This is a genomic window from Streptomyces sp. NPDC102360 (assembly GCF_044766085.1).
Taxonomy (GTDB): Bacteria; Actinomycetota; Actinomycetes; order Streptomycetales; family Streptomycetaceae; genus Streptomyces.
Window position 1 is genome coordinate 161719 of the sequence record NZ_JBIWLG010000001.1, and the last position, 56897, is coordinate 218615.

The window sequence follows — 56897 nt, forward strand, 5'->3', positions numbered from 1 at the left end:
ACGGCTCCTCGACTGCTGGCACCTCTCGGAGCCTCCACGGCCGCCGAATCCTTCGCCACCCAGGAGAGAGTAGGCGTAGATCTACAAGTGCTGGTCAGAGCTGCGCCCGCACCACGAGAACCCGCCCTGGACGCCCGCCGCCGGAGGTAGCGTCGTGGCGCGTCCGGTCCATCGCGCTACCTGCGGCGTGCGGCGGCACCGTAATTCGAGCTAAACGTTCGAATTGTGACCTGGATTATACGGACGAAAAAGCCCTTCCTGGACCACGGAGACCAGCAGGCGGCCCTCCGTGTCGTAGATGCGGCCACGGGCCAGGCCGCGGCCACCCGTCGCGATCGGCGATTCCTGGTCGTACAGGAACCACTCATCGGCACGGAAAGGACGGTGGAACCACATGGCGTGGTCGAGCGAGGCCATGTCGAAGCCGCGCGGGCCCCACAGCGGTTCGATCGGCAGACGCACCGCGTCGAGCAGCGTCATATCGCTCGCGTAGGTGAGCGCGCAGGTGTGCACGAGCGGATCGTCGCCGAGGGGGCCCACGGCACGCATCCACACCGCGCTGCGCGGCTCGGCCGCCTCGATGTCCTCGGGTGACCAGCGCAGCCGGTCGACATAGCGGATGTCGAAGGGCTGGCGGCGGGCCATCCGCTCCAGGGCGTCGGGCAGCGCGCCCAGATGGCCCCGTACCTCGTCGGCGATCGTCGGCAGCGAATCCGGGTCCGGCACCTGCCGGGCCGGCGGCAACTGGTGCTCGAAGGCACCCTCTTCGGGCTTGTGGAAGGAGGCGGTGAGATTGAAGATCGTGCGGCCCTGCTGCACGGCGGTGACACGCCGCGTGGTGAACGAGCGCCCGTCGCGCATCCGCTCGACCTGGTACACGATCGGCACGCCGGGGCGCCCCGGGCGAATGAAGTACGCGTGCAGCGAGTGCACGGGGCGGTCGCCCTCGGTGGTGCGTCCCGCCGCCACCAGGGCCTGGCCCGCCACCTGCCCGCCGAAGACGCGTTGGAGGGACTCGTCCGGGCTGAGTCCGCGGAAGATGTTGACCTCGATCTGCTCCAGGTCGAGCAGGTCGACGAGCTTCTCCGCAGGATTCGTCATGGGGGGTTCTCTCTCGTGTGTGCGGCCGGAGGACTCCGGTGCAGGGGCGCGGCCGGAACCTACCGTCCAACCGTCCTTGGATCTACAACTGACCGACGTCCGTGACCCGGACGACGGCACGGCCCTCGGCGTCGGAGGCCGCGAGGTCGACCTCGGCGCTGATGCCCCAGTCGTGGTCGCCGTTCGGGTCCGCGAAGGTCTGGCGCACCTTCCACAGCCCGTGCTCCGGGTCCTCCTCGATCATGAGCAGTTTGGGGCCGCGCGCGTCCGGTCCTGTGCCGAGGTCCTCGTACTCGTCCCAGTACTTGTCCATCGCGTCGCCCCAGGCATCCGCGTTCCAGCCCGAGTCGCCGTCCATCTCACCGAGTTCCTCGACGTTGTCGAGCGCCGCGAGTTCGACGCGGCGGAACATGGCATTGCGGACGAGGACCCGGAAGGCGCGCGCGTTCGCCGTGACCGGCTTGACCTGGTCGGCCTTCTCCTGGGCCTCCTCGGCGGTCATCTCACCCGGGTTGGCGAGCTGCTCCCACTCGTCCAAGAGGCTCGAGTCGACCTGGCGCACCATTTCGCCGAGCCAGGCGATCAGGTCCTCCAGGTCCTCCGACTTCAGGTCGTCGGGCACCGTGTGGTCGAGCGTCTTGTACGCGCTCGCCAGGTAGCGCAGGACGATCCCCTCGACGCGGGCGAGCTCGTAGAAGGAGACGAACTCCGTGAAGGTCATGGCGCGTTCGTACATGTCGCGGATCACGGACTTCGGCGACAGCGGGTGGTCCCCGACCCACGGGTGGCTCTGCCGGTACGTGTCGTACGCGTGGAAGAGCAGCTCCTCCATGGGCTTGGGGTAGCTGATGTCCTGGAGGCGCTCCATGCGGTCCTCGTACTCGACCCCGTCCGCCTTCATCAGCGCCACGGCCTCGCCGCGCGCCTTGTTCTGCTGGGCGTGCAGGATCTGCCGCGGGTCGTCGAGCGTGGACTCCACGACGGACACCATGTCCAGGGCGTACGAGGGCGACTCCTGGTCGAGCAGGTCGAACGAGGCGAGGGCGAACGTCGACAGTGGCTGGTTGAGCGCGAAGTCCTGTTGCAGGTCGACGGTCAGGCGCACGATGCGGCCGGTCGGATCCGGCGTGTCCAGCTTCTCGACGATGCCGCCGTCCAGGAGCGAGCGGTAGATCGCGATGGCCCGGCGGATGTGCCGCAGCTGCGCCTTGCGCGGCTCGTGGTTGTCCTCGAGGAGGTGCCGCATCGCGTCGAAGGCGTTGCCCGGGCGGGCGATGATCGACAGGAGCATCGTGTGCGTGACACGGAAGCGCGAAGTGAGCGGCTCCGGGTCGGAGCCGATCAGCTTCTCGAAGGTGCTTTCCGACCAGGCGACGAAACCCTCGGGAGCCTTTTTGCGGACGACCTTGCGGCGCTTCTTGGCGTCGTCGCCCGCCTTCGCGAGAGCCTTCTCGTTCTCGATGACGTGCTCGGGCGCCTGCGCCACGACGAGGCCGGCCGTGTCGAACCCGGCGCGGCCCGCGCGGCCCGCGATCTGGTGGAACTCCCGCGCGCGCAGAGTCCGTACGCGCGTGCCGTCGTACTTGGTGAGGGCGGTGAACAACACCGTGCGGATGGGCACGTTGACGCCGACGCCGAGGGTGTCGGTGCCGCAGATGACCTTCAACAGGCCCGCCTGGGCGAGCTTTTCGACCAGGCGGCGGTACTTCGGCAGCATGCCGGCGTGGTGCACACCGATGCCATGGCGTACGTAACGGGACAGGTTGCGGCCGAACTTGGTGGTGAACCGGAAGTTGCCGATCAGCTCGGCGATCTGGTCCTTCTCCGCGCGCGTGCACATGTTGATGCTCATCAGCGACTGCGCGCGCTCGACGGCCTGCGCCTGCGTGAAGTGCACGATGTAGACGGGCGCCTGCTTGGTCTCCAGGAGCTCGGTGAGCGTCTCGGTGATCGGCGTGAGCCGGTACTCGTAGGAGAGCGGCACGGGGCGCGTGGCCGAGCGGACCACCGACGTGGTCCTGCCGGTGCGGCGCGTGAGGTCCTTCTCGAACATGGAGACGTCGCCGAGCGTCGCCGACATCAGGATGAACTGTGCCTGCGGCAGCTCGAGCAGCGGAATCTGCCAGGCCCAGCCTCGGTCCCCCTCCGCGTAGAAGTGGAACTCGTCCATCACGACCTGGCCGATATCGGCCTGCGCGCCGTCGCGCAGCGCGATGGACGCGAGGACCTCGGCGGTGCAGCAGATGACAGGCGCGTCCGCGTTCACGGAGGCGTCGCCGGTCAGCATGCCGACGTTCTCCGTGCCGAAGAGCTTGCACAGCTCGAAGAACTTCTCGGACACCAGCGCCTTGATCGGAGCGGTGTAGAAGGTGACCTCGTCGCGGGCGAGTGCGGCGAAGTGCGCACCGGCGGCGATCATGGACTTGCCGGACCCGGTGGGCGTCGAAACGATCACGTTCGCGCCCGACACCACCTCGATCAGCGCCTCCTCCTGGTGGGGATAGAGGGTGAGCCCACGCTCCTCGGACCACGACTCGAAGGCGTCGTAGAGGGCGTCCGGGTCGGCGGTCTTCGGCAGCTGATCGATAAGGGTCACGGCACCATCTTGCCTGCCTTGCGGCTCGATCCGGCAATCGGATGTCCGAGCGAAGATCACGAAGGCTACGCTGGGTCGCCGACGGGGCGTCAGCACGCGCGCGGCCCTCACGGGGCAACTCGGCGCAGCAATAAGCGACATGTCGGCACATCGCGCGCGGCCGGCACAACAGAAACAGGGGCGGAACACAGCCATGATGGGACCGGCACACTCGCTGTCAGGAGCGGCGGCCTGGCTGGGGGTGGGGGCGGCCACAACGGCGGCCGGGTACCCGATGCCATGGCCGGTCCTCCTCGTCGGAGCGCTGATCTGCGCGGGCGCCGCGCTCGCCCCGGACCTCGACCACAAGTCGGCGACCATCTCGGGCGCCTTCGGGCCCATCTCCCGCGGGCTCTGCGAGATCGTCGACAAACTGTCGTACGGGGTCTACAAGGCGACCCGCAAGCAGGGCGACCCGCGGCGCTCGGGCGGGCACCGCACGCTCACCCACACGTGGGTCTGGGCGGTCCTCATCGGGGCGGGCACCTCGGCCCTGGCGATCTTCGGCGGCCGCTGGGCCGTCCTCGGAATCCTCTTCGTGCACATGGTGCTCGCCATCGAGGGCCTGCTGTGGCGGGCGGCCCGCGGCCACAGCAGCGACCTCCTCGTATGGCTGCTCGCGGCGACCAGCGCGTGGATACTCGCGGGCATCCTGGACCAGCCCGGCAACGGCTCGGACTGGCTGTTCACGGACCCCGGCCAGGAGTACCTGTGGCTGGGCCTGCCGATCGTGCTCGGCGCGCTGGTGCACGACATCGGGGACGCGCTCACCGTCTCGGGCTGCCCGGTTCTGTGGCCCATCCCGATCGGTCGCAGGCGCTGGTACCCGATCGGTCCGCCGAAGCCGCTGCGGTTCCGGGCCGGCAGCTGGATCGAGCTGAAGGTGCTCATGCCGGTGTTCATGCTGGCCGGCGGCGTGGGGTGCGCGGCCGCGCTGAACTTCATCTGACCGACGGTCGACCCGCCGGCGGCTGGGCGTCAGCCCTTCAGGTCGGCGGACGACCAGACCCGTCCGGAGTCGTCGACGAGGTCGACCCGGTCGATCGAGCTCGCCGCTCCGTGGGCGATCCAGGTGGCCCGCCCGGACGACGGCAGCCACCAGTGGCCCGCGTCGCGGACGGAGCCGTCCTTCAGCAGGAGCCGGCACGTGTAGTAGCCGCCGGGGCTGCCCTGGGCGATCTGCATGACGACGACGCGCTGATCGCCGATGCGGCTGGGTTCGACCGTGCCCACCGTCGTCCCGGAGCCGTTGACGAGCGCCGCCCCGTGGTCGCTCGCGGTGACCGCGGGCTGCTCCGCCCGGCCGAGGTGGCCGAGGACCGTGGCGCCGACGCCTCCCGCACACACGCCGGCGAGCACGGCCGCCGCGACGAGCAGGGCGGGCCGCAGCGCGCGGCGCCGCACCGGCCGGTGCACGTCGAGGCGTTCCAGGACCCGCGCGTCGAACCCCGCAGGGGCGGCGAGCGCGGGCGCCGCCGGCAGCACACTGTCGACGGCCGCGGACAGGTCGTCGTATGCGGAGCGGCAGTTCGGGCACAGGGACAGGTGGCGCAGCAGCTCGTCCTGCCCACCGGGGAGTGTGCCGAGGGCGAGGGCGGTCAGCTCGTCCTCATCGGGGTGGCGTGCCATCGCGGCTCTCCTCCTTCGACGCCTCACGCAGCTTCCGCAGGCCGGTCCGGATCCGGGTCTTGGCAGTGCCGAGCGGGATGTCCTCGTGCCGGCCCACTTCCTGTGCCGTGCACCCGCCGAGCACCGCGAGCGCGACCGCGCGAGCCTGCTCGACCGGCAGGCCGCGCAGCCGTTGGACCGCGCGCTCGCTCTCGAGCGAGACCAGGGCGAGGCGCTCCGGGCTCTGGCTCTGCCCCTCGCTCCGCAGCGTCACATCGAGCAGCCGCTCCAGCGTCTCGGCCAGTACCGGCACGGGCCTGCGGGCGCGTACGGCATCGATCGCGGCGTTGCGCGTGATCGTCAGCAGCCAGGTGAGGGCCGAGGCGCGGCGGGCGTCGTAGCTGCCCGCGGCGCGCCAGGCCCGGACGAACACCTCCTGGCTCACGTCCTCGGCCAGAGCGGAGTCGCGGGTGACCGACAGCGCGAGGCCGTACACCGCGTCCTGGAAGCGGCGGACGAAGGCGACGGCCGCCTGCTCGTCGCCCAGGGCGAAACCGGCGACGAGCGAGGCGTCGTCGGCGCGATCGGCCCGCGAGAACAGTTCCACGCTCCCTTATACGTACGAGAGAGGTGAAGGGATTGCACGCAGTGTCCGCGTTCCGTCGAGTGGCGCAATCCCTCGGCGTCCCCCGCTCGTACAACCTCCACGAGAAGGGACGGAGTGATCATGAAGAACATCAGGATCGGCATGGCCGGATTCGCACTCGTGGCGGCCTTCGGACTGGCGGGCTGCGGGGGTGGTGGCGGCTCAGGCGGCGACGGTTCGGGCGGCGGCACGCCGGCGGTCAAGGACGCCTCCACCCTGAGCACGAGCGACTCACCGATGGGCAAGATCCTCGTCGATGGCAAGGGACGCACGCTCTACCTGTTCACCAGCGACGGCAAGAACAGCAACTCCATGAAGTGCGATGCGAAGTGCGTCAAGGAATGGCCGCACATGGAGGGCAAGCCGAAGGCGGGCGGCGGGGTCAGCGCGAACCTCATCGCCACCACGAAGGGGAGCGGCACAGCGCAGGCGACCTACGCCGGACACCCGCTCTACTACTACGCCGACGATCACAAGGCGGGGGACACGAAGGGGCAGGGCATCGACCAGATCTGGTACGTCCTCGACTCCCACGGCAACGCGATCAAGAAGGCCGCGCCCGCGGGCAGCGGGGAGGACAACGACAGTGGTGGCAACGGCTACTGAGGCGACGCCGGTCGGAAGCCGTCCCGAAGATCCGGTCGGGAGCCATCCCGAAGAGAGGGCTCCCGACCGTCACCGTCCACATGCCAGCCGCCCACACGTCAGCCGTGCCAGGACCGCCACAGCGCCGCGTACGCGCCGTCGGCCGCGACCAGGTCGTCGTGACTGCCGAGTTCGCGGATCCGGCCGTCCTCGACCACGGCGATGACGTCCGCGTCGTGCGCGGTGTGCAGCCGGTGCGCGATGGCCACGACCGTGCGGCCGTCGAGCACCCGGCCGAGCGAGCGCTCCAGATTGCGGGCCGCGCGCGGGTCGAGCAGCGAGGTCGCCTCGTCGAGGACCAGCGTGTGCGGGTCGGCAAGGACCAGCCGGGCCAGCGCGATCTGCTGGGCCTGCGCCGGGGTGAGGGCGACCCCGCCCGAGCCGACCTCCGTGTCGAGGCCGTCGGCGAGGCCACCGGCCCACGCCTCGGCGTCGACCGCGCCGAGGGCGGCCCACAGCTCCGCGTCCGCCGCGCCGGTGCGGGCCAGTCGCAGGTTGTCGCGCAGGGAGCCCACGAAGACGTGGTGCTCCTGGTTGACCAGGGCCACATGGGAGCGCACACGTTCGGCCTGCATCCGGGAGAGTTCCGCGCCGCCCAACGTGACCTGCCCGGTACGCGGCGCGTAGATCCCGGCGAGCAGCCGTCCGAGCGTCGACTTGCCCGCGCCCGAGGGGCCGACCAGGGCGAGTCGTGTGCCGGGCGCGACCTCCAGCGACACCTTGCGCAGCACGTCGACGCCCTCGCGGTAGCCGAAGTGCACCGCGTCGGCCTGGACAGCGCGGCCGTCGGGCCGCACGGAGGCGTCGCCCGCTTCCGGCTCGATGTCCCGCACGCCGACGAGCCGGGCCAGCGACACCTGGGCGACCTGAAGCTCGTCGTACCAGCGCAGGATCAGGCTGATCGGATCCACCAGCATCTGCGCGATGAGCGCACTCGTGGTCAGCTGCCCCACGCCGATCCAGCCCTGAAGGGCGAAGACCCCGCCGACCACGAGCACCGACAGCAGCACCAGGACGTGCACGGTGTTGATCACGGGAAAGAGCACGGAGCGCAGATACAGGGTGTAGCGCTCCCATGCGGTCCACTCCTTGACCCGCCGCTCGGACAGCTCGATGCGGCGGTCACCGAGCCGGTGCGCCTCGATGGTGCGCCCGGCGTCCACGGTCTCGGCGAGCGCGGCGGCGACGGCCGCGTACCCGGCGGCCTCCGAGCGGTACGCGGACGGCGCGCGCTTGAAGTACCAGCGGCAGCCGAGCACCAGGACCGGCACCGCGATGAGCAGCGCGGGCGCCAGCGGCGGCGCGGTCACCGCGAGACCGCCGATGAGCAGCGCCGCCCACACCACACCGATGGACAGCTGGGGCACGGCCTCCCGCATCGCGTTCCCGAGCCGGTCGATGTCCGTGGTGATCCGGGACAGCAGATCGCCCGTGCCCGCCCGTTCCAAGACGCCGGGAGGCAGGCCCACGGACCGCACCAGGAAGTCCTCCCGCAGATCCGCCAGCATCCGCTCGCCGAGCATCGCCCCGCGCAGCCGCACCTGACGGATGAACACGGCCTGGGCCACCAGGGCGAGCGCGAACAGGCCGATGGTGCGGGCCAGTTGGGGCCCTTCGAGGGAGTCGACGCCGTCCGGGTTCTCGGAGACGTCCTGGATCAGTCCGCCGAGCAGGTACGGGCCGGCCATCGACGCGATGACGGCGACCGTGTTCACGCCGATGAGCAGGAGGAACTCGCGCCGGTGGCGCTGGTACAGCTCGCGCACGTAGGCGCGGACCGTGGCCGGGGCGCCGACGGGCAGGGTGTTCGCCGTGGTGGGGGCCGCCGGGTCGTAGGCCGGGGGCGCTACGCCGATCATGCCGTCTCCTCGATGTCGATCTCGATGTCGGTACTGATGCCGGTTCCGGTGCTGATCCCGCCCCCGGTGCCGGCCTCGGTGTCGGTGTGCTTGGCGCCTTTGCCGGGCCGCGGCTCGGTGCCGGGGGAGGACTTCTCCTCGTCGGTCTCGCGGGTGACGACCGCGCGGTACCGGGGCTCGGTGCGCACCAGTTCGCGGTGTTCGCCGACCGCGGCGACCGCGCCCTCGTGGACGAACACCACGCGGTCGGCGCGGTCGAGGACCAGCGGCGACGAGGTCAGCACCACGGTCGTGCGACCGCTCCGCAGCGCGCGCACACCCTGGGCGATCCGGGCCTCGGTGTGCGAGTCGACGGCGGACGTCGGCTCGTCGAGCACCAGCGTCTCCGGGTCGGTGACCAGCGAGCGGGCCAGTGCGATGCGCTGGCGCTGGCCGCCGGAGAGGGACCGGCCGCGTTCGGTGATGCGGGCGGCCATCGGGTCCTCGTCCAGGGCCCCCTGGGTGAGGGCGTCGAGCACGTCGGAGCACTGGGCCGCGGCCAGCGCCTCGTCGGGTGCGACACCTCCGGAGGCCGGTACGTCGAGAAGTTCGGCGAGGGTGCCCGAAAGCAGCACCGGGTCCTTGTCCTGGACGAGCACGGCCGTCCGGGCGACATCCAGCGGCAGTTCGTCGAGCGGCACGCCGTCGAGCAGGACGGACGGTGCGGTCTCGCCCGCGTCGTCGTCGGTGGCGGACGCGGGGTGTCCGCCGAGCCGGTCGGCGAGGCGCCCCGCCAGGTCCGGATCCCCGCAGACCACCGCGGTGAGCCGCCCTGCGGGCGCCAGAACACCGGTCGCCGGGTCGTACAGGTCACCGGCGGGCGCCTTCGCCTCGCGCAGCCCGCCGTCCGGTTCCGTGACGCGCTCCAGCGACAGCACCCTGGAGGCGCGCTGCGCGGACGGCCGGGAGAACGAGTACGCCATGGCGATCTCTTCGAAGTGCCGCAGCGGGTAATTGAGGAGCATCACCCCGCTGTAGACGGTGACCAGTTCACCGACGGTGATCCGGCCCTCGCGCGCGAGGGCGACGCCGTGCCAGACCAGCACGATCGTCAGCAGGCCCGGAAGGAGGACCTGGATCGCGGAGATCAGCGCCCACATGCGCGCGCTGCGCACGGCGGCCCGCCGCACGTCCTGCGAGGCACGGCGGTAGCGGTCGAGGAACAGCTCCTCGCCGCCGATGCCGCGCAGCACGCGCAGGCCCGCGACGGTGTCCGAGGCGAGCTCGGTGGCATGGCCCGCCTTCTCCCGCTGGTGGTCCGCGCGCCGGGTGGCGCGGGGGAGCAGGGGCAGCACGGCGAGCGCCAGGACCGGCATGCCGAGCGCGACGACGACACCGAGCGCGGGCTGGTAGATCAGGAGCCCCACGGCGGCGATGACGATGGTGAGCGCGGCGGCGGTGAAGCGGGAGAGCGCCTCGACGAACCAGCCGATCTTCTCCACGTCGCCGGTGGACACAGCGACGACCTCGCCCGCGGCGACCCGCCGGGTGAGGGCGGCGCCGAGCGTCGCGGTCCTGCGGGCGAGGAGCTGCTGGACGCGGGCGGCGGCGGTGATCCAGTTCGTGACGGACGTGCGGTGCAGCATCGTGTCGCCGACGGCGACGCCGATGCCGAGCAGCACGATCAGCGCGCCGGCCTTGGCGAGACCGGTGCCGGAGCGGTCGACGACCGCCTGCACCGCGTAGCCGACGCCGTAGGCGAGGCCGGCGACGGAGACGAAGTGGATCAGGCCCCAGGCAAGGGACTTGGCCTGCCCACCGAGCTGATTCCGGCCGAGCCAGAGCAGGAACCGTGGGCCCGAGCGTGCGTCCGGCACACCCGGGTCTTGATACGGAAGGTCGGAGATCTGCATGACGTCCCAGGGCTCGAAGCGAGGTGGATCGAAGAAGCGGACTCAAAGGCAGCAAACCGTGAAAGGTTCGCGTCTTTCAGCGAGACGAGGCAAACGGTTTTCCGGTGCGGGGCAAAGAATCGGGACGGATCGAGCGTCGTGATCGGAGTCGGTCCCGCGGTTCGCGACCTGTGGTGCGACCATGGAACGCATGCGGAGTGCGGGTGCGATCAGGGCGGGCGTCGCGATGGCGGCGTGCGGTGTCCTGCTGACGACGGTGGCCGCCTGCGGCGCCGACGACGGCGGCAGCGGGAAGAAAGCCACGGGCGGCGCGGAGGCGTCGGGCGGAGCGTCCAGGGGTGCCGAGGCGCGTGCCGCGGACCTCAAGCGCATCCCGGGGGTGGGCGACCGCTACCAGAAGCAGATCCCGGCGAACGCCCGGCAGGTCGTCGCCGTGTACGGCGACGGCAAGGACGCGGCGGGCTCCACCATCGCCCTCTACACCAAGTCCGGCGACACCTGGAAGAAGCAGCGCGGCTGGTCCGGGCACAACGGCAAGAAGGGCTGGACGACGAGCCACCAGGAAGGCGACAAGCGCAGCCCCGTCGGTGTCTTCACGCTCAGCGACGCCGGCGGCGTCCTCGCCGACCCGGGCGCCAAGCTGCCGTACACGCAGTCGGCCTCGATCCAGGCCCCGCACTACTGGGCGAAGTCGCACTGGCACGACTTCGACTACGTCATCGCCATCGACTACAACCGCGCCAAGGGCACCCCGCCCAACGACCCGACCCGGCCGCAGGGCCAGTCCAAGGGCGGCAGCATCTGGCTGCACATGGACCACGGCAGCGGCACCTCGGCGTGCGTGAGCCAGTCGAAGGGCGACATGGAGTACCTGCTCAAGACGCTCGACCCGAAGCAGCACCCGGTGGTCGTGATGGGCGACAAGGCCGAGCTCAAGGCATGAGCCGCGCAGGTCGGTGGGGACGCGGCCCGCAGGGCCGGCGCCCCCACCGCGCGCTCAGGCCTCGCTCGGCTTCTCCGAGTCGACACCACCGCGTTCCTTGCGCCATCCGCCGCGCGTGAAGTCGGGGATCTGCTGCGGCGCGCCCTTCGCCTTGATGGAGAGGTGGCTCAGCGGGACCGGTGAGGTCCAGGTAGCGGCGTCGTACACGTCGAAGTCCGGGACGAGTCCGAGGCGCATCGTCTGCATCAGGCGGAACACCATGATGTAGTCCATGCCGCCGTGCCCGCCCGGCGGGTCCGAGTGCTCCTTCCACAGCCAGTGGTCCCAGTCGGCGTACTTCGCGAAGTCGCCCCAGGCGTCGTCCGTGTGGTCGGGCTCGATGTAGATCCGCGCCGGATAGTCCTCGAACACGCCCTTCGTCCCGCCGAGTTGGTTGATCCGCGAGTACGGGTGCGGGGTGCTGACGTCGTGCTCCAGGCGGATCACCCGGCCCTTCGCCGTCTGGACCAGGCTGATCGTACGGTCCGACTCGATGTACGTCTCCTTCCAGCTCGGGTCGCCCTTGGGCATGTGCTCCTCGCGGTACTCGGCGAGGCCGAGGGCAGGGGTGCCGAAGCTGGAGATGTGGGTGACGCGGTCGCCGCGGTTGATGTTCATGTAGTTCGCGACGGGACCGAAGCCGTGGTTCGGGTACAGGTCGCCGCGCAGCCGCGTGTGCCACAGCCGGCGCCACGGGCCCTCGTAGTAGTCCGGGTCGAACATCAGGCCGCGCAGGTCGTGGTTGTACGCGCCGGCGCCGTGCAGCAGCTCACCGAACTTGCCCGCGTGGGCCATCCGCAGGACGCGCATCTCGTTGCGCCCGTAACAGCAGTTCTCCAGCTGCATGCAGTGTCTTCGGGTGCGCTCGGACAGGTCCACCAGCTCCCACAGTTGGTCCAGCTGGAGCGAGATGGGGCACTCGACGCCGACGTGCTTGCCGTTCTGCATCGCCGTCTTCGCCATCTCGAAGTGCCAGTCCCACGGCGTCGCCACGTACACGAAGTCGATGTCCCCGCGCTTGCACAGGTTCTCGAAGTCGTGATCGCCCTTGACATAGGAGGCGGGCGCGGGCTGGCCCGCCGCCGTCACCTTCGCCGCCGCCTTGGCGGTCTTCTCCTTGACCGGGTCGCACAGGGCGACGACCTGGACGCCCGGGATCGCCAGGAAGAGGTCGATCATGCTGCCGCCGCGGTTGCCGAGGCCGACGATGCCGACCCGGACCGTGGACCGCCGCTGGAACGGTACGCCGATCATCGTCCGGCCCTGCTGTGCGGGAGCGTTCGCCTGCGAGGGTACGGAGGAGGGTTCGGTGGCGTGGGCCGCGCCGGAGCCGAACGCGGAGAGGCCGAGGCCGGCCCCCGCGACACCCGCGGTGCGCAGGACGTCGCGGCGCGAGTGACCGTCGGGAGGGGTGGCGTCCAGGGGCTGCTTGTCGTCGTCGTGCATCGGACCTCCAAGGCTGGTGGGTGCGGTGCCGGGCAAACGCAAGCCACCTTGGAGGGGGTGAGGGCGGGGCGCAAGGGACGGAAGGGGGTGGGGAGTTGGACTTTCCTTTACCCGCCTTGGGGTACCCGCCTTCGGAAACCGATCGGAGATCAGGGCCGGGTCGCGCGCTCCAGCTCCACCAGTACGGAGTAGTACGAGCGGCCCGTCGCATGGTCCATGCCGACCTCGCACATCCGGTTCGCCGACAGATGGGCGTCGTACCTGCGGGACATGACCTCCGCGGCCTCCTTCGCCGTGGCGGACTCGGTCAACTCCTTGTGGAGCATGCCGCGGTCGCCGGCGAAGCCGCAGCAGCCCGCGTCGTCCGGCAGCACCACCTCGTCGGCGCAGGCCTCGGCGACGGCTCTCAACTGGGCCACGTCGCCCAGGTGTTCCATGGAGCACGTCGGGTGCAGCACGGCGGAGCCGATCGTGCGCTCGATGGTGAGGTGCGGCAGCAGCTCCTCCGCCGCCCAGACCAGGGAGTCCACGATGGTCAGCTCCGCGTGCAACTCGCGGTTGTCGTCGGTGAGATACGGCACCACCTCGTCCGCGATGCCCAGCGTGCACGAGGAGGCGTCCACCACGAGGGGCAGCCGGCCGCCCGCGGTCCAGGCCCAGGCCGCCTTGACGATCCGGTTCGCCATCACGTTGTTGCCCTCGTCGTAGCCCTTGGAGTGCCAGATCGTGGCGCAGCACGTCCCGGCCACATCGTTCGGGATCCACACCTGCTTGCCCGCGCGCGCGGAGACCGCGACAACGGCCTGAGGCAGCGATACGTCTCCGGGGGTGCCGAAAATGCGGTTCACGCACGCCGGGTAGTAGACGGCCGTGGCCCCCACGCGCGCGGTACGCGGTAGTTTCCGGGCCGCCGCGGCAGGTACCTCCGGCAGCCATTCGGGCACCAGGTCGGGCCGGATCGCCTTGCGCGCGGCGTCCGTCACGGTCGTGAGGAGGCGGTCACCGATCTTGTCGGCCGCCGCCACCGCGAGCCGGGCCGAGGCCTCCACCGCCTTGAAGTTCTTCGCGACGAGCGCGGCCGTGCGCTCCTCGCGCGGCGAGTGGCGGGCGTGCCGGAAGCTCTTCATGAACGCCCCCGTGTCGATGCCGACGGGGCAGGCCAGCTTGCACGTGGAGTCACCGGCGCAGGTGTCCACGGCGTCGTACCCGTAGGCGTCGATCAGCTCGTCTTCCACCGGCGAACCGGACGGCTGGCGCATCATCTCGCGGCGCAGCACGATCCGCTGGCGCGGCGTGGTCGTCAAGTCCTCGCTGGGGCAGGTGGGTTCGCAGAAGCCGCACTCGATGCACGGGTCGGCGATCAGCTCCACTTTGGGGATCGTCTTGAGGCCCCGCAGATGAGCCTTCGGGTCGCGGTCCAGCACGATGCGCGGCGCGAGCACCCCGTCCGGGTCGATGGCCTGCTTCGTGCGCCACATCAACTCCGTGGCTCTGGCGCCCCATTCGAGCTCCAGGAACGGTGCGATATTGCGGCCCGTCGCGTGCTCCGCCTTCAGGGAGCCGTCGAACCGGTCAACCGTGAGGCGGCAGAACTCGTCCATGAACGCCGCGTACCGCTCCACGTCCTCGGGCCTCGCCGCGTCGAACGCCAGCAGGAAGTGCAGATTGCCGTGGGCCGCGTGCCCGGCCACCGCGGCGTCGAAGCCGTGCCGTGTCTGCAGTTCGAGCAGCTCCTCGCACGCCTCCGCGAGCCGCGAGGGCGGCACCGCGAAGTCCTCCGTGATGAGCGTCGTACCCGAAGGGCGCGAGCCGCCGACCGCCGTCACGAACGCCTTGCGCGCCTTCCAGTAGCCCGCGATGGTCTTCGCGTCCCGTGTGAACTCATTGGTCACCGAGGCGACGGGCGCGACGAGTTCGAGACCTTCGAGGGCCTTCGCCGCCGCCGTCTCGTAGGCGGCCTGCGTCGTCTCGCCCAGGGCACGGAACTCCACGAGTAGTGCCGTCGTCTCCTTGGGCAGCTCGGCCCAGTCCTGCGGCACGCCCTGCACGCTGACCGAGGCGCGCAGCGTATTGCCGTCCATCAACTCCACGGCCAGGGCGCCCGCCTCGTTGAACACCGGTACCGCCGCCGCGGCCGCGGTAAGGGAGGGGAAGAACAGCAGCGCCGTCGACACCTTCCGGTCCAACGGCAGGGTGTCGAAGACGACTTCGGAGATGAACCCGAAGGTGCCTTCCGAGCCCACCATCAGGCCCCGCATGATCTGTACCGGCGTCCCGCCGTCGAGGAAGGCGTCGAGACGGTACCCGTTCGTGTTCTTGATCTCGTACTTGGCGCGGATCCTGCGGGTGAGTTCCGCGTCTTCCTCGATCTCCCGCTTGATCGCCAACAGGGCCTCGCAGAGCGCCGGTTCGGCATGCGCCAGATCTTCGTCCGCGCGCGGGTCGCCCGTGTCGACGACGGTGCCGGACGGCAGCACGAAGGTGAGGGAGGAGACCGTCCGGTACGAGTTCCGGGTCGTGCCGGCCGTCATCCCCGACGCGTTGTTCGCCACCACGCCGCCCACCGTGCAGGCGATCGCGCTCGCGGGATCGGGGCCGAGGACGCGCCCGTGCCGCGCGAGCGTGGCGTTCGCCCGCACGATCGTGGTGCCGGGTCCGATCCGCGCGCGCGAACCGTCGCCGAGCACCTCGATGCCCGCCCAGAACTTGCGGACGTCGACCAGGATGTCCTCACCCTGAGCCTGGCCGTTCAGCGACGTGCCCGCCGCGCGGAAGACGACCTCGCGGCCCTTGCCGTGCGCGTAGGAGAGCACCGCCGACACGTCGTCGATGTCCTCGGCGACCACCACGACCTGCGGCACGAAGCGGTACGGGCTGGCGTCCGACGCGTAGCGCACCAGGTCCGAGATCTTCGTGAGCACCTTGTCCGCACCGAGCAGCCGCGTCAGCTCCGAGCGCAGCGGTTCCGGCGTGCCGCCGGCCTGCCGGTCCGGGACCCGGTCGGGCGCCGGGCCCGACGGGCGGGCTCCGGGTCGCAGGGCTTCCGGCTTCGGCTCCAGCAGCGGCATGGCCTCTCCTTGATCGCGGTCAGTACTTCTGCGCTGTCAGTACTCCCGCGCGGTCGGTACTCCGGTCAGCACTCCGGTGTGCGCGGGGACTCGAACAGTGCGTTCAGCAAGACCGTCAGCTGCGCGCGCTGCTCTTTGTCCAACGGTGCCAGGATCTCCTCTGCCGCGGCGCGGCGCGCGCTGCGCAGCTCCCGCAGGGCAGCCCGCCCCTTGTCGGTGAGCTCGATGCGGATGACCCGGCGGTTCGTGGGGTCCGGCGCACGGCGCACCAGGTCGGCCGCCTCCAGGCCGTCCACCGTCGTCGTCACGGCGCGCGGCACCACCTCGAGGCGCTGCGCCAGATCGGCCATGCGCGGCGGCGTCTCGTAGTGCACCAGCGTGCGCAGCAGCCGGGACTGCGCGGGGGTGATCCCGACCGGCTCCAGCTGGCGGCGCTGTATCCGCTGCAGGCGGCGCGTGAGCCGCAGCAGTTGCTCGGCGAGGAAACCGTCGGCGTCCGGTGTCTTCATGCCGGGAACGTTATCAGGACCCTGTGCATTGTGAATAGGGGTAACAATGCACTAAGCTCCTCAAAGTTCGATCTCTGAAGTCTCTAGGAGGCCCATGCCCCGCGACGAAATCCGCTGGACGCCGCCCCCCGATGCCAACGCACCGGGTCAGCCGCGCCAGATCCGCCGCATCCTGTCCCTCTTCCGTCCCTACCGCGGCCGGCTCGCCCTCGTCGGGCTGCTGGTCGCAGCCGCGTCCCTGGTCACGGTCGCGACGCCGTTCCTGCTCAAGGAGATCCTCGACGTCGCCATCCCGCAGGGCCGCACCGGGCTGCTCAGCCTGCTCGCCCTCGGCATGATCGTCAGCGCCGTCGTGACGAGCGTCTTCGGCGTCCTTCAGACGCTGATCTCGACGACGGTCGGCCAGCGCGTCATGCACGATCTGCGCACGGCGGTCTACGGCCGGCTGCAGAGCATGTCCCTCGCCTTCTTCACCAAGACCCGCACCGGCGAGGTCCAGTCCCGCATCGCCAACGACATCGGCGGCATGCAGGCGACCGTGACCTCCACCGCGACCTCCCTCGTCTCGAACCTGACGAGCGTCGTCGCCACGGTCGTCGCGATGATCGCCCTCGACTGGCGCCTGACGATCGTCTCGCTGCTCCTGCTGCCGGTCTTCGTGTGGATCAGCCGCCGGGTCGGCCGCGAGCGCAAGAAGATCGCCACGCAGCGACAGAAGCAGATGGCCGCGATGGCCGCGACGGTCACCGAGTCCCTCTCCGTCAGTGGCATCCTGCTCGGCCGCACCATGGGCCGCGCGGACTCACTCACCAAGTCCTTCGCCGACGAGTCGGACGAACTGGTCGGCCTGGAGGTCAGGTCGAACATGGCGGGGCGCTGGCGGATGGCCGTCATCAGCATCGTCATGGCCGCCATGCCCGCGGTCATCTACTGGGCGGCCGGTATCGCCCTGCACTTCGGCGGCCCCACCGTCTCCATCGGCACACTCGTCGCGTTCGTCTCGCTGCAGCAGGGACTGTTCCGGCCGACCGTGAGCCTGTTGCAGACCGGCGTCCAGATCCAGACCTCGCTCGCCCTGTTCCAGCGCATCTTCGAGTATCTGGACCTGCCGGTCGACATCACCGAGCGTGCGGACGCGATCCGCCTCGACACCGTCAAGGGCGAGGTCCGTTTCGAGAACGTCGAGTTCCGCTATGCCACCGAAGATGCCGCCGACGACCGGCAGGGGGCGATCCTGGACGGCATCGACCTCACCGTTCCCGCGGGTGGCAGCCTCGCCGTCGTCGGTCCCACCGGGTCGGGCAAGTCCACGCTCAGCTATCTGGTGCCGCGGCTCTACGACGTCACGGGCGGCCGCGTCACGCTCGACGGCGTGGACGTACGCGACCTGGACTTCGACACCCTCGCGCGCGCGATCGGCGTGGTCTCCCAGGAGACGTATCTGTTCCACGCGTCGGTGGCCGAGAACCTGAGGTTCGCCAAGCCCGACGCCACCGACGAGGAACTGCACGCGGCGGCCCGAGCGGCCCAGATCCACGAGCACATAGCCGCGCTGCCGGACGGCTACGACACCGTGGTCGGCGAGCGAGGTCACCGCTTCTCCGGAGGTGAGAAGCAGCGCCTGGCCATCGCCCGCACCATCCTGCGGGACCCGCCTGTGCTCATCCTCGACGAGGCGACCAGCGCGCTCGACACCCGCACCGAGCACGCCGTACAGGAAGCCATCGACGGGCTCTCGGCCAACCGCACGACGCTCACGATCGCGCACCGCCTCTCCACGGTCCGCGGCGCCGAGCAGATCGTGGTCCTGGACTCCGGGCGGATAGCCGAGCGCGGTACGCACGAGGAACTGCTCGGCCGGGAGGGCCGCTACGCGGCGCTGGTGAGGCAGGACGCGCGCGTGGAAGCGGCGGCGTGACGGGGGTCGTGCCCGGGCCGCCATGACATCGGCGCGAACAGCGGGGAGAGAGTCCGTGAGGGAGTCGAGGAGCGCAGAGATATGTCAGGGATGTTCTGAGGCACGGGATACCGTTCCGGCATGCAGACGGAGACTCCGCGACGGAACACGACGCGAATCACGCGCCGAGGGCGCGTCGCCCTGACGGCGACCGGGGTCGTCGTGGCGGCCACCGCCGTCGCGGTACCGCTGGCCCTGCGGGGTGAGGGCGAGGCGGACCGGGTTCTGACCATTCCGGAGGGCTGGCGTTCGGGCCAGGTGTACGACGCCGTCGACAAGGCGCTCGACGTCCCGTCCGGCACCACGAAGAAGGCCGCACCCAAGGCGCACCTCAAGCTTCCGGGCGACGCGGGTGGCAATGCCGAGGGGTACCTCTTCCCGGCGACGTATCCCCTGAGCGACAAGTCGACTCCGCGGTCGGTCCTTGCGTACATGGTCGACACGGCCAACAAGAGGTTCGGCGGCAGCGGCACCACCGCGGGCGCCGAGCGCAACGCCGTCAACCCGTACCAGCGCGTCATCATCGCGAGCATCGTGCAGGCCGAGGCGGACAACAAGGAGGACATGGGCAGGGTCGCCCGCGTCATATACAACCGGCTCGATCACGACATGCCGTTGCAGATGGACTCCACCATCAACTACGGGCTCGGCCGCTCCACGTTGGACACCACCCACGACGACACCAAGATCAACAACCCGTACAACACCTACGCGCGCAAGGGGCTGCCGCCCACCCCGATCGGCAATCCGGGGGAGCAGGCGATGCGGGCGGCGTCCAGTCCGGCGGCGGGTGACTGGCTGTACTTCGTGACGGTCAAGCGGGGGGACACACGCTTCACCGCGGACCTGGCCGAGCAGGAGAAGAACGTGACGGAGTTCAACAAGAACCAGGCGAAGGCGAAGAAGGACGGCTGACGATGCCCTCCGGGGCTCCTGGACTCCTGGGCGCCGGGGCTCCGGGGATCCGGGGTTTTCCGGGACCACTGGGCTCCTGGGTTCCTGGGTTCCGGGGCGCCGGGCAGAAGGGTGGCCCACCTGTTCGGTTCAGGGCGCCCGAATGTGCCGCCTCACACCGTGACCGGTGTCCTGCGTCCCAGGAGTCGCTGGATGTCGCGGATCGCGGCGCGCCCCGCACGGTTCGCGCCGATGGTGCTCGCCGACGGGCCGTAGCCGACCAGGTGGATGCGGGGATCGAGGGCCGCGCGCGTGCCCTCCACACGGATCCCGCCACCCGCTTCCCGCAGCTTCAGCGGCGACAGATGTTCGATGGACGCCCGGAAACCGGTGGCCCAGAGGATCACGTCGGCGGCCACCTCGTGACCGTCGTCCCAGGCCACGCCGGTCGGCGTGATCCGGTCGAACATGGGGTGCCGGTCGAGGACGCCGTTCGCACGCGCCGCGCGGATCGCGTCGTTCACCGGAAGCCCGGTCACCGACACCACGCTCAGCGGCGCGAGCCCCTGGCGTACCCGATCCTCGACCATCGCCACGGCGGCCCGCCCCTGCTCCTCGTCGAAGGGTCCTTCACGGAAGACGGGCGGCCGGCGGGTCACCCAGGTCGTCGAGGCGGCGTACGGAGCGATCTCCATCAGGTGCTGCGTCCCGGAGGCCCCACCGCCCACCACCACGACGCGCTGACCCGCGAACTCCTCGGGCCCCTGATACTGCGCGGTGTGCAATTGCCGCCCGCGGAAGGTCTCCTGCCCCGGGTAGCGCGGCCAGAACGGCCGGTCCCAGGTCCCCGTCGCATTGATCAGGGCCCGCGTGGACCACACCCCGTCCGAGGTCTCGACGAGCAGCCGCCCGTTCTCCCCCTCGCGTACCGCCCGCACATCGACCGGGCGCCGTACGCGCAGGTCGAAGGCTTCCTCGTACGAGGAGAAGTACCCGGATACGACCTCGGACGACGGGCGCGCGGGGTCGGCGCCGGTCAGCTCCATGCCGGGCAGGGCGTGCATGCCGTGCACCTTGCCGTACGTGAGTGAGGGCCACCGGAACTGCCAGGCGCCGCCCGGGCGGGGCGCGTGGTCGAGGACGACGAAGTCCCGCTCGGGCTCGAAGCCCACGCGGCGCAGGTGGTAGGCGGCGGACAGGCCGGCCTGTCCGCCGCCGATGACCACGACGTCTACCGGGCGCGCCTGTGCGGCGGAGGTGTCGTCTCGTACCCCGATATCGTTCACGCTTCTACTAACTCCGCCGGGGTGCGAGATCTTCCCACTCCGTCCGCGCCGCGCGGCTCAGCGTCCGCCCGCGACCGGCAGCGGCGCACCGGACCGGCGTGCCAGAGGCTCCACGAGCCCGCGTGCGTCCGTCGCCGCCCGTCGGCAGGAACCAGTGCAGGGTTACGTTCACGGGTTCAGGACCCCTTGCCATATGTGCGCGGCGCGGTGGTCGAGGGCGGCAGCTCGCCGTTGAAGCGAGTGTCGACGTACTTCGAGAAGTCGACCTTGCGCGGGATCAGCTTCAACCGGGTGAAGGTGTCGGCGATTTGCTGCTCGGATGCGATGGCGCCCTTGTCGACGGCGACCGTGACACGTGTGCCGTTCGTACGCTTCACGGCGTCGTACGCCGCCCCGTACGGCAGTCCGGTGTCCTTGGCCCACACCTTCGCCCAGGCCTGCGGATGCTTGTAGACCCAGTTCTGAGCGCGCCGCAGCCGATCGAGATAGTCCTTGATGGCTGCGGACTTCTTCTTGTCGTCGAGCGCGATGGGGGAGGCGACCTGGAAGGCGAGCCCGTTGGTGACTCCGTCGCCGTCGGTGAGCACGCGACCGAGCTTCGCGCGCAGTGCCTGCGAGGTGTACGGGTCCCAGACGGCCCACGCGTTGACCTTGCCGGCGGTGAACGCGGCGAGTGCGTCGGCCGGTTGCAGGTACTTGACCTTCACGTCCTTCAGCGTGAGCCCGACCTTCTTGAGCGAGGCGACGAGCTGGTAGTGGGCCGAGGATCCCTGGGCCACCGCGATCGACCTGCCCTTGAGTTCCGCCGGGCTCTTCAGCTTCGAGTCCTTCGGGACCAGGATGGTGTCACCCTTGGCGGTCCCGTGGCTTGCGGACACCACCTTGATCTTCGAGTCGGCACCGGCCGCGAAGACCGGCGGCGTGTTGCCGACGCCGCCGATGTCCACGGCCTTGGCGTTGATGGCTTCGAGGAGCGGCGGCCCCGAGGTGAAAGTGGACCAGTGGATCTTGTAGTCCAGGTCGTCGAGTTCACCGGCAGCCCGCAGTACCGCCTCCGAACCACCCTTCTGGTCACCGACGTTGAGGGTGAGCGACCCCTTTCCGTCGACGCCGCCGCCACTTCCACCGCTGCCGGTGGCTGTGCTGGCGGTGGAAGCACCGGAGCAGCCGGCGAGCAGGAGGGCGAGGGGTGTGAGGAGGGCGCCGGCTATGAGAGGGCGTCGCATGACAAGTCCGTTCAGAAATAGGGAGGTTGAGGCGGTACGAGAGGGTCGGGTGGAGTCAGTGGGGGGATTCCTCCGACCCGTCCACGCCCAGCCGGTTCAGCAACTCGGCGCGCAGTTCGGCGAATTGCGGATCGGTGAGATCGCGCGGCCGGTCCAGATCGATACGGGTCTCGTGGGCGATGACACCGTCGTCCATGACGAGCACACGGTCGGCGAGCAGTACCGCTTCCTCGACGTCGTGTGTCACCAACAGCACCGCGCAGCCGCGTCGTTGCCACAACTCGCCGACCAGGCGCTGGGCCTTGATCCGGGTCAGCGCGTCGAGCGCGCCGAACGGCTCGTCGAGCAGCAGCAGATCGGGCTCGCGCACGAGGGCACGGGCGAGTGAGGCGCGCTGGGCCTCGCCGCCGGAGAGCGTCTTGGGCCAGGCGTCCGTTCGGTGCCCGAGGCCCACCTCGTCCAACGCCCGCTCAGCAACGTCCCGTTCGGGTTTGCCGGGCAGGCCGAGCAATATGTTGCGCCACACCCGCTTCCATGGCATGAGCCGCGGCGCCTGGAAGGCGACGGCCTTGCGTCGCGGCACGAGTACGGTGCCCTCGATGTCGCGGTCGAGCCCGGCGAGGATGCGCAGCAGCGTGGACTTGCCGCATCCGCTGCGCCCTAGCAGGGCGACGAACTCCCCTGGCTGGACATCGAGTTGAAGGTCATTGATGACGGCACGGCCGTCAAAGGATCGGCTGAGCCCTTCGACGCGCACGGCGGAACCGGCACCGACAGTGGTCTCAGGGGTGGTGGTCACCGGCCGGTGAACGTCGGTCGCCATTGCAGCAGCAGCCTTTCGAGGGAACGGACGACGAAGTCGGCGAGCAGGCCGAGGAACGCGTAGACGATCAGGCAGACGACGATGACGTCGGTGCGCAGGAAATCCCGGGCCTGCACCATCAGGAACCCGATGCCGGCATCGGCGTTGATCTGCTCGGCGAAGACGAGCGCCAGCCACGCGATGCCGAGCGAGTACCGCAGCCCGGTCATGGCCCCGGGCAGCGCACCCGGCAGCACCACATGACGTACGAGCCCCCACCGGCTGAGCCCCAACGACTCACCGGCCTCGATGAGTTGGGAGTCGACACCACGAATTCCGGCGTACACGTTCAGGTACAGCGGAAAGGACACACCAAGGGTGATGATGGCGACCTTCGGCGCCTCACCGATCCCGAACCAGATGATGAACAGCGGGATCAGCCCGACGAACGGCACGGTTCGCAGCATCTGCACGCTTGCGTCGACGAGGTCCTCGCCGACCCGGAAGAGACCGGACAGCAGCGCGAGCCCGGTTCCGACGACGACACCGCACAGCAGTCCGACGGCAACGCGTTGCAGCGAGACGCCCATGGCCGCGGGCAGCGACCCGTCGGACACGAGATCCGCGCCGACACGCGCGATGGTGCCGGGCGACGCCAGTACCTCGGGCGTCAACACCCCTACAGATGTGAGGACTTGCCACAGTACGAGGAGCAGCAGCGGTCCACTGGTGCGGCGCAGCCAACGGGGGACACGGGTGCGGCGGGTGGAGGAGGGGACGAGGGGGACGAGTTCGGGCGCCGACGCCGGGGACTCGGGCGAGTCGGGGTCGGCGGACGCGCCCTGTTTTTCGGCAGGCGAAACGGGCGGAGCATGACTGATGCTCATGGCACTCCATGGCAGGCGAGGGCGCGCCTCGGTGTCAGCGGGCGCGCGTCAGCGGCGCACCGTCACGGACGAACACCGAAGCGGCGACGAAAAAAAGAAAGCGAGAGGAGAAGGCGTCAGCAGCCGGGCCGACACGCGGCAGAGGCCACCCGCAGCAGGTCGATGTGACCGCGCGTGGTGAGCATGGCTGAACGCAACATGCGGCAGAACGTATCCACTTGTCGACGCATGGTCAACGGTGTCTCAGCCCATGGACCGGGCGTCCCGGACATCGGCCGTCCCCACCGGGCGCCCGACCGCCCTCCTGGGGGACAATGTCCCCATGTCAGACGTCTTCACGACCCGAGTCCTGGACCTCACCACCGGCTCCACCGAGCGCGTCGTCGACCTGACGCGCGACTGCGAGTCCTTCCTGCGCGAGGTCGCCCACGGCCGCGACGGCCTCCTCAACCTCTTCGTCCCGCACGCCACGGCCGGCATCGCCATCATCGAGACGGGCGCCGGCAGCGACGACGACCTCCTCGCCGCCCTCCACACCCTCCTCCCCGCGGACGACCGCTGGCAGCACAGCCACGGCTCCCCGGGCCACGGCCGCGACCACGTCCTCCCGGCCTTCGTGCCACCGCATGCGACGTTGCCGGTGGTGGGCGGTGGGTTGGAGCTGGGGACGTGGCAGTCGGTGTGTTTGGTGGACACCAACAAGGACAATCCGCGGCGGCGGGTGCGGCTGTCGTTCCTTGCTTGAGGTGATGATGTCGCCGACGGTAGGCCTGAAGTCCGGCCGCGCCAAAGGGCTCTGTCCGAAACTCTGCAGCTACTTGCGCTGGTGCTCCCAGACGGCCTTGTCCTTGCGTACATCGGCGAGGCGGTCCAGCCGTTGTTGGTCCGGGTCGGGCAGGGCCAGGCTGAGCCTGACCGGGCTCGCGCAGCTCGGTGATGGCACGGGCTCGGCTCAGGGTCGTCTCTACGGCGAGACCTGCCGGATTGAGTACGGGGCCGCCGCTGGGCCGTTCGAGCAGATACCAACGCACTGTTGCCGAGAACAGTGCGCCCTGCTCCCCCGCGACGCTCAGTGGTCCGGTACGTGTTCTTTGATACCGCGTACCGGACCGTTGCCACTCGCTCAGGGAGGTGCTTGCGCGGTCGGGCGTTCGGGCTGCTCAGAGTCCTGGAGTTCGGCCAGCAGGACGATCTGGCCGGCGAGGAGCTCGGTCAGGATGCGGCGGGCCGCGCGCAGGAGTTCGGCGACGTCGCCTCCGGCCAGCGCGTAGGCGACCGTGGTGCCCTCGCGGGTGGAGACGACGATGCCGGAACGGCGCAGCACGGCGAGTTGTTGCGAGAGGTTCGAGGGCTCTATGTCTATGTCGATGAGCAGATCCCGTACGGACACCGGCCCGTTCCCGGACTTCTCTGCCACCGGGCGGATGAGGTGGTACTGGGTGCCCAGAGTGATCAGGATGTCCTCGATCTTGTCCGTGAGGCCCAGCGTCTCCATCGTGCGCATCTTGGCGCGGATCACGTCGGTGTTCCCGGCCGCGGCGACGCTCAGGTCGAGCTCCTTGCCGCCGCCCAGGGTGCCGAGGGCCATGCCGCTGGTGTAGTCGACGACAGCGGCTCCCAGCGCGCCCTGGATCTCGGTCAGTAGGGTCTTCAGCGACCCAAAGCGGTTGCGGATGGAGTTTCCACGCGCTACGGCACCTGACGTGCCGGAGTGCGCGACCAACTGGCGCGGAGGGCTCCGCCACAGGCCGAAGTGAGCCGAGCGGACCCACGACATCCTCGGCCAGGGCCTGCCCGACGCCTCGATCCGCTACGACAAGTACGCAGCAAGGCGGTCAGGTGCTCGGCGCCGGCGGCTGCCCCGCCTCCAGTACGCCGTGTGCTTGTCCATGAACCTGACGCAGGCCCGACGGGCCGGCTGCGCGCGCTTGGCATTGGCGCGAGCTGTCGCCCCCTCGCCGAGCAGCAACCTGACGACCCGGCCTCGGTCGCCCCAGAGCCGCCTGCCGTGGACGACCAGTCGGGCATCGGCATGAGGTACGAAGCCGCCGCCACGGTGGAGCACGAACTGTCCGCTCAGGTTTGGGAGTTCGGAAGGTACCGGGGATGGCCTGTTTTCCTGACTTCGAGGCGCTCAGGTCCCACGGCGGACTCAGGGGAATTCCAAGGCACCGTTGCCGTGGACGTGAGTGAGTCAGTTGCTTGACCTCGTCAGGCCTGCCTTTCTGCACGGATGGGTTGCTGAGTGAACCGCGAACTACTGCGCGGCGTCTCTTGTGTGGCAGCAGGAACTCTCCGCCGCGCCGCTCGGCCAGGGTGTGACGAAGAGGCCGGCTGGAGTGCAGGCACCCGGCCGCCCCTCACCGGCCAGCAGCCGCCGGGCGACCTCCGCGGCCGCCGAGCCGGTGAACTCCTGGGCGTCGTCCAGTCGCAGCCGGCCCTCCGTGTTCTCGCAGTCCGCCCAGGCCACAACGGCGTGCCCAAAGGAGTGCTCGCGCGGCCGACCCTGTCCAGCCTTTACAGGCCGAGTTCGGCGGTGAATTCGCCGGCCCCGAGGATCTGCTTGACCGTGGTCAGGTAGCGGGCGGCGTCCGCGCCGTCCACCAGACGGTGGTCGTAGGAGAGCGTCACGTACGTCATGTCACGGATGGCGATGGTGTCGCCGAGCTCGGGGTCGGAGATGACGACCGGGCGCTTGACCGTGGCGCCGATGCCCAGGATGGCGACCTGGTTCGGCGGGACGATGACGGTGTCGAAGAGGGCGCCGCGCGATCCCGTGTTGGAGATCGTGAAGGTCGCGCCGGACAGGTCGTCCGGGGCGATCTTGTTCGTGCGGACCTTGTCGGCCAGCTCGGCGGTCTTCTTGGCGATGCCCGCGATGTTGAGGTCACCGGCGCCCTTGATGACCGGGGTCATCAGGCCCTTCTCCGAGTCGACGGCGATGCCGACGTTCTCGGAGTCGAAGTAGGTGATGGTGCCCTCGTCGTAGTTCAGGCGGGCGTTGATGACCGGGTGGGCCTTCAGGGCCTGGACGGCGGCCTTGACGAAGAACGGCATCGGGGAGAGCTTGACGCCTTCGCGGGCGGCGAAGCCGGTCTTGGCCTTGTTGCGCAGCTTCATCAGCTTGGTGATGTCGACCTCGATGACCGAGGACAGCTGGGCCTGCTCCTGGAGTGCCTTGTGCATGTTGTCCGCGATGGCCTTGCGGATGCGCGGCAGCTTGACCGTCTGGCCGCGCAGCGGCGAGGCCTCCAGGGCCGGGGCCTTCGGCGCGGCGGCGGCCGGGGCGGCAGCGGCGGGGGCCTGGGCCTTGGCGGCCTCGGCGGCGGCGGTGACGTCCTGCTTGCGGATGCGGCCACCGACGCCGGTGCCCTTGACCGTGGACAGGTCGACGCCGTGCTCGGAGGCGAGCTTGCGCACCAGCGGGGTCACGTACGCGCCCTCGTCGGCCGGGGTGACCGGCGCGGCGCCGGGCGCGCCGATGACGGCGAGCTTGGCGCCGACCTCGGCGGTCTCGTCCTCGCCCACGGTGATCTCGAGGAGAACACCGGCGACCGGCGACGGGATCTCGGTGTCGACCTTGTCGGTGGAGACCTCGAGCAGCGGCTCGTCCTCGCCGACCTCCTCACCGACCTCCTTGAGCCAGCGGGTGATCGTGCCCTCCGTGACGGACTCGCCCAGCGCGGGCAGGATGACGGAATCGGACACGGGGGTCACTCCTTCTCGGTCAGGCCGTAGCGCTCGGTGGCGCGTTGGACCAGTTCGGACTTGATGTCGCCGCGGGCGGCGAGCGTGCGCAGTACATGGACGACGACGGACTCGGCGTCGACACCGAAGTGGCGGCGCGCGTTGGCCCGGTTGTCGGAGAGGCCGAAGCCGTCGGTGCCGATGGAGGACCACTGCTGGGTCACCCAGGGGGCGATCTGGTCGGGCACCGCGCGCATCCAGTCGGAGACGGCGACGACCGGGCCTGCGGCATCCACGAGGGCCTGGGTGACGTACGGGGTGCGGCCCTCGGTCTCGGACTCCATGGCGTCGCGTCGCAGCAGGGTCCAGGAGGGGGCGGACCAGACGTCGGCCGACACCCCCCACTCCTCGGCGAGCAACTCCTGGGCCTTGAGGATCCAGTGAATGGCAGTGCCGGAGGCGAGGAGTTGGGCGCGCGGCGCGTCCGGGTCGACGTCGGAAGCGGCCCGGTAGCGGTACAGGCCGCGCAGGATGCCCTCCTCGATGGCCTCGGCCGCGGGCATCGGCGGCTGCACCTTGGACTCGTTGTAGACGGTGAGGTAGTAGAAGACGTCCTCGGCGTCCTCGCCGTACATCCGGCGCAGACCGTCCCGGACGATCACGCCGACCTCGTAGGCGAAGGCCGGATCGTACGGCAGGCAGGCCGGGTTGGTGGAGGCGATCAGGTGCGAGTGGCCGTCGGCGTGCTGCAGGCCCTCGCCGGTCATGGTGGTGCGTCCCGCGGTGGCGCCGACGACGAAACCGCGGCCCAACTGGTCGGCCAGCGCCCAGAATTGGTCGGCCGTCCGCTGCCAGCCGAACATCGAGTAGAAGATGTAGAAAGGGATCACCGGCTCGCCGTGCGTCGCGTACGAGGTCGCGGCCGCGGTGAAGGAGGCCAGCGAACCGGCTTCCGTGATGCCCTCGTTGAGGATCTGGCCGCTCGTCGACTCCTTGTAGTAGAGGAGCTGGTCGCGGTCCACCGGCTCGTAGGTCTGGCCCTTGGGGGAGTAGATACCGGCCGAGGGGAACAGGGATTCCATGCCGAAGGTGCGGGCCTCGTCGGGGACCACGGGGACCCAGCGTGGTCCGGTCTCCTTGTCGCGCATGAGGTCCTTGACCAGCCGGACGAAGGCCATCGTGGTGGCGATCTCCTGGCTGCCCGAGCCCTTGGCCAGCGCCGTGAACGCTTTGTCGGGCGGGGTCGGCAGCGGTCGGGGCACGACGCGGCGCGCGGGGGCCGGGCCGCCCAGGGCGCGGCGGCGTTCGTGCAGGTAGGCGACCTCGTCGGAGTCGGCGCCGGGATGGACGTAGGGGACGAGGTCCTCGCCGAGCTTCGAGTCCGGGATGGGCAGCTCCAACAGGTCGCGCATGGCGCGGAATTCCTTGCCGGAGAGCTTCTTCATCTGGTGGTTGGCGTTGCGCGACTCGAACCCGGGGCCGAGGGTCCAGCCCTTGACGGTCTGGATCAGGACGACGGTCGGCGCGCCCTTGTGGTCGACCGCCGCGCGGTATGCGGCGTGGATCTTGCGGGGCTCGTGGCCGCCGCGCGAAGTACCGACGATCCGGGCGAGGTCCTCGTCCGAGTACGGGCGGGCGAGGCCGGCGAGCGGCCCGGTGAAGAGACGCTCGCGGATGTAGGCGCCGTCCCGGGCGGCGAAGGTCTGCAACTGTCCGTCGGGCAGCGTGTCGAGGGAGTCGAGCAGGGCTCCGTCGGTGTCGCTCGCGAGCAGGCCGTCCCACTCCATGCCCCAGGGCACCTTGACGACGTTCCAGCCCGCGGCGCGGAACTGCGCCTCCAGCTCCTGCATGATCTTGAAGTTGCCGCGCACCGGGCCGTCCAGGCGCTGCAGGTTGCAGTTGACGACGAACGTGAGGTTGTCGAGCTCCTCGCGGGCGGCCAGGTTCAGGGCGGCCGTTGACTCGGGCTCGTCCATCTCGCCGTCACCCAGGAACGCCCAGACACGGCTGTCGGCGGTGTCCTTGATGCCGCGGTGGTGCAGATAGCGGTTGAAGCGGGCCTGGTAGATGGAGGAGAGCGGGCCGAGCCCCATCGAGACGGTCGGGAACTCCCAGAGCCAGGGCAGTCGGCGCGGGTGCGGGTACGAGGGCAGCCCGCCGCCGCCCGCCTCCATCCGGAAGCGGTCCAACTCGGCCTCGGTCAGGCGCCCTTCGAGGAAGGCCCGGGCGTAGACGCCGGGCGACGCGTGGCCCTGGACGTAGAGCTGGTCGCCGCTGCCGTCGGCGTCCTTGCCCTTGAAGAAGTGCTGGAAGCCGACCTCGTAGAGCCAGGCGGCGGAGGCGTAGGTGGCCATGTGTCCGCCCAGGCCGCCGCGTTCGTTGCCGCGCGTGACCATGACCGCGGCGTTCCACCGGTTCCACGCCGTGATCCGGGACTCCATCAACTCGTCGCCCGGGTAAGCAGGTTCGGCTTCGGTGGGGATCGTGTTGACGTACGGCGTGGACGACGCCGGCGGAAGCGGCACGCCCGCCTGGCGTGCGTGGTCCACGATCCGCCGCAGCAGGCGTCCGGTGCGCTGCGGGCCGACGGCGCTCACCGCGCCGTCCACGGAGGCCAGCCACTCGGCCACTTCCTGCGGGTCGGGCTCGGGAAGCTGGTCCAGCTGGTGATGCGGGGACATGGGGGTTGCCCTTCTGTGACGCTGGCCGACCGGCACCAGGTGCACGGTGCCGGCCGACGACGAGCAGGAGCGCCCGTGATGGCGGGCGGCCGACTGCCGCACGTCCGACGTGGTGCCGGTCGTGCGGCAGCCCCCTGGCGGCCGGCCCTGTGGGTGGAGCCGGCCGACTGGTGCCAACGAATCTCTCACGTATTCCAGTATGCGGAAGATCGATTTCTCATAGAGGAATCTATGTGCCGTCAGATCGCAGGGTCAACGACTACTGACGAGTAATTTTCAATGATCGATCAGTTTTAGGCGAGAGAAGGGGCCTCTTCGGCCGACTCGGCGGCGGTCCGCAGAATCGACTCCCACGCGCCCGGGTCGTCGTCCGTGACCTCCGGGAATCCCGTCCCGTACGCGCCGTGCCAAGTGGCCTCGACGCCCGGATTGGCCCAGTCCGAACCGTCCGACAGAAAGACATGCGGGCTGCAACGGACGGCATGCCGGCGCGCGCACTCGAAGTCGAGCGTCACGAGTCGGCGGGCCCGGCCGTCGTCCAGGCCCTGAGCGATGAGCTCCGCGTCCACCCCGGGGGTCTCCCGGGCGAGCGCGATGATCTCGGAGCGGGCCCCGATCGGGCGGCTGTGCGCCCAGAACGCGCGCCGGATCGTCAGGTCGAGGTCCTCGGAGGCGACCGGCCCCTGCTCCTTCGCCAACTGCACCGCCTCCAGGGCGAAGAGCGAGGTCGAGGGGAACCTCCAGTCCGCCGACCGCCACATCTGCCAGCCGGCGTCCGGCTCGATGCGGGCGATTCCGCCGACCTCGGAGTCGGTCCCGCGGCGCGGACTCGGCCCGTCGTTGAACAGCTCCAGGGGGAAGGCCCGGTGGTCGATCCGGACGCGGTCCGTCAGGCCGAGCCGCTCGCGGGTGCTGTGCAGGCGGTGTACGCCGACGTGGGCGAACGAGCACCAGATGTCCGAGAAGACGGTCAGGGTGCCGGCTGCCGTAGTCGTACGGGGATCGGCGAGACGGGCCGCGTCCCGGGCGGGAACTCGGCCGGTGTGCTGCTCGGACATCAGGTGCTCCTCAACTGGTTGGCGTACCCCATGACATGAAGTTCCATCAGGCGTCCCAGGCCGGTGTCGCCGCGGCGCAGGCCCTCGACGAGCTCCTCGTGGTCCTCGGCGTTGTCGTGCAGCTCCGTGCGCAGCCAGCGCAGCGACAGCCGGGTCCATGCCTCCACGCCCAGCCAGTCCCAGTGCCGGATCAGGACGGGATTCCCGCAGGCGTGCACGATGGCGCGGTGGAAGGCCACGCCGTGCAGCGCCTGCTGGTCGGCGTCGGCGCCGGCGGCCGCGCGTCGCATCGCGAGCAGATGCCGCTCCAGCGCGGCGACGTTCCGCGCCAGCCGGGGCGCCGCGAGCATGACGGCCCGGCGCTCCAGCGAGGCGCGGACCAGATAGACGTCCCGGAGCTGGTCCAGGGTGAGCTCGCGGACCCGAACCCCCTTGTTCGGCGAGGAGGTGACCAGCTCCATCGTCTCCAGCTCGCGCAGCGCCTCGCGCACCGGCGCCTGGCTGACGCCCAACTCCTGCGCCACGCGGCGCTCGACGATGCGTTCCCCGGGCTCCCAACGGCCCGCGACCAGGCCTTCGAGGATGAACCGGCGCACCTGCTCGTGCAGGGGGACCCGGGCGAGCGGGGAGTCGCGCCCCGGTGGTCCGGTCGGTAGTGAGACGGACAAATTCAACGCTCCTTGTTCCAAAGACATTTGAGCAATGATCGATCATCGGCTACCGTACTCGACACGACGAACCGCGTCTGCCGGCACTTCTTCATTGCCGCGCGTACGTGCCGGGTGTGGGCCCGGACTCGCGATCGGTCGATTTCTCTTCGCGCCACGAGGCGCTTCAGTCATTCAACTCACCCTGGCCGCGTGCCTTCCGCGACGCCTTCGACCAAGGCCTTCGCGTCGGCCCGAGCGGCCCTGCCCAGGGAGCACCATGACCGAGCACCTGCTTGACCTCACGCAGCACGAGATCCTGGCCCTGCAGACGCGGCACAACCTCGCGGACGCCCACACGCACCAGGAGCAGTCCGGAAGCCAGCGCGACATCGTCGCCGATCTCCCGGAGCTCTGGTACGAGGCGGAGCGATCACGTCAGATCGACCTGGAGAACAAATTCAAGGAGGCGTTCTTCCGCCTCCACGGCCAGGACAGCGTCCGCGCGGAGACGACGATGCTGTCGTACGCGGCCTCCATCTCCACACTCGTCGCCGGCATGTACCTCAGCAGGAACGACATATCCATCTCGCTGATCGAGCCCTGCTTCGACAACCTCCCCGACGTCCTGAAGAACGTCGGGGTCCACCCCGCGCCGGTTCCCGAGAACGTCCTGCACGACGCCGACCGCATCTACGACGAGCTCGTACGGCACGTGAAGACCGACGCGCTGTTCCTCGTCGACCCGAACAACCCGACCGGGTTCACGCTCCTCCAGCACGGCCGCAAGGGCTTCGAGGAGGTCGTGCGTTACTGCGTCGACCACGACAAGCTCTTCGTCGTCGACCTCTGCTTCGCCGCCTTCGCCCTCGCCGACCCGCGCTTCGGCCGCTTCGACCTCTACAAGCTGCTCGACGAGTCCGGCGTCCGCTACATCGCGCTGGAGGACACCGGAAAGACCTGGCCGCTCCAGGACGCCAAATGCGCCCTGCTCACCTGCAGCCCCGACCTCCACGAGGAGGTCTACAACATCCACACCAGTGTCCTCCTCGACGTCTCGCCGTTCATCCTCAACTTCCTGACCCGTTACGTCGAGGACTCCATTGCCGACAACATGGAGTCGGTGCGCACCGTCATCACGGCCAACCGCGAGACCGCACAGAAGGCACTCCAGGGCAGCCTGCTCGAACACATCGAGCCTGGGGTCAACGTCAGCGTGGCCTGGTTCCGGATCACCGACGAGAGCGTGACGGCGAGCGACCTGCAGCGCGAGCTGTCCCGGCACGAGGTGTACGTGCTGCCGGGCACCTACTTCTTCTGGAACACGCCGCAGGACGGCGAGCGCTTCGTGCGCATGGCGCTGGCCCGCGACCCCCAGGAGTTCAGGGACGCCGTGGTGACGCTGCGCGAGGCGGTGGACTCCCTTGCCGGCTGACTCTACCGACTCGGCTGCCGAGGCGTACGTCGACGCCTCCCTGTTCATGGGGATGCACGCCGTCGACCAGGACGTCCGCCGGGCCTGCGCCTCGTTCTTCGCGACACACCTGCGCGACCGCGTGTGGATGACGTACGAGGAGGTCGGCCGCTGCGACGACGTCGTCTGGGCTCTGCCCCGTGCGACCCAGGACGCCTACTACCCCTTCATGGACGTCCTCCACAGCACCATGCCGGTCAAGCGGACCCCGTACGCCGAGGACGCGTGGAAGACCTCCCTCGACGTGCCGGGCTCCGCGGGCCTCTCGCTGAGGGAACGGCTGCTCCTGGCCACCGTCGTCAACTCCGGCAGCCAACTGGTCACCGTGAACCCCCGGTTGCTGGCCCTGGCCGGGCACGGGATGCCCGTGGTCGCCCCCGGCACCCAGCGCGTGACGGCGTTCCCGCAGCCGCTCGCCGCCCTCTACCGCACCTCCCACCGCCTGGAGCTCGATCATGCCCGAGTCTGAGACACCGCCCACGCGGGCCGAGAACCTGGCCCGGCTGCGCTCCCTGCGCGGCGTCGTCGTCCCGCTCGTCACGCCCGTCGACGAGAACGGCAAGGTGGACGAGGACAGCGTCGCCCGGCTCCTGGAGAGCCTGCACGGAAACGTGGCCGGGTTCATGCCGGCCCTGAGCTCGGGCGAGGGCTGGAAACTGTCGCTCGCACAGTGGATGGACATGGTCCGCTACACCGTGCGGTACGCCCGAGGGCTGCCCGTCCTCGCGGGCGCGGAGCTGGGCTACGCCCCGCTGATCGCCGGCCGCAGCGAGCTCGCGGCCTCGCTCGGCGCGGACGCCGTCGTCGTGCCCCCGCCCTTCGGGAACACGGAGGACGCCGGCCTCGGCTTCGTCGACCACGTGCGCGCCATTGAACGCGACGCCGACCTGCCGATCTTCCTCTACTGCGAGAACGCCGTGTCGGACTGGACCCTGGACGCCGACGCCCTGGCCGGAGCCTGTGCGCTGCCGAGCGTCGTCGGGGTCAAGGAGTCCAGCAACGACGAGGAGTTCACCCGCGAGGCCCTCGACCGCGGGATCGAGGTGCCCGTGTTCCAGGGCTGGGAGCACCTCTTGACCAAGGTGCCCGGCACCGCCGGGTTCATCGGCTCGCTGGCGAACCTGGAGCCCGGCGCCTGCCGCGAGGCGCTGGCCGATCCCACGCCGGAGCGGCAGCGCACCGTCGACGACCTCAGCGAGCGCTACCGGCTCGACGCGGACGACTGGTACGCGCACCTCAAGAAGGAGCTCGCCGCGCGTGGCGTCATCAGTACCGACCGGCCCGTCGACTGACCCCGCAGGCACTCGCACCGTAGGAGACATCCATGACAGTGACGGCGCAGACAGCGCGCGAACTGAACCCGGGGGCGCGCCTGTTCGCCCTCAACCGGTCCATCCCGACCCCCGATGAACTGAGCGAACTCATCGCTCTCGAGGACGAGCAGATAGCACGGCGTGCGGCCCGTATCGAGGCCTCGGCGCCGCTCATGGCCGGGCGAGCCGACCTGATGCGCCTCATCAAGGAACGCCTGACCGAGGAAGAGGCGAATCCGCCCGAGTGTGAACGCGTCCTCGCCGAGCACCTCACCCGCAACCAGTTCCGGGAAGTCGTGGCGCAGTTCGCGGTGGACGGGCTCACCGAGTCCGAGTCCTTCCTGCCGATCGTCTGGCGCCTGCCGCGACGGGCCAAGATGGCGATCTTCCGCGTCCTCGTCGACGAGTTCGGATGCGGCAATCTGGACCAGGCCCACTTCAACATCTACTGGGAACTCGCCGGGGAACTGGGCCTCTCCCAGGATGAACGGGACTACCTGCACAGCACGAACCCCGAGACGTTCGACTACGTCAACATGTTCTTCTGGGCCGCGACGCGGGCCCCGCGCCCGGAGTACTTCCTCGGCTGTCTGTGCTACCTGGAATGCAGCATCCTGTACGCCTTCAAATGCTTCGCCGAAGCCGCGTCGAGGCTAGGCCTGGAGGGCGCCCGTTACTACACCGAGCACTTGCACATCGACAACTTCCACGCCCGGGAACTGCACAACGCCATCCGGGAGTTCGACGCGGAGGCCGATCTCCAGCCGGTCAAGGTGTGGACCGGCTTCATGCTGGCGAGCGAGATCCTCGGCGAGGCGACCGAGGCGGCGATCCTGTCGGCGCAGAAGGTGGCCCCGTGAAGCGTTCGCCGGACGTCGGCATCGAGCAGATCAGTGAGGACACTCTACGAGTGACCGTGGGGGACAAGCAGTACGAGGTGGAGGCCTACTGCCCGCACCGGCGAGGCCACCTCGCGCACGGATACGTCAATGCTCGAGCGCTGCGCATCACGTGCCCGCTGCACCACTCCAGCTACAGCCTCGAAACGGGGGACCCCAAGGGCGGCCCCAGCGGTCGTGCGCTGTGCGTCCGCAGGGTCGACGAGGTGGCTGAGTAGCGGCTCCGCTCGCACCGCACGCAAGGGCGAAGGGAGGCCTGCGGAGACGCAGACGCCCTCTCTTCGCCCTCGCGCCTCGTTGCCCCGAAGGAAGTTCGGACGGGCCGCGCGCAGTTCGCGGCTACGCTGACCGGTGTCTTAACGGAGTTTGGTGGAAACGAACGTCGACAACCCCAACCGAAAGGTCCGGTTGAGCTTCTTCGGTGGATGAGTCGCCTCGGCTGCACTGTAGATGGCAAGTCCGGCCGTACCAACCGGCGGTTGGCGCCTGGAGTGACGGTGCAGTGGATTCCGCTTGCTGGTTCACGCCCTGCGCCAGGCGTTGAGCAGTTCCTCGGGGCCGTAAGAAGCCTGAAGCCCGGAGCATTTGATTCCACTCCGAGAGACCGCCACGAGTGGTACCGGCTCGTCGGTGATCGCGGCCCGGTGCTTCTGCAGTGCGGCCAGGTCGTGGCTGTTGAAGGTGGAGTTCTCCAGCCACTTCACCGAGCCGAGGAAGAGCAGTTGCTTGGCGATCGGCTGCCGATCCGCTCCCACCAAGTCGATCTCGATGTCGTTGCTGCGAGTCCAGTACCCGCCGATGGCAGGGGCTGCGGGCAGGACCTCGTCCGGCAGGAGACGCGCGAGGGAGTCCCGGACCAGCGGCTCGACCGCGCGGCCCCGCCAGCTCGTCCACTGTTCCTTGATCCGGCTCAGCGTGAGATCTCCCCGCAGCCGCTCGATCTCCGCCATGTGCGGATCCAGAAAGGTGAGCCAGAACCTCAGGTAGGGATCGGCCACCCGGTAGCGGCGTTCCTTCGACGGCCTCAGGGAGAGGGGCAACTCGGCTGCTACCACGCGTTTCTCGGTCAGGACGTCAGTTGCTCGGGTAAGGGTGGTGTGGGCGATGCCGCCGGCGGCGCGCGCGATGTTGGTGAAGGTGCGCTCGCCGGATCCGATGGCCCGCAGTACCTCTCTGCTCATCGCCTGCGGTGGAAACTCCGCGCCCAGCGAGCGCTCGGCGGATACGAGCAGTGCCGAGATCGGGTTGTCGAGTGAGTCGCGGAGGAACTCCCACACGTCCGCTCCGGCCCGCCATTCCGCGCAGATCAGCGGGAGGCCGCCGGTGACCAGGGAGGCGTCGAAGGCGGCCGCCGGCGACAGGTCGAGCATGTCGCCGATGTCGGCCGGGTGCAGCGGCCCGACGACCATTTCCCGGCCTCGCTGATGGAAGGGACGGTCGTAGCTGTTCAACGCCTCCATCATCGACAGGTCGGACCCGACCAGAAGGAGGAGTACTGGCTTCCTGCTGAGCAGGCGGTCCCAGGCCCGCTGGAGCATGCCCTCGAAGGCGTCGACCCGGTCCATGAGATAGGGGACCTCGTCGATGACGACAACGCTGGGGCTGTCGTCGGGCAGGACCTCCGCAAGGAGCCTGAAGGCCGCATTCCACTGGTTGGGGGTCTCCTCCGCGAACAGGCCCCGCTCCGGCAGAGTGGATCTTGCGACGGTGTCGAGCAGCTCCGTCAGTTCATCCTCGGACGTGCCGCCGGCGGCGGTGAAGAAGAGGTGCGGCGTCCCGGTGCGGCGAAGGAACTCCTCGACGAGGCTGGACTTGCCGACGCGTCTGCGCCCGCGCACGAGGATGCATTGGCCTGGTTTCGCCGATCCGACGGCATCGTCAACCCTTCGCAGGGCGTTGCCGAGCGCCTTCAGCTCACGGTCCCGCCCGATGAAACGGCGCATGGCAATCCTCCCGTAAGGATAGTAGCGATGAAGATACTATCCCTACAGATACCATCTTCGCTCGCAGTCTTGCGAGTCGCAGTGCGCACGAATCCCCAAAGTGGATGGGGAGGGGTGAGGCCAGGCCGGCGGCGGCCTGGCCCCAGTGACCGGTTTCGCCGCGGATCGTGTGTGCCGCGCTCAGTCCAGTAGCGCCCTGGCCTCCTCGGCGGAGGGGTTGCCGAGGCCCTCGAGGAGGTGGAGGGCCTCCTCGGCATGGGTGCGGGACGGGGCGGGGCGGCCGAGGGACCGGTGGGAGCGGGCCAGCCCGAGGTGGGCCCGGGCGGTCTCGTAGAGGTCCTGAGCCTTTGCGGCCAGGGCCAGGGCGGCGCCGTGGTCGGTGAGGGCCCGGCCGTGGTCGCCTGCCGCGCGCGCGGCGGTGCCCAGGGCGTTGAGCGTCTCGGCCACCGTGTGCGGGCCGAGTTCGTGGCTGATCGCGCAGGCGCGTTCGAGGGCGCGGCGGGCGGCATCGTGGTCGCCCTCGTCGCTGTGGACGCGTCCGAGGATCATTTCGGTGGTCCACAGGCCGCCCCTGCTGCGGACCTCCTCGTTGATCAGTTTGGCCCGTTCCAGGTGGTCGTGGGCCAGGTCGAACCTGCCCGTGCGCCGGTAGCCGTCGCCGAGGTCGGCCAGGAGCATCCCCGACCCGGCGCGATTGCCCGCCGACTCGAAGAGGACGTGCGACTTCTGGAAGTGCCTCAGGGCGCCGGGGTGGTCGCCATCGCGTTCCATCGCGTGACCGAGCATGTGATGCGCCGCCGCCTGGGCTTCCGGGTCGCCGGCGGCCCGGCCGGTGGTGATCGCCTCGTGGGCGCACTTGGCCGTCCAGACCACGTCCCCCAGGGAATGGTGGACTGCGGCCAGGTAGGCGAGGGTCCGGCCGGTCCGCCGCAGGTCGCCGGCCCGCTGCGCCGCAGCGAGAGTCAAGAGGAGGAGGCGGAGACCGGCGGGGAGGCAGCTGCGGATCTCCAGGGCGGGGTGCAGCGCCGCGGACAGGAAGTAGGCGTGGGAGTGCCGGCCGCGTTCGGCCGCGTGCGAGCCGACCGCAAGGAGGACGGGCAGCTCCACGTCCAGCCAGGCCGCGGCGGCCGCACGGTCGGGCAGGGGCGGGAGTTGAGGGGCGGGGACGGGTTCGTGTTCGGGGTCAGGCAGCGGCGGGATCGGGAGGACCCGGTCCAGGTCCTCCAGTGCGCAGGCCGCGCCCGTGGCCCTTGCGTAATGGCTGTAGAGCCTGTCCAGGGCCGCCTCTGAAGACTCCTCGTCCTCCTCCCGCGCGACCATCGACCGGGCGTGGTCGCGCAGCAGGTCGTGGAAGGTGTAGCGGCCCGGCTCCTGCTGGATGAGCATGTGAACGTCGAGCAGGTCCTCCAGCAGCGGCTCGGCCTGTGCGACCGTCAGGCCGCAGAGTGGGGCGGCCGCGTACGCGTCGAAGTCCTGCCCGGGGTGGAGGCCGAGCAGGCTGAACGTCCGGCGGTGGCGGGGCCCCATCTGCTCGCACGAGAGGGCGAACGCGGCCGCCACCCCCCGTTCCGCGGTGGCCAGTTCGGGCAGTCGGCGGCCCTCGTCGCGCAGCCGCTCCGCGAGGTGCCGCACCGTCCACCGGGGCCGGTGGCTCAGCCGCGCCGCGGCGATCCGCACGGCCAGCGGCAGGTGTCCGCACAGCCGCAGCACTTCCGCGACGGCGTCCGGCTCCTCGCCCGCGCGCGGCCCGACGATGCCGCCGAACAGCTCCGCGGCCTCCTGCTCCGAGGGGACGTCGACGGAGACCGCACGGGCGCCGTCCAGATCGGTCAGCCTGCGCCGGCTGGTGATCAGGACAAGGTTCCCCGTACCGCCGGGCAGCAGCGGCCTGACGTGCTGTGCGTCAGCGGCGTTGTCCAGGATGACCAGGACGCGCAGGCCCGACAGCTCGGCCCGCCACAGTGCGGTCCGTTCGAAGGCGCCCGGTGGTATCCGCTCGGCGGGGACGCCGAGTTGGCGCAGTAGTGCATCCAGTGCCTCCGCGGATTCGAGGCGGGTCCGGCCGACCGTGTGCGCCTGGAGGTCGACGAAGAGTGCGCCGTCGGGGAAGCGGTCGGCGAGCAGATGGGCCGCGTGGACGGCCAGGGTGGTCTTCCCGATTCCGGCCATGCCGTCGATCGTGACCACACCGCTCCCGTCGGGGACGGAGCCGCGGGCGGTGAGCTTCTCCAAGTCGGCCCGGCGCCCGGTGAAGTCGGGCACGTCGTACGGCAGGAAGCGGGGGGCCGTGCGCCGGTCGTCCCGCAGCACGGCCTCCTCGACCGCCTCGAACTCCCGCCCGGGGTCCAAGCCCTGCTGCTCCTTCAGCAACGTCCGGTAGTCGCGCGCGGAGGCGAGCGCTTCCGCCTGCCGCCCGGAGCGATGCAGTGCCAGGACGTACCAGCCGCGCAGCCGCTCCCGCAGCGGGTGGCCGGCCACTTCGACGGCCAGGTCGTCGAGGAGCGCGGCGTGTCGTCCGGCCTCCAACTCCAGCTCAGCCAGCCGTTCGACGGCCGTCAGGCGCTGCTCCTCCAGCAGGGCCCGCACGGCGGGCACGAACTCGGCCTGCACATCGGCCAGCGGCCGGCCGCGCCAGAGCGCGAGGGCCCGGCGGATCCCGTCGCGGCCGCCGCCCGCGTGCCTGCGGAACTCGTGGACGTCCACCTGGTCCGGCTCCGTCACGGCCGCATAGCCGCCGGGGCGGGTCTGTAGGACATCCGGGCTGGCCCCCTGCGAGTGCGCCGTGCGCAGCAGGCGGCGGATCGCCATCACGGACGCCTGGACCTGCGCCTTCGCCGTCTCCGGCGGGGTCGGCCCCCACATCGCCTCGATCAGCCGGTCCACGCTCACGGTGCTGCCCGCGTTCAGCAGGAGGTAGGCGAGCAGGGCGCGGTGGCGCGGCGCTCCGCCCAGGGGGCGACCGTCGGCGCTCACCTCCACCGGGCCGAGGAGTGTGAAACGTATAGCGGTCACATGGGCGAATGTATCAACGCCCCCGTCCAGCATCGTGTCCGAGCGGACAGCGTCTTCCCTTTGCCCCTCCGCGGCGTTCGCTCCCCAACACGCCGCAATGCAAAGGCTCTTCGTACTTCGCGAACGACACGTGGCAGGAGAACACAATGCAGAGGTTCATCGCCCCCGCACCCGCCCCGATCGACGTCGTCCTGGACGTGCAGGCCGGGCACGTAGAGGTCATCGCCGCCGACCGGGCGGACGCCGTGGTCGAAGTCCGCCCCGCGGACGCAGCCAGGAAGCGCGATGCGGAGCTGTCCGAGCGGACCACGGTCGACCTCACCGACGACGTCCTGCGGATCACTGCCGTCGCCCCGGTGAGCAACCGGATCCTGGGCGCCTCGGGAGCGGTCGAGGTCACTGTCCGGATCCCCGCCGGCTCTCGGATCGAAGCCGCCTCCTCAGCCATCGAGTTCCGTGGCACGGGGAGGCTGGGCGAGGTCGTCCTGGACGGCGCCCTCGGTACCGTACGGATCGAGGAGGCCGGCGGGGCCCGCCTGACCATCCACTCCGGGGACGTCCTCGTCGGCCGTCTGACCGGCGACGCCGAGATCAGCACCGGCAAGGGTGATCTGACCATCACCGAGGTCACCCGCGGCACCGTCGAACTCCGCACGCAGTCCGGCGACATCACCATCGGCGCCGCGCGCGGCGTCTCAGCCGTGCTCGACGCCGGAACCGGCTACGGCCGCGTTCACAACACGCTGGAGAACTCCGGCACCCCCGAGCTGACCGTCCGCGCCACGACCTCCTACGGCGACATCACCGCCCATGCCGTGTGAAGCGGCAGATCGGCGGCCACCTGCGCGTGGCGGTCCGCGACATCCATGACGACACCCGGTCCAGGAACGACATGCCCGCGCCGAGCCAGTGACCAGCAGACACAGGAGTCCTCGATGAACAGCCATGACAAGACCGTTCTCGTTACCGGAGCCACTGGGAACCAGGGCGGCGCCACCGCCCGCCACCTGCTCGCTGACGGCTGGCAGGTCCGTGCCTTCGTCCGGGACGCCACCTCCCCGGCCGCCGTCGCCCTCGCGGCCGCCGGCGCCGACCTCGTCCCCGGCGACCTCGGCGACCCCACCTCGCTGATCGCGGCGGCACGCGACGCCTACGGTCTCTACAGCGTCCAGGCCGCCGGCCCCGGAGAGGTCACCCAGGGGGTGAACGTCGCGGACGCCGCCAAGGCTGCAGGCGTGCGGCACCTGGTCTACTCGTCGGTCGGCGGGATGATCGCGCAGAACCGCTACTACGTGGAGCACGGCTGGAACCCCATCAACAAGTGGCGGATCGAGCAGCACATTCACGACCTGGGCATCCCGGCGACGATCCTGCGCCCCGCCGCCTTCATGGAGGACTTCACCAGCCCGGCGAGGTTTTTCCAGGACGGCTCCCTCGCCGTGCCCTGGCACGACGGCCTCGCCATGCAACTGATCGCCATCGAGGACACCGGCGCCCTGGCCGCGCTGGCCTTCGCGGACCCGGCCACCCACCTCGGCCGGGCCATGGAGATCACCGGTGACCGGCTGACCACGCCGCAGATCGCCGCCGCGCTGAGTGCGGCCGCCGGCCGGCCGGTTCCGCGCACCCGCATCCGGCACGAGGTCCTGTGGGAGCACGACCCCGAGGTCGCCAAGGTCTACGCATGGGCGAACGAGACCTACTACGAGGCCGACCCCGGCGCCGTCCGCGGGGTGCACCCCGGACTCATGGACTTCCGCACCTGGCTGGAGCGCTCGGGCCGGGACCGGCTGCTGGCACAACTGGACGCCTGACGGCCCCGGCGCGACGTCGGGCCCGCGCCGGATCCGCACCCCGCCCGAACCCTCGTCGCCGCGAAGCGCCGTCGAGAACCTGCCTGGAGTGGCGTGACCAGGACCGACCCATCGAGAAAGGCAAGGACCCATCATGGGACAAGGCAACAGCGGCTTCTCCGAAGCGGGATCGCGCAGGCTGCACGACGTGCTGGCCGGGTACGTCGAGTCCAAGAAGATCCCTGGACTCGTCGCGCTGGTCGACCGTGGCGGCCACACGCACGTTGAGGCGCTCGGCACGATGCGGCACGAGGGCGGGGCGCCGATGCGCCGGGACACCGTGTTCCGGCTGGCGTCGGTGTCCAAGCCGATCACCACGGCGGCGGCGATGGTCCTGCTGGACGAGTGCCGGATACACCTGGACGACCTGGTCGAACAGTGGCTGCCGGAACTCGCCGACCGGCAGGTCCTGACGCGGCCCGACGCCGCGCTGGAGGACACCGTGCCCGCGCGGCGTCCGATCAGCGTGCGGGACCTGCTCACCTCCACCTTCGGCCTCGGCATGGATCTGACGTCGATCGATACCCCGCTCATGCAGGCCGTCTTCGAGCAGCGACTCGCCCCCGAAGGCACGGCGGCACCGGAGCCGGACGAGTTCATGCGACGCCTCGGCGCGCTCCCGCTGATGCACCAGCCCGGAGCGCAGTGGCAGTACCAGATCAGCAACGACGTCCTCGCCGTGCTGGTGTCCAGGGTCACGGGCCGGTCGTTCGAGACATTCCTGCGCGAACGCGTCCTCGACCCGCTAGGGATGAAGGACACCGGGTTCCACGTGCCCGCCGGCAAGATCGACCGGTTGCCTCCCGCCTACGTCCCCGACGCGCAGACCGGCGAGTTCACGGTCTGGGACGAGGCGGTGGGCGGGGCGTACAGCAAGCCGCCGGCGTTCCAGAGCGGCGCCGGTGGGCTGGTCTCCACCGTCGACGACACCCTCGCCTACTTCCGGATGCTGCTCGGCCACGGCAAGCACGGCAGCGAACGCGTCCTGTCCCGGCCCGCGGTCGAGTTGATGACCACCAACAGCCTCACCGCTGAGCAGAACGCCGCCCGCAATGCCCTGGCCCGTAACAGCGTCCACATCTCGTTCGGGCAGGGGCAGCACGGCGGCTGGGGATTCGGGATGGCGGTGCGGACCTACCGTGGTGACTACGCGCCCGTCGGCCAGTTCGGCTGGGACGGCGGCGCAGGCACAGCGGCCTTCGCCGACCCGGTCAACCAGCTCACCGGAGTCCTGTTCACCCAGGTAGGACTGTCCGTGCCGGATCCCGCACGACTCGTCCAGGACTTCTGGACCACCCTCTACCAGGCAATCGACGACTGAACCCACAGCCAGGACCAGCCAGGAGAGAGCGCCGGCCGCGCCTGGTCCACCGTCACCAGCCCGTACGGAACCGGAGGAACACCACCATGGCCGATCACGTCGGGGGCGCCGAGTCCGCCGGTCCGGAACCCGCTCTGCTCCCGCGGTTGGCGCCGACCGTCTCGGGCGTGTCCTCTCGGGCGATCTCCGCCCTGCTCGACCGTCTCGAGGCGTCGTGGGGCCGGCGTGACTCCCTCATGATCGTGCACCGAGGCCATGTCATCGCGGAGGGCTGGTGGGAGCCCTACACGGCCGAACGCCCGCACCTCCTCTACTCGCTGACCAAGTCGTTCACGTCGATGGCCGTGGGACTCGCGGTTGCCGACGGGCTGCTGGCGCTGGACGACCGAGTCGTGGACCTGCTGCCGGAGCACGTCCCGGCCGACGTCTCGGAACAGGGCCGTCGGATCACCGTCCACCACCTGCTGTCCATGACCGTGGGCATCCCCGAGGACAGCCTTGAGGGAGCCTGGGAGCGGGAACCGGGCGACCTGGTGAAGGGCTTCTTGCGGATGCCGTTCACGTTTCCCGAGGGGACGCGGCACACCTACGACAACGCGACGACCTTCCTCCTGGCCCGGATGGTGGAGCGGGTCACCGGCCGCGGCCTGCCGGAGTACCTCGACGAACGCCTGTTTCACCCGATGGGCATCGACCATGCCGAGTGGGACCGGGTGTCCAGCGGCGCGGCCTTCGGCTTCCACGGACTGCACCTCACCACCGAGGCCGTGGCCGCCTTCGGCCAACTCCTGCTGGACGGCGGCCGCTGGGGCGATCAGCAGCTCGTGCCACGCGAGTGGGTGGAGTCGGCGACCAGAAAGCACATCGACAGCGAGTGGGTTCTGGGCGGAACGAACCAGGACGACTTCGCCTTCGGCTACGGCTACCAGTTCTGGATGGCCCGTCACGGGTACGGCGGCCAGGGCTCCTACGGCCAGCAGTGCATCGTGGTTCCCGAGCACGACCTCGTCGTCGCCGTGACCGCCGAGGGCGAGGCTCAGCACGCGTACGAGGCCCTGTGGGAGTGCCTGCTGCCCGGCCTGGGCCACCCCGACACCGCCGAGGACGACGAGGCGCTCGCCGAACGGCTGCGCGGGCTGTCGCTGCCGATGGTCGAGGGTTCGGACGGCCCCGGGCGCTGGGCCGTCGTGAAGCTCGACGCGTCCGCCGAGGGCGCGGCCCTGCCCAACGGGACGAAGGTGGTTGTCGAACCCACCGGCGGCGGCTGGCTCGTGCGGTTCGAGCCGCTCCTCGACGTCGAGGTCGGCCACGGAGTCTGGCGCGAGAGCGCCCCGCTCGGCCGCCCGGTCGTGTCGGCCGGCGCCTGGCAGGAGGACGGTACGTTCGTCGCCGATCTCTACGTCATCACCACCCCGCACCGGGTCCGGCTGACTGTCGACCCTGTCGCGGGGACGGCGACGGCGGCCTGGAGCACCCCGCCCATGACCCGCCCCGATCTGACGCTGCATCTGCGGTCGCCGCTGATGACCCGGCCGGACGTGGAGTAACGACGACGGTCGGCGAGGGTCGAGCTGCTCGAGTTGCTGCAGGTGCTGTTGCGCTCGCCGGTGCGAGCGGCCTGCCCGCCCCTAGGCTGACGGCCCCCTTGACGGCACAGGCAGTGTCTTCGCAGGCTGAGGGTTGTCTTAACGGAGTTTCGCGGACACCAACCGGGACAACCCGCGGCGGCAAGTGCGGCTGTCGTTTCTCGGGTGATCAGGACGCCGACCGTAGGCCCCCTACTCCTTGACCGGGGTCGTGCCGTTCATGGCGAAGTGGGCGGAGCACTGCTCGTCGGAGCGGTTGCTCGCGTTCCAGACGCAGATCCACATCGTGTGGCCGACGTTGGAGACGGCGCTTGTCTTCTCGGCGCCCCAGTCGGCGTGGAAGGTGTACGCGAGGCCGTCGCTACGGTGCAGTGCGGCGCCGCAGCTCTGGCTCATGGAGGTGTTGAGCACGCCCGAGAGACTGCCGGAGCCGTTGTCGCGCAGCCAGGCGGAGCAGGTGGCGTTGTTGCCGACCCAGGAGGTGTCCGCCTCGGAGCCCTCGACCTGTGCCGGGTCGTCGCTGCCGTTGATGCCACTGATCGACGACGAGGTGACGCGGGGGGCGGCCGGTGCTGAGGACTTGGTGGTTCCGGTGGGGCGGGAGGGTAAGCGCGAGCCGGACGCGCTCGGCGGGGCGGTGGTGGGTGTGCCGGCCGGGGCGGCAGGGGTCGGTTTCCCGGACTTCGCGGTGTGCGAGGCCGAACGGCTCGGGTTCGCGGAGGCCGTCCGCGTCGTCCCTGCCACGGTCTCCTGGGTGGGCCCATGGGCGGCGCCGTCGTGCCGGGAATCGGACGGCATGAGTACGAACGCCGCGACGGCGCCGAGGGCGACCACCGCGCCGGCCGGGAGCAGGAGCCGGCGCGTGCGTGGACGGCGCGGTGACGCTGTGGGCGGGGGCGCGGTCCCGGGCGTCGGATCCGCGGCCAGGTCCGGCGGCGGTACGGTCTCCAGTTTGCTGACCGGAGTCGCGGCGAAGGCACGTCGCGCGGCGATGCGTGACATGACCTCGGAGGGCCAGGAGGGAGGCGGAGCGGGCAGGTGTGCGCGGGCCGCCTCCGCCACCTCGTCGGCGGTGGGGCGGCCCCCTGGGGCAGTCGCCAGACAGGACTCGATGACGGCGGCGAGATCGGCGTCCACGGCGCGCAGCGGCTCGACGTCCGGAACGACCCCCGGCGTTCGGCCCGAAGCCGCGTAGAGTGCGAGCGCCCCGAGCGAGTAGACGTCCGTGGGCGCGCCCACGTTCTCGTCCCCTGCCTGCTGTTCCGGCGCCGAGAATCCCTGCGTGCCGTAACTGCCGCCGCTCTTGGTCAGTCTCGCCTGGTCCGCCGCGCGGGCGATGCCGAAGTCGATCAGCTTCACGCCGTCCCGCACCAGCATGACGTTGCCCGGCTTGATGTCACGGTGCGCGATCTCCAAGGCGTGCACGGCCGACAGGCCGGTGGCCACCTCGGCCAGCAGCAGCCACAACGCCTCCGCGGGCAGCGGGCCGCGCAGCCGGACCGCCTCGTCCACGGTGAGTCCGGGCACGTATTCGGTGGCGAACCAGGGCCGCTCCGCGGTGCCGTCGCTCGCCAGTACCCGCGGGGACACCCCGGCCGGTACCCGGTAGAGGAAGCCGACCTCGCGTTCGAAGCGCTCGCCTGCGACCAACCGCGGCCGGACGCGCTTGACCGCGGCGTAGCCCTTGTCGGAGGCCCCGAGATAGACCTCGCCCATGCCGCCGACACCGAGCAGACCAATGATGTGGAAGCTGCCGATCTCCTGCGGATCGTCCGCGCCGAGCGGTTCGGCGATCGTGCTATCCGTCATCAACAGGTCCCCGACCGCTAGGGCCTGTCCGGCGGATCATGGCGCAGTCGCGGGGTCTGGCACGCCGATCTGCGGCGTTGTCGTCAATCACCATCGCTCCGCGATGCCTCAATCCTCCGCCTTGCATCTCGACGCACCAGACCCCGCTCGCCGGCACCGACTCATTCGCGGCCACCCGCATGCGCCACGATCCGCCGGACAGGCCCTAGCGCTCACGGCAGGCAGGCTATCGATCAAGTCGGGGCAAGGCAACAGGAGTTGGCGGCAAACGCACCTTTCCCCTTCGTGCACATGTGCGGGAGGACCGGTCCTCACGGCGCGCTCATACACTGACGCGAGCCGAGCCGGAGGTATGTGACATGGCGTACGGAAACTTCCCGCCCCAGATGCTGCCACCGGGCAGCCCCGCGGACCGGGTGCCCTCGGCCCCGCCGGGGACGATCTTCGTACTGGGGCCGGAGGGCGGGTACGCCGTGCCGCCGCGCCGGTACACGCTGCTGTTCGGCCGGGACCGCGATGACGTGCACGTGCCGGTCGGTATCGACGACCCGACCGTCAGCCGCCGCCACGGCGTGTTCACCTGCACGGCCGCCGACAGTGACTGGTGGCTGGTCAACACCGGGAATCTGCCCATCGAACTGCCCGACGGCGTGCTGATACTCACCGGCCACAAGCGGCTCGTCGAAGCCGGATACACCCCACTGGTGATCAACTCGTCCAAGCGGCGCTCCCATCTGGTGGAGGTGCGCGTCGTGGACGAGGACGACGGCAACCCGCGCTCCGCGAGCGGTGCGGAGACCGTGGATCCCGAGACGGTCTACGAACTCGCCCCGCAGGAACGGCTGGTGCTCACCGCGCTCGCCCGGCGCTACCTCGCGGGCCACGACGCCTTCCCGCTCCCGCTGGCCTGGGAGGACACGGCCCGGCTCGCCAATGCCTCCCCGTACGCGACCAAGTCCTGGACCCACAAGTCGGTGGCGAACACGGTCGAGGACGTGCGCGAACGGCTGCACCGCCGTGGTGTGCGCGGACTGCTGCGCGACGAGGTCGGCGAGCCGGTCGGCTCGACGCTCAGCGTCAACCTGATCAGGGAACTGCTGAAGACGGCGACGCTGAGTGCGCAGGACCTGGAGTTGCTGGCCGGCGAGGACTGAGCGCAGAAGGACCGAGTGGTGTGCACACCCTGTGCCCCGGCCGACTGGCGGCCGGGGCACACGGCGTTTCTCAGTCCTCCGGCTCAGCCGGCTCGGGCTCGGCCGCGGCGTGGTACGTGACATGCATCGTGCCGTGCTGCTGTGCGAAGACGGCCGCCCGATCCTGCGCCGTGCTCCGCTGCTGAGCCTCCGGCTGCGGTGGCTCGGCCTGATGCGTCGTATGCGTCACGTTGTTGTTGTCACCTACGACGAAGGTGCCGGAGACGTCCCCCGTGGTGATGTCTCCGTGAGTGGGTTCCGTGGGCATGTGCTGCCTTTCGTGGCTGGTGTCGAGGTCACGCGCCGCAGTCGGTCTGCAGGCTGTCCGACGCGGCGTTCATCGCCGAGGCCTCACTCGACGGGTCGACCTGGGAGTTCTCCGGGTCGCTCGCGTACGACTCGTATTCGCTCGTGAGCTCCTGAGTGGCCGTCAGCATGTCGTCGAGGTCCGATTCCACGGAGCTGTCCTCGGCTTCGTAGACGGCGTCCTGCAACGTGGACTCGACGGACCGCAGGTCGCTGATGACGGTGCCGACCTCGGAGCGCAGCGTGCTGTCGTCGGGGGGAGTGGACGTGGCGCCCGAGTTGTAGGAGTCCATGGCGCTGTTGTACGAGTCGATCGAGGCGGACGCGGTGGCGGAGTCGGTGGAGTACTGCTGGAGCCCCGAGGACAGGTCGGGGATCACGGTCGCGCACACGGGATCGACGCTGGGCGAGGTCGCCTCGGCAGGCGCGGTGTCGCCGGCGGGCACGTTGTCGTTGCCCAGGTACGGCGTACTGACGGCGCTCGGCGCGGCGGTCGGTGACGGGGTCGGCTGGTTGTTCGCGTAGACGATGGCGCCTACGCCCAGCACCGCGGCCGCGCCGATCGCGCACGCCGCGGCGAGTGCCGATGCTCCGCCCTTGGCGCCCGCCGCGCCGGCGGCGGTGGTCGCCGAATGGCCCGCGCCCGCCGCCTGTGTGGTGGTGCCCGTCGCCGATGTGGTGGTACTCGTGGCAGGGGTCGAATGGGCAACGGAGGTGTGCGCCGACGAGAGGTCGATCTGCTGAGGTACGGGTGTGGTGGGAGGCGCGGCGCTCGCGTGGGCGGCGACGTGCGGCTGCGTCGAAGCGGAGGACACATCGAACACCGGCCTCGCCGTGTGGGCGGCCGTCGTCGTGTGCCCGGCGGACGCGGTGGTGACCGGGTCCGGGAGGGGCGGCGGCACGTGGACCGGTCCGGGCGTCGTGGCCAACGCGTGGCCCGGCAGTCCGGCGTTCGACGCCGCGTTGGTCACCTGCTGGGCCACCGACTGCCCATGCAGCGCCGTGAGTTCATGCCACAGCACCCCCGCCTCAAGTACCAGGGCCGCAGTCATCGCGCCCCGCCCGAGCGCCTTCCGCCGGGTGCGGGCCTCGTGCAGGAAGAACTCCTCGTCCTCCTGGACCCCCGCGCTCCTCGCCGCCGCCCAGCCGACTCCGAGCAGGCTGCCCCACGCGTCGAACTGCCGGGACAGCGCCAGCTTCGGCGAGGCGGCACGGGCCAGAGCCACGCCGAGCCGCGGATGTCCGCTCCGCTCGGCACGCAGCACCGCCACGTCAAGGGCCTGGAAGTGCACCGCGACATCGTCGGCGGTGGTGTCGCCGGCCTCGACCCACGCGGTGAGCGTCCGGCAGAGCCGGTCGGCGGGATACTCCGTCCTGCGCGTGTCCAGCACGCACTCGGCCACATCCGGCGGACAGCTGTAGCCGGTCTCCGAGGCGAGCAGCAGGCCGTGCCGTACCAGGCCGTCGGCGAGCGCGCCGGCGTCCGTCCGGTCCAGCAGATCGTTGAGATGCCGGGGCGCCAACTCGGCGCCGGACAGCGAACCGAGCAGGTGCAGCAGGTCGCGCTCCCGCGGGCCGACCTTCTTCAGCAGCGCGGGAAGCAGTTCGGGAAGATCGGCCTTCCCGGGCAGGCCCTTGCCGGTCGCGGCCGACAGGGCGATGCGCCGCAGCCGGAGCGGGTTGCCGTCCACCGCGTCGCACAGGGCGTCCACGAGCGGCACCTCGTCGGGCCGCAGTTCACGCGAGAGCAGCGCCGACACCAACTCCGCCGCCGCCGCGGCCGTCAGCCCCTTGAGCCGGATCGCGTGCACGGCGTCGACCGTGGACTGTTCCTGCGCGGTGAAGACGAACGTGGACCGCTCGGCCATGTCGACGAGCCGGCGCAGCTCCTTCTCGGCGAGCCCCACGTCGTCCAGGTAGATCCGCAGCCGCAGCGTCTTCAGATGCTCCTTCAGCACCTCCCACGACGGCTTGTAGTTCGGCGCGTCGAAGCTGATGTCGAAGATCGCCTGCGCGATGTCGTCGGCCGTACGCCCGCCGGCCTCGATGTACGCGGCGCCGTCGTCGCCGTGCGCCATCGAGCAGGCGAGATGGCGCAGCAGCGCGCTCTTGCCGACCCCGGACGCACCCCAGATCTGCACCAACGGCCGCGCTGTGACTGCCTCTTGGAGGGTCCGCACGTCCCGCGCCCGGCCGATCAGCGGCTCGGCGGTGGAGCGTGGCAGCTGGGAGATCGACGGGCGCTTGACCGGATCCGGCAGCGTTCCCTCCAGGATGCTCACCGTGTTGTTGTTGCCGATGACCACCGTTCCGGACACGTCGCCGGTCCGGATACCTTCGGAACCGTCCGGAGCACCGTTGTTCTGAGACATCTGCTTCCCTCGTTCTCTCCCGCGCCAGGGTCTCGGCACCCGGACAGGCTGACGCCGACCCTTCGTGCGAACCCGGTGCTTTTACGTATTCGGCCGTATTCGGCGAGATCGCCGACGGTCAGGCGGGCCCGGCCGCCGCGGCGATCCGAGCGAGGTGATCCAGGTCGAGGATCGTGATCCTGCGGTAGCCGGTCGTGATGGCGCCGGACTCCCGAAGCGCCCGCAGGGCCTTGTGGATGGACGACTCCGCCGCGCCGACCAGGGTGGCCATCTCCGGCTGTGACAGCGGGAGTTGGGCATCACGCCGACCGGGACGCCCGTAGGTGACGGCCAGGTGGTGCAGGATCCTCGCCAGCCGTCCGAGCACGTCGCAACCGGTGAAGTCGACGATCCGGCCGGTCGCCGTACGCAGCTTGCCCACGACGCTCGCGCTGAGCGCGAGTCCGATGGTGGGGTGCTGTTTCGTGCACTCCAGCAACTCGGACCGGAGTATGTAGCGGGCCAGCACCCTGCCGCACGCGGTCACGGTGCCGACGCGTGGCCGGCCGTCGATCCCGGCGAACTCCCCGACCAGGTCCCCGGCCATCCGTACGGCCAGCAGCGCCTCGCGGCCGTCCTGTGCTCGCGCGGTGACCTTCACCATGCCGCCGAGCAGGAGCAGCGCGAAGTCCGAGGTGTCCGCCTCGCGGATGGTGATCTGTCCGGCCGGATAGGCCACGCCGTGGCCGAGCCCCATGAGGACTGTGCGGTCGGCCTCGTCGAGCCGGCCGAGTAACCCGGCCGGTGGCCAGTAGGCCGCGCCCCCGTGAACACGTGTGGTGCTCATCGCCCCACCTCTCTTCTTGGCGCGGCCGAAACCGCACAAGCCGTATTAGTAGCCGTTCCGCCCGGGGACCCCTCCTCTACGGTCTCGTCAATCATCTTGTCCACACCGGACGACCCGGACGACGGCAACTCGACCTCGAATTGCCGGAGTTCGCCGTGACGTGGAGGCGCAGTGAATCCGAGACGCGAGTCGAGATACGAGTACCGGGCCCTGCTGGCGTGCGACATCGCCGGCTCCGCGGGCCGCGGCGAGCGGCGGCTGCAGGAGATCCGCGGCACGCTGCGCTCCGCCCTCGCCGACGCCCTGGGCGCGGCGGAGCTGGACGCACGGGACTTCATCCGCGACGACACCGGCGACGGCTGCCGGCTCGTCGCACCGGCCCAACTGCCCAAGGCGGCCCTGCTGTTTCCGCTGCTCCCGGAGCTGGCCGTACGCATCCGTGCGCACAACCGGCGGGCCTGCGCGGACACCCGGCTACGGGTGCGGGTCGCGGTGCACGCGGGCGAGGTCCGGCTCGACCCGGACGGCACCGTCTCCGGCGCCCCCTTCGAGGCGCTGGCCCGGCTGCTCGACTCGGCCCCGCTCCGCCACGCGACCCTGACCGGCACCGGTGGCACCCCGTTGGCCGCGATCCTGTCGCACCACGTCCACGAGGAGACCGTCGGACACGGCCACGAGGGGCTCGAGGCCGACGCCTTCACCCCCACCGACGTGCGCGTCAAGGAGTACGCCGCGCGGGCCTGGCTCTGGTACCCGGGCAGCCCCATTGGGCCGCGGGCCGGCTCCGGCGAGCGGCCTGCGCCATCAGAGCGTCCCGTACAGCCCGAGCCACAGCCCGTCGAGCAGCTCGTCCGGGCCACGGGTCACGGGACGGTCTTCGCCGTGCACCGGGGTGACCAGCACATCCGCCACAACGACCGAGGTTGATACCCGCTGATGAACGAGGAACTCGCCGAGCTGGCCGCAAGCGGCGCCACCGCTCTGGTCGCCGCCATGGGCACGGATCTCTGGCAGGAGGCCAAGCAGTTGATGAGCCGCGTGCTCGCCCGGGCCCGCGGCAGCCGAGGCAACGAGCTGACCGTCGCGCTGGACCGGGCGTCGACCGCCACGAGGGGAGCGGTCGACGCCCGGGCCGAGGACTACTGGACCGAGGCCCTGTCCCAACTGCTCGACGGGAACCCGGATCTCGTACAGGACGTCAGGGCCCTGGCCTCGCTGCGCACTCCAGGAAGGCCGGGCAACGTGACCCAGCTCAATTTCGCGACCAACTCGGGTGAGGTGTACGCGGTGCAGAACGGCAGCCAGCACTTCGCGTCCGGGCCGGCGTCCCACGAGCGCGGGGAACGGCCGTGAGCCGGGCCGACGGCCGGCGCGGCGCGCTCATGGAAGGACGGTGGCGATTGGTGCTGTTCGCGGCCGTCGTCATCGGCGCCTTCTTCGAAGTCAGTGCGGAACACCGGCGGTTCGGCCCGCTGGTGGACGCCTTCGCCCTCGCTGCCGTGGGGGTGATCGGCGCGGCGGCCGTGCTGGGGTCCGAGCCCTCGGCGCGGTCGGCCGGACAGCGGGAGCGCCCCGCCCAGGAACCGCGGCCCGACGCGGCGCCTCCGATCTGCCGCTACGCCACCGGGCCCGCGACGCCCCAGCCCCAGCCCCCAAGACCCCGGCCCTTCCTGCGCGAGCGGCCGACCGATCTGAGCGTCCCCCGCTTCGGCGACGGCGCCCACGCCCAGGGCTACCGCTGGCTGCTGCCGGAGCGCACCGTACAGAACGGGATCGCCGCCGACGAGGCCACGGTCGGTGCCTTCACCCTCCGCGCGGCCTCCGTCATCGGGCCGGGCCACCGCTGCGCCGAACCCGCCGAGCCGCGCCAGGACTCCTACCGGATCGGTCGCAGCCGGGACAGCCGGTACGCGATCGTGGCCGTCGCCGACGGTCTGTCCAGCGCGGCCCGGTCCGACGCCGGGGCCACCACGGCCTCCAGCCAGGCCGTCACCCTGTTGCGCGAACAGCTCGAGACCGTGGGATTCGGCGGGCTCGACGCCAAGGAGCTGTACGGGCGGATCGCGCAGTCCATCGCCGCGCACGCGAGCGGCCGGGGCGTCGACACCGCGGACCTGGCCACCGTGCTGATCACCGCGGTGCTCGCCGAGCCGGACGCGAACGGTGTCGCGCAGGCCTGGATCGCGTGGCTGGGCGACAGTTCGGCCTGGACGCTCGACCCGCACGTCCCGTCGTGGCGGTTCGCCGCGGGCGAGGCCAAGGACCGCACGTCCGCCGTGGTCTCGAACGAGGTCGCCGGCCGACTGCCTGACACCCCGCAACTGGTCGGGGACGCCTACCTCCCGCTGGCTCCCGGCGCCGCCCTCGCCCTGGTCACGGACGGGATCGGCGACGCGTGGGCGGACCCTGCGGGCAACGTCAACGAGTACTTCGCGAACGCCTGGCGCGCGCCGGTGCCGGCCAGCCGGTTCACCGCCGACGTCGGCTTCGACGCACCGCAGTGCCTCGACGACCGCACCGCGGTCGTGACGTGGAACGGGGGCCGGGCATGACCGAATCCCCTCTCGTCGACGGAGCCGATGACAGTACCGGCACCGGCACCACCGGCAGTCCGGCGGCCGATCCGCGAGGCTGGGCGTTGCCACGAGCCGTGAGCGTCGGCGACCTCGGCCCGCTGGCCGAGCCGATCTCCGAACACAACGGCCAGGCCGTCGCCGTACGGCCGTTGACGGACCACCCGGGCTGGCTGGCCAAGCTCTACCGGCCGGACCAGCACCCGGAGGACGCCCAGCGGCTGGACCTGCTGATCTCGGCCCCGGACACGCTGCCGCCGGTAGAGAGCGCGCTCCTGTACACGGGCACGTGCTGGCCCGCGGCCCGGATCGAGGAGCCCGGCAATCCGGCCGTCGGCTGCGTGATCCCGATGGCGCCCGAGGAGTACCGCAGCGAGCTGCGGCGCGGCGCGTTCAGCGAGCGCCGCTTCGTGGAGATCGACTGGCTGGCGAAGTCCGACGCGTCGATCCGGGGCGTCGGACTGCCGTCCCCCGGCGCCGCGGGCAGGCTGGACGCCTGCCGCGAACTGGCGCTGCTTGCCACGATCTTGGAGGAGCTGGGCCTGGTCTACTCCGACTGGTCGTTCTCCAACGCCTTCTGGAACCCGGACCAGCACTCCGTCTACCTCATCGACGTCGACGGCTGCCGGCCCGCGAAGATGCCCGACATCCACCAGCCGAACTGGGCCGACCCACTCACACCGCCGGGTACCGACGCGGACGAGTACACCGACCGCTACCGGCTCGGACTGCTCGTCGCCAAGTGCATGACGGGCCTGCGTGACGCGCACACCTTCCACACCGTCGCCGCGTCCCCCTGGCCGAACCAGCCGGCCGTCTCCGAAGTACTGCTCGACATGTTGCTCGCGACCGACCGCGAGCGACGTCCCTCGGCCGCTCAGCTGAACCAGGCGCTGAACAGCGGCCCGTATCTCAGGACCACACCACGTCCGACACGCACCAAGCTGCCCCCGCTGCCTGCGCGGCCCAGGCCGCTCCCGGCTCCGCGACCGCCCGCCGCCGCTCAACAGCCCGCGAAGAAAGCCGACTCGACGCCGCCGAAACCGTCCGAGACCGGCATGCAGGTCGGCTGGGTCCTCGTCGTCGTCATCGCCGCGATCCTGCTGATCGTGATCGCCGCCAACCACTAGCTCAGAGGTGCACCATGTCACTCTGCCTGCCCACCTACGTAGTGATCGACGCGTCCTCGTCGATGAAGCAGCACGAGGCAGTGCTCAACGCGACCCTTGCCCGTCTGCACTACAACCTGGCGACGAATCCACGTGTCTCGGAGTTCGCCCGGGTCAGCGTCGTCGCCTTCTCCACCGATGTGCACGTGGTGATCCCGATGTCGGACATGGAACAGGTACCGGTCATGCCCGAGGTGATCTGCGGCGGCCGCACGGAGTACGGCAAGACCTTCGACCGGGTGCGGGAGTGCATCGAACAGGATGTCGGCAACCTGAGGATGCAGAACCTCGACGTGCTGCGGCCGACGGTCTTCTTCCTGACCGACGGAGTGCCGACCGATCCGCACTGGCGGGACCCGTTCCGCACACTCGTGGATCGGGACTGGCCGCGTCATCCGCACGTGATCGCCTACGGCTTCGGCGGCGCGAAGCGCGACGTACTGGAACAGGTGGCCACCAAGGCGCTGTTCATCGCCGATGGTTCGGACACCGAGTCGGCGCTCAGCGAAGCGATCACCGGTCTGCTCAACACCCTGATCGCCTCGTCGAAGAGCGGCCGGATGCAGATCGCCACCGACGTCAAGGGCTTCAACTACGTTGAGGTCGCCCAGGAGTACGTGGACTGATGACGGACATCGAATCGCGTGTCACGGCGAGCCGGCGGCGGCGTGCCTCCGCCGGACTCACCGCGCTGGCCGTGGTGCTGCTCGCCTGCGGCGCCACGGTCGAAGTGACGGGCAACCTCCTCGACACCCCGGGGAACGGGAGCGGAAGCGGCCCGCGCCCGGCGACGACCGTGCAGCCGAGCCACACCCGTTCCCGCGTCCCCGAGGCGCCGTCGCCGCACCGCCGGCTACCGGCCTCGCCCTCTCTTCCGCCCAGCCCTGCGGGCACCGCTACCGGTGGTCCGTTGAACGGGCGATAGAGAGGTCGAGGCGCGCGCCCAGTGGCGGCTACGAAAGACTCTGGGCCCGCTCCTCCGCCCACTGCCGCAGCAGCTTCTTGTCGGGCTTGCCCGCGTCTGTCAGGGGCAGCGCGTCCACGAAGGTGATGTGGGCCGGCTCGTACATCGCGCCGCGCTGTCCGCGCACCGCGGCCCGCAGCTCCTCCGCCTCCAGCGCGACGCCGGGCGCGGCGACGACCGCGGCGTGCACCTGCTCCATGCGGTCGGCGTCCCGGACGCCGAAGACGGCGCTCTGCAGCACCTTCGGGTGCGAGTTGAGCAGGTCCTCCAGCTCGGTGGTGTACACGTGACCGCCGACGACCACGATCATGTCCTTGAGCCGGTCGACGACGGTGATGTAGTTCTCCTCGTCGAGGAAGCCGATGTCACCGGTGTGCAGCCAGCCGTTCCGCAGTACCTCGGCGGTCAGCTCCGGCTGCTTCCAGTAGCCCGTCATCGTGCCCTCGGACCGGATGCAGATCTCGCCCAGCTCGCCGACCGGCAGGTCCTTGCCGTCGGTGTCGCGGATGGCGACCTCCACGCTCGGCAGCACCTTGCCCGCGGAGCGCATCCGCTCGGGCCGGTCCAGGTCGTGGTCCTCGGGGGTGAGCACGCTGATGCCGCCGGCCTCGTTCTGCCCGTAGAACTGCAGGAGTACGGGCCCGAAGCGGCGTACGGCGTCCGAGATCCGCGCGGGCGAGGCCTGGCAGCCGCCGTACGTCAGGCCGCGCAGGCTGCTCAGGTCGCGGCGCTCGGAGTCCGGGTGGTCGAGGAGCTGATAGACGAGCG

50 protein-coding genes (1 of these 50 running past the window's edge) are annotated in these 56897 nt (G+C 70.3%); 22 read left to right on the forward strand and 28 right to left on the reverse strand.

The window, feature by feature from the left end; translation table 11 throughout:
• Positions 1-210: 210 nt before the first annotated feature.
• Positions 211-1101 (reverse strand): acyl-CoA thioesterase, encoded by an 891-nt coding sequence (locus ACIRHA_RS00780; RefSeq protein ID WP_403838353.1) that lies wholly within the window; start codon positions 1099-1101, stop codon positions 211-213.
• Between the two features lie 82 nt (positions 1102-1183).
• The gene (locus tag ACIRHA_RS00785) at positions 1184-3697 is read right to left on the reverse strand and encodes a DUF3516 domain-containing protein (protein ID WP_403838355.1); all 2514 of its coding nucleotides are present in this window, start codon (positions 3695-3697) and stop codon (positions 1184-1186) included.
• Between the two features lie 193 nt (positions 3698-3890).
• Between ACIRHA_RS00785 and ACIRHA_RS00790 the strand changes: the two genes are divergently transcribed.
• A complete protein-coding gene (locus ACIRHA_RS00790; protein WP_403838357.1) occupies positions 3891-4685 on the forward strand; it encodes a metal-dependent hydrolase in 795 nt (264 codons plus the stop codon).
• Between the two features lie 29 nt (positions 4686-4714).
• Here the strand turns inward: ACIRHA_RS00790 and ACIRHA_RS00795 are convergent, their stop codons facing one another.
• Both ACIRHA_RS00795 and ACIRHA_RS00800 read right to left on the reverse strand, forming a co-directional pair.
• The gene (locus ACIRHA_RS00795) at positions 4715-5365 is read right to left on the reverse strand and encodes an anti-sigma factor family protein (RefSeq protein ID WP_403838359.1); all 651 of its coding nucleotides are present in this window, start codon (positions 5363-5365) and stop codon (positions 4715-4717) included.
• Positions 5346-5951, reverse strand: a complete 606-nt coding sequence (locus tag ACIRHA_RS00800; protein WP_403838361.1) for an RNA polymerase sigma factor — start codon at positions 5949-5951, stop codon at positions 5346-5348. Before ACIRHA_RS00800 ends, ACIRHA_RS00795 begins: the two co-directional genes overlap by 20 nt.
• A gap of 120 nt (positions 5952-6071) precedes the next feature.
• On the opposite strand from ACIRHA_RS00800, the gene ACIRHA_RS00805 reads away from it, so the two are divergent.
• On the forward strand, positions 6072-6596 hold the full coding sequence (locus ACIRHA_RS00805; RefSeq protein WP_403838363.1) for a hypothetical protein: 525 nt from the start codon (positions 6072-6074) through the stop codon (positions 6594-6596).
• Positions 6597-6694: 98 nt separating this feature from the next.
• Here the strand turns inward: ACIRHA_RS00805 and ACIRHA_RS00810 are convergent, their stop codons facing one another.
• Both ACIRHA_RS00810 and ACIRHA_RS00815 read right to left on the reverse strand, forming a co-directional pair.
• Complete coding sequence (locus ACIRHA_RS00810; protein ID WP_403838365.1) at positions 6695-8494, reverse strand: ABC transporter ATP-binding protein; 1800 nt, start codon at positions 8492-8494, stop codon at positions 6695-6697.
• Complete coding sequence (locus tag ACIRHA_RS00815; RefSeq protein WP_403838367.1) at positions 8491-10386, reverse strand: ABC transporter transmembrane domain-containing protein; 1896 nt, start codon at positions 10384-10386, stop codon at positions 8491-8493. Before ACIRHA_RS00815 ends, ACIRHA_RS00810 begins: the two co-directional genes overlap by 4 nt.
• Before the next feature lie 190 nt (positions 10387-10576).
• Here ACIRHA_RS00815 and ACIRHA_RS00820 point away from each other — a divergent pair, with 190 nt between their 5' ends.
• Positions 10577-11329, forward strand: coding sequence for a L,D-transpeptidase family protein (locus ACIRHA_RS00820; RefSeq protein WP_403838369.1), 753 nt, complete (start codon positions 10577-10579; stop codon positions 11327-11329).
• 54 nt (positions 11330-11383) lie between these two features.
• Here ACIRHA_RS00820 and ACIRHA_RS00825 read toward each other — a convergent pair whose 3' ends face one another.
• The 3 genes from ACIRHA_RS00825 to ACIRHA_RS00835 form a co-directional block, all read right to left on the reverse strand.
• Positions 11384-12814, reverse strand: coding sequence for a Gfo/Idh/MocA family oxidoreductase (locus ACIRHA_RS00825; RefSeq protein ID WP_403838371.1), 1431 nt, complete (start codon positions 12812-12814; stop codon positions 11384-11386).
• Positions 12815-12963: 149 nt separating this feature from the next.
• On the reverse strand, positions 12964-15882 hold the full coding sequence (locus tag ACIRHA_RS00830) for an FAD-binding and (Fe-S)-binding domain-containing protein (protein ID WP_403838373.1): 2919 nt from the start codon (positions 15880-15882) through the stop codon (positions 12964-12966).
• A gap of 65 nt (positions 15883-15947) precedes the next feature.
• Positions 15948-16391: a MarR family winged helix-turn-helix transcriptional regulator gene (locus tag ACIRHA_RS00835; protein WP_403838375.1), complete on the reverse strand. Its 444-nt coding sequence runs from the start codon at positions 16389-16391 to the stop codon at positions 15948-15950.
• 94 nt (positions 16392-16485) lie between these two features.
• Here ACIRHA_RS00835 and ACIRHA_RS00840 point away from each other — a divergent pair, with 94 nt between their 5' ends.
• Both ACIRHA_RS00840 and mltG read left to right on the forward strand, forming a co-directional pair.
• Positions 16486-18309 (forward strand): ABC transporter ATP-binding protein, encoded by a 1824-nt coding sequence (locus tag ACIRHA_RS00840; protein WP_403838377.1) that lies wholly within the window; start codon positions 16486-16488, stop codon positions 18307-18309.
• Positions 18310-18429: 120 nt separating this feature from the next.
• Positions 18430-19263: an endolytic transglycosylase MltG gene (mltG, locus tag ACIRHA_RS00845; protein WP_403838379.1), complete on the forward strand. Its 834-nt coding sequence runs from the start codon at positions 18430-18432 to the stop codon at positions 19261-19263.
• 152 nt (positions 19264-19415) lie between these two features.
• On the opposite strand, the gene ACIRHA_RS00850 is transcribed toward mltG, so the two are convergent.
• The 5 genes from ACIRHA_RS00850 to ACIRHA_RS00870 form a co-directional block, all read right to left on the reverse strand.
• Positions 19416-20528, reverse strand: a complete 1113-nt coding sequence (locus ACIRHA_RS00850) for an NAD(P)-binding domain-containing protein (RefSeq protein ID WP_403838381.1) — start codon at positions 20526-20528, stop codon at positions 19416-19418.
• Positions 20529-20704: 176 nt separating this feature from the next.
• Positions 20705-21754 (reverse strand): ABC transporter substrate-binding protein, encoded by a 1050-nt coding sequence (locus tag ACIRHA_RS00855; protein ID WP_403838383.1) that lies wholly within the window; start codon positions 21752-21754, stop codon positions 20705-20707.
• 55 nt (positions 21755-21809) lie between these two features.
• Positions 21810-22577 carry an ABC transporter ATP-binding protein gene (locus ACIRHA_RS00860; RefSeq protein ID WP_403838384.1) on the reverse strand — a complete coding sequence of 256 codons (768 nt, stop codon included), beginning with the start codon at positions 22575-22577 and terminating at the stop codon, positions 21810-21812.
• Positions 22550-23443, reverse strand: coding sequence for an ABC transporter permease (locus ACIRHA_RS00865; RefSeq protein WP_403838386.1), 894 nt, complete (start codon positions 23441-23443; stop codon positions 22550-22552). Before ACIRHA_RS00865 ends, ACIRHA_RS00860 begins: the two co-directional genes overlap by 28 nt.
• A 116-nt stretch (positions 23444-23559) precedes the next feature.
• On the reverse strand, positions 23560-23715 hold the full coding sequence (locus ACIRHA_RS00870; protein WP_403838388.1) for a putative leader peptide: 156 nt from the start codon (positions 23713-23715) through the stop codon (positions 23560-23562).
• A 50-nt stretch (positions 23716-23765) separates the two neighbouring features.
• On the opposite strand from ACIRHA_RS00870, the gene ACIRHA_RS00875 reads away from it, so the two are divergent.
• Positions 23766-24188: a YjbQ family protein gene (locus ACIRHA_RS00875; RefSeq protein ID WP_403838390.1), complete on the forward strand. Its 423-nt coding sequence runs from the start codon at positions 23766-23768 to the stop codon at positions 24186-24188.
• A 69-nt stretch (positions 24189-24257) separates the two neighbouring features.
• Here the strand turns inward: ACIRHA_RS00875 and ACIRHA_RS00880 are convergent, their stop codons facing one another.
• The 7 genes from ACIRHA_RS00880 to ACIRHA_RS00910 form a co-directional block, all read right to left on the reverse strand.
• Entirely contained in the window at positions 24258-24386 is a 129-nt protein-coding gene (locus ACIRHA_RS00880) for a hypothetical protein (RefSeq protein WP_403838392.1), read from the reverse strand.
• A gap of 180 nt (positions 24387-24566) precedes the next feature.
• Complete coding sequence (locus ACIRHA_RS00885) at positions 24567-25031, reverse strand: ArsR/SmtB family transcription factor (RefSeq protein ID WP_403838394.1); 465 nt, start codon at positions 25029-25031, stop codon at positions 24567-24569.
• A 669-nt stretch (positions 25032-25700) separates the two neighbouring features.
• Positions 25701-25913 carry a hypothetical protein gene (locus ACIRHA_RS00890; RefSeq protein WP_403838396.1) on the reverse strand — a complete coding sequence of 71 codons (213 nt, stop codon included), beginning with the start codon at positions 25911-25913 and terminating at the stop codon, positions 25701-25703.
• 47 nt (positions 25914-25960) lie between these two features.
• Positions 25961-27151: a 2-oxoglutarate dehydrogenase, E2 component, dihydrolipoamide succinyltransferase gene (gene sucB, locus ACIRHA_RS00895; RefSeq protein ID WP_403838397.1), complete on the reverse strand. Its 1191-nt coding sequence runs from the start codon at positions 27149-27151 to the stop codon at positions 25961-25963.
• A gap of 5 nt (positions 27152-27156) precedes the next feature.
• Entirely contained in the window at positions 27157-29811 is a 2655-nt protein-coding gene (aceE, locus tag ACIRHA_RS00900; RefSeq protein WP_403838399.1) for a pyruvate dehydrogenase (acetyl-transferring), homodimeric type, read from the reverse strand.
• A 293-nt stretch (positions 29812-30104) separates the two neighbouring features.
• Entirely contained in the window at positions 30105-30869 is a 765-nt protein-coding gene (locus ACIRHA_RS00905) for a DsbA family protein (protein WP_403838401.1), read from the reverse strand.
• Positions 30869-31537 carry a GntR family transcriptional regulator gene (locus ACIRHA_RS00910; protein ID WP_403838403.1) on the reverse strand — a complete coding sequence of 223 codons (669 nt, stop codon included), beginning with the start codon at positions 31535-31537 and terminating at the stop codon, positions 30869-30871. Before ACIRHA_RS00910 ends, ACIRHA_RS00905 begins: the two co-directional genes overlap by 1 nt.
• A 259-nt stretch (positions 31538-31796) precedes the next feature.
• On the opposite strand from ACIRHA_RS00910, the gene ACIRHA_RS00915 reads away from it, so the two are divergent.
• From ACIRHA_RS00915 to ACIRHA_RS00935, 5 genes are read left to right on the forward strand one after another with little or no spacing between them, the layout of a single operon-like run.
• A complete protein-coding gene (locus tag ACIRHA_RS00915) occupies positions 31797-32951 on the forward strand; it encodes a pyridoxal phosphate-dependent aminotransferase (protein ID WP_403838405.1) in 1155 nt (384 codons plus the stop codon).
• On the forward strand, positions 32941-33459 hold the full coding sequence (locus ACIRHA_RS00920) for a DUF6190 family protein (RefSeq protein ID WP_403838407.1): 519 nt from the start codon (positions 32941-32943) through the stop codon (positions 33457-33459). Before ACIRHA_RS00915 ends, ACIRHA_RS00920 begins: the two co-directional genes overlap by 11 nt.
• Positions 33446-34282, forward strand: coding sequence for a dihydrodipicolinate synthase family protein (locus tag ACIRHA_RS00925; protein WP_403838409.1), 837 nt, complete (start codon positions 33446-33448; stop codon positions 34280-34282). The genes ACIRHA_RS00920 and ACIRHA_RS00925 overlap by 14 nt, the downstream gene beginning before the upstream one ends.
• Positions 34283-34314: 32 nt before the next feature.
• On the forward strand, positions 34315-35163 hold the full coding sequence (locus tag ACIRHA_RS00930) for an iron-containing redox enzyme family protein (protein WP_403838411.1): 849 nt from the start codon (positions 34315-34317) through the stop codon (positions 35161-35163).
• A 50-nt stretch (positions 35164-35213) separates the two neighbouring features.
• Positions 35214-35420 carry a Rieske (2Fe-2S) protein gene (locus ACIRHA_RS00935; protein WP_403838413.1) on the forward strand — a complete coding sequence of 69 codons (207 nt, stop codon included), beginning with the start codon at positions 35214-35216 and terminating at the stop codon, positions 35418-35420.
• A gap of 303 nt (positions 35421-35723) precedes the next feature.
• Here ACIRHA_RS00935 and ACIRHA_RS00940 read toward each other — a convergent pair whose 3' ends face one another.
• Positions 35724-37145, reverse strand: coding sequence for an ATP-binding protein (locus ACIRHA_RS00940; protein WP_403838415.1), 1422 nt, complete (start codon positions 37143-37145; stop codon positions 35724-35726).
• A 180-nt stretch (positions 37146-37325) separates the two neighbouring features.
• Complete coding sequence (locus tag ACIRHA_RS00945; protein WP_403838417.1) at positions 37326-40157, reverse strand: BTAD domain-containing putative transcriptional regulator; 2832 nt, start codon at positions 40155-40157, stop codon at positions 37326-37328.
• Positions 40158-40303: 146 nt separating this feature from the next.
• Here ACIRHA_RS00945 and ACIRHA_RS00950 point away from each other — a divergent pair, with 146 nt between their 5' ends.
• The 4 genes from ACIRHA_RS00950 (at position 40304) to ACIRHA_RS00965 (ending at position 44878) form a co-directional block, all read left to right on the forward strand.
• On the forward strand, positions 40304-40978 hold the full coding sequence (locus ACIRHA_RS00950) for a DUF4097 family beta strand repeat-containing protein (RefSeq protein WP_403838419.1): 675 nt from the start codon (positions 40304-40306) through the stop codon (positions 40976-40978).
• A gap of 114 nt (positions 40979-41092) precedes the next feature.
• Positions 41093-41971 carry an NmrA/HSCARG family protein gene (locus tag ACIRHA_RS00955; RefSeq protein ID WP_403838421.1) on the forward strand — a complete coding sequence of 293 codons (879 nt, stop codon included), beginning with the start codon at positions 41093-41095 and terminating at the stop codon, positions 41969-41971.
• A gap of 133 nt (positions 41972-42104) precedes the next feature.
• The gene (locus ACIRHA_RS00960; protein ID WP_403838423.1) at positions 42105-43331 is read left to right on the forward strand and encodes a serine hydrolase domain-containing protein; all 1227 of its coding nucleotides are present in this window, start codon (positions 42105-42107) and stop codon (positions 43329-43331) included.
• An 86-nt stretch (positions 43332-43417) separates the two neighbouring features.
• Positions 43418-44878: a serine hydrolase domain-containing protein gene (locus tag ACIRHA_RS00965; RefSeq protein ID WP_403838425.1), complete on the forward strand. Its 1461-nt coding sequence runs from the start codon at positions 43418-43420 to the stop codon at positions 44876-44878.
• 231 nt (positions 44879-45109) lie between these two features.
• On the opposite strand, the gene ACIRHA_RS00970 is transcribed toward ACIRHA_RS00965, so the two are convergent.
• On the reverse strand, positions 45110-46726 hold the full coding sequence (locus tag ACIRHA_RS00970) for a serine/threonine protein kinase (RefSeq protein ID WP_403838427.1): 1617 nt from the start codon (positions 46724-46726) through the stop codon (positions 45110-45112).
• Positions 46727-47085: 359 nt separating this feature from the next.
• On the opposite strand from ACIRHA_RS00970, the gene ACIRHA_RS00975 reads away from it, so the two are divergent.
• Entirely contained in the window at positions 47086-47880 is a 795-nt protein-coding gene (locus ACIRHA_RS00975) for an FHA domain-containing protein (protein ID WP_403838429.1), read from the forward strand.
• A 70-nt stretch (positions 47881-47950) separates the two neighbouring features.
• Here the strand turns inward: ACIRHA_RS00975 and ACIRHA_RS00980 are convergent, their stop codons facing one another.
• From ACIRHA_RS00980 to ACIRHA_RS00990, 3 genes are all read right to left on the reverse strand, one after another.
• Positions 47951-48187 carry a hypothetical protein gene (locus ACIRHA_RS00980; protein WP_403838430.1) on the reverse strand — a complete coding sequence of 79 codons (237 nt, stop codon included), beginning with the start codon at positions 48185-48187 and terminating at the stop codon, positions 47951-47953.
• A 28-nt stretch (positions 48188-48215) separates the two neighbouring features.
• Positions 48216-50597 (reverse strand): ATP-binding protein, encoded by a 2382-nt coding sequence (locus ACIRHA_RS00985; RefSeq protein ID WP_403838432.1) that lies wholly within the window; start codon positions 50595-50597, stop codon positions 48216-48218.
• Between the two features lie 118 nt (positions 50598-50715).
• Complete coding sequence (locus tag ACIRHA_RS00990) at positions 50716-51423, reverse strand: Crp/Fnr family transcriptional regulator (protein ID WP_403838434.1); 708 nt, start codon at positions 51421-51423, stop codon at positions 50716-50718.
• A gap of 171 nt (positions 51424-51594) precedes the next feature.
• On the opposite strand from ACIRHA_RS00990, the gene ACIRHA_RS00995 reads away from it, so the two are divergent.
• The 6 genes from ACIRHA_RS00995 to ACIRHA_RS01020 are packed head-to-tail and all read left to right on the forward strand — an operon-like array spanning position 51595 to position 56090.
• Positions 51595-52350: a hypothetical protein gene (locus ACIRHA_RS00995; protein ID WP_403838436.1), complete on the forward strand. Its 756-nt coding sequence runs from the start codon at positions 51595-51597 to the stop codon at positions 52348-52350.
• Positions 52351-52359: 9 nt separating this feature from the next.
• A complete protein-coding gene (locus tag ACIRHA_RS01000; RefSeq protein ID WP_403838438.1) occupies positions 52360-52776 on the forward strand; it encodes a hypothetical protein in 417 nt (138 codons plus the stop codon).
• Positions 52773-53975, forward strand: a complete 1203-nt coding sequence (locus tag ACIRHA_RS01005) for a protein phosphatase 2C domain-containing protein (RefSeq protein WP_403838440.1) — start codon at positions 52773-52775, stop codon at positions 53973-53975. The genes ACIRHA_RS01000 and ACIRHA_RS01005 overlap by 4 nt, the downstream gene beginning before the upstream one ends.
• Positions 53972-55126: a hypothetical protein gene (locus tag ACIRHA_RS01010; protein WP_403838442.1), complete on the forward strand. Its 1155-nt coding sequence runs from the start codon at positions 53972-53974 to the stop codon at positions 55124-55126. Before ACIRHA_RS01005 ends, ACIRHA_RS01010 begins: the two co-directional genes overlap by 4 nt.
• A 14-nt stretch (positions 55127-55140) precedes the next feature.
• Positions 55141-55791: a VWA domain-containing protein gene (locus tag ACIRHA_RS01015; protein WP_403838444.1), complete on the forward strand. Its 651-nt coding sequence runs from the start codon at positions 55141-55143 to the stop codon at positions 55789-55791.
• Positions 55791-56090 carry a hypothetical protein gene (locus ACIRHA_RS01020; RefSeq protein ID WP_403838446.1) on the forward strand — a complete coding sequence of 100 codons (300 nt, stop codon included), beginning with the start codon at positions 55791-55793 and terminating at the stop codon, positions 56088-56090. The genes ACIRHA_RS01015 and ACIRHA_RS01020 overlap by 1 nt, the downstream gene beginning before the upstream one ends.
• A gap of 28 nt (positions 56091-56118) precedes the next feature.
• Here ACIRHA_RS01020 and ACIRHA_RS01025 read toward each other — a convergent pair whose 3' ends face one another.
• Positions 56119-56897, reverse strand: the end of a protein-coding gene (locus ACIRHA_RS01025) for an AMP-binding protein (protein ID WP_403838448.1). It continues 874 nt past the right edge of the window; the window shows 779 of its 1653 coding nt (coding positions 875-1653); its start codon lies off the right edge, out of view — the gene reads right to left on this strand; it ends in the stop codon at positions 56119-56121.

Bases quoted from the DNA above. Each gene is read 5' to 3' on its own strand.
- aceE (WP_403838399.1), bottom strand. From the start codon at position 29,811: ATGTCCCCGCATCACCAGCTGGACCAGCTTCCCGAGCCCGACCCGCAG.
- mltG (WP_403838379.1), top strand. From the start codon at position 18,430: ATGCAGACGGAGACTCCGCGACGGAACACGACGCGAATCACGCGCCGA.
- ACIRHA_RS00840 (WP_403838377.1), top strand. From the start codon at position 16,486: ATGCCCCGCGACGAAATCCGCTGGACGCCGCCCCCCGATGCCAACGCA.
- ACIRHA_RS00780 (WP_403838353.1), bottom strand. From the start codon at position 1,101: ATGACGAATCCTGCGGAGAAGCTCGTCGACCTGCTCGACCTGGAGCAG.
- ACIRHA_RS00875 (WP_403838390.1), top strand. From the start codon at position 23,766: ATGTCAGACGTCTTCACGACCCGAGTCCTGGACCTCACCACCGGCTCC.
- ACIRHA_RS00835 (WP_403838375.1), bottom strand. From the start codon at position 16,391: ATGAAGACACCGGACGCCGACGGTTTCCTCGCCGAGCAACTGCTGCGG.
- ACIRHA_RS00905 (WP_403838401.1), bottom strand. From the start codon at position 30,869: ATGTCCGAGCAGCACACCGGCCGAGTTCCCGCCCGGGACGCGGCCCGT.
- ACIRHA_RS00975 (WP_403838429.1), top strand. From the start codon at position 47,086: ATGGCGTACGGAAACTTCCCGCCCCAGATGCTGCCACCGGGCAGCCCC.
- ACIRHA_RS00955 (WP_403838421.1), top strand. From the start codon at position 41,093: ATGAACAGCCATGACAAGACCGTTCTCGTTACCGGAGCCACTGGGAAC.
- ACIRHA_RS00805 (WP_403838363.1), top strand. From the start codon at position 6,072: ATGAAGAACATCAGGATCGGCATGGCCGGATTCGCACTCGTGGCGGCC.
- ACIRHA_RS00865 (WP_403838386.1), bottom strand. From the start codon at position 23,443: ATGAGCATCAGTCATGCTCCGCCCGTTTCGCCTGCCGAAAAACAGGGC.
- ACIRHA_RS00810 (WP_403838365.1), bottom strand. From the start codon at position 8,494: ATGATCGGCGTAGCGCCCCCGGCCTACGACCCGGCGGCCCCCACCACG.
- ACIRHA_RS00925 (WP_403838409.1), top strand. From the start codon at position 33,446: ATGCCCGAGTCTGAGACACCGCCCACGCGGGCCGAGAACCTGGCCCGG.
- ACIRHA_RS01000 (WP_403838438.1), top strand. From the start codon at position 52,360: ATGAACGAGGAACTCGCCGAGCTGGCCGCAAGCGGCGCCACCGCTCTG.
- ACIRHA_RS00795 (WP_403838359.1), bottom strand. From the start codon at position 5,365: ATGGCACGCCACCCCGATGAGGACGAGCTGACCGCCCTCGCCCTCGGC.
- ACIRHA_RS00990 (WP_403838434.1), bottom strand. From the start codon at position 51,423: ATGAGCACCACACGTGTTCACGGGGGCGCGGCCTACTGGCCACCGGCC.
- ACIRHA_RS00860 (WP_403838384.1), bottom strand. From the start codon at position 22,577: ATGGCGACCGACGTTCACCGGCCGGTGACCACCACCCCTGAGACCACT.
- ACIRHA_RS00855 (WP_403838383.1), bottom strand. From the start codon at position 21,754: ATGCGACGCCCTCTCATAGCCGGCGCCCTCCTCACACCCCTCGCCCTC.
- ACIRHA_RS00940 (WP_403838415.1), bottom strand. From the start codon at position 37,145: ATGCGCCGTTTCATCGGGCGGGACCGTGAGCTGAAGGCGCTCGGCAAC.
- ACIRHA_RS00885 (WP_403838394.1), bottom strand. From the start codon at position 25,031: ATGGCCCTCGGCACCCTGGGCGGCGGCAAGGAGCTCGACCTGAGCGTC.
- ACIRHA_RS00830 (WP_403838373.1), bottom strand. From the start codon at position 15,882: ATGCCGCTGCTGGAGCCGAAGCCGGAAGCCCTGCGACCCGGAGCCCGC.
- ACIRHA_RS00825 (WP_403838371.1), bottom strand. From the start codon at position 12,814: ATGCACGACGACGACAAGCAGCCCCTGGACGCCACCCCTCCCGACGGT.
- ACIRHA_RS00985 (WP_403838432.1), bottom strand. From the start codon at position 50,597: ATGTCTCAGAACAACGGTGCTCCGGACGGTTCCGAAGGTATCCGGACC.
- ACIRHA_RS00930 (WP_403838411.1), top strand. From the start codon at position 34,315: ATGACAGTGACGGCGCAGACAGCGCGCGAACTGAACCCGGGGGCGCGC.
- ACIRHA_RS00970 (WP_403838427.1), bottom strand. From the start codon at position 46,726: ATGACGGATAGCACGATCGCCGAACCGCTCGGCGCGGACGATCCGCAG.
- ACIRHA_RS01015 (WP_403838444.1), top strand. From the start codon at position 55,141: ATGTCACTCTGCCTGCCCACCTACGTAGTGATCGACGCGTCCTCGTCG.
- ACIRHA_RS00820 (WP_403838369.1), top strand. From the start codon at position 10,577: ATGCGGAGTGCGGGTGCGATCAGGGCGGGCGTCGCGATGGCGGCGTGC.
- ACIRHA_RS00870 (WP_403838388.1), bottom strand. From the start codon at position 23,715: ATGTCCGGGACGCCCGGTCCATGGGCTGAGACACCGTTGACCATGCGT.
- ACIRHA_RS00815 (WP_403838367.1), bottom strand. From the start codon at position 10,386: ATGCAGATCTCCGACCTTCCGTATCAAGACCCGGGTGTGCCGGACGCA.
- ACIRHA_RS01020 (WP_403838446.1), top strand. From the start codon at position 55,791: ATGACGGACATCGAATCGCGTGTCACGGCGAGCCGGCGGCGGCGTGCC.
- ACIRHA_RS01010 (WP_403838442.1), top strand. From the start codon at position 53,972: ATGACCGAATCCCCTCTCGTCGACGGAGCCGATGACAGTACCGGCACC.
- ACIRHA_RS00950 (WP_403838419.1), top strand. From the start codon at position 40,304: ATGCAGAGGTTCATCGCCCCCGCACCCGCCCCGATCGACGTCGTCCTG.
- ACIRHA_RS00960 (WP_403838423.1), top strand. From the start codon at position 42,105: ATGGGACAAGGCAACAGCGGCTTCTCCGAAGCGGGATCGCGCAGGCTG.
- ACIRHA_RS00915 (WP_403838405.1), top strand. From the start codon at position 31,797: ATGACCGAGCACCTGCTTGACCTCACGCAGCACGAGATCCTGGCCCTG.
- ACIRHA_RS00965 (WP_403838425.1), top strand. From the start codon at position 43,418: ATGGCCGATCACGTCGGGGGCGCCGAGTCCGCCGGTCCGGAACCCGCT.
- ACIRHA_RS00980 (WP_403838430.1), bottom strand. From the start codon at position 48,187: ATGCCCACGGAACCCACTCACGGAGACATCACCACGGGGGACGTCTCC.
- ACIRHA_RS00790 (WP_403838357.1), top strand. From the start codon at position 3,891: ATGATGGGACCGGCACACTCGCTGTCAGGAGCGGCGGCCTGGCTGGGG.